The sequence below is a fragment of the Algoriphagus sp. genome (assembly GCF_030694375.1).
Classification (GTDB): Bacteria; Bacteroidota; Bacteroidia; order Cytophagales; family Cyclobacteriaceae; genus Algoriphagus.
Window position 1 is genome coordinate 115,344 of the sequence record NZ_JAUXYL010000023.1, and the last position, 57,294, is coordinate 172,637.

55 protein-coding genes (2 of these 55 running past the window's edge) are annotated in these 57,294 nt (G+C 43.1%); 30 read left to right on the forward strand and 25 right to left on the reverse strand.

Going from position 1 to position 57,294, the window contains the following annotated elements; genetic code table 11:
• From Q8M62_RS08295 to Q8M62_RS08325, 7 genes are all read right to left on the reverse strand, one after another.
• On the reverse strand, positions 1–880 hold the 5' portion of the coding sequence (locus Q8M62_RS08295) for a kelch repeat-containing protein (protein WP_304900645.1). 89 nt of this gene lie to the left of the window's left edge; 880 of the gene's 969 nt are visible here — the first part of the coding sequence; it begins with the start codon at positions 878–880; its stop codon lies beyond the left edge, outside the window.
• 375 nt (positions 881–1,255) lie between these two features.
• Positions 1,256–2,104, reverse strand: a complete 849-nt coding sequence (locus Q8M62_RS08300) for a prephenate dehydrogenase (RefSeq protein WP_304900644.1) — start codon at positions 2,102–2,104, stop codon at positions 1,256–1,258.
• Positions 2,105–2,109: 5 nt separating this feature from the next.
• The gene (locus tag Q8M62_RS08305; protein WP_304900643.1) at positions 2,110–3,258 is read right to left on the reverse strand and encodes a pyridoxal phosphate-dependent aminotransferase; all 1,149 of its coding nucleotides are present in this window, start codon (positions 3,256–3,258) and stop codon (positions 2,110–2,112) included.
• A complete protein-coding gene (locus Q8M62_RS08310) occupies positions 3,255–4,079 on the reverse strand; it encodes a prephenate dehydratase (protein ID WP_304900642.1) in 825 nt (274 codons plus the stop codon). Before Q8M62_RS08310 ends, Q8M62_RS08305 begins: the two co-directional genes overlap by 4 nt.
• Complete coding sequence (locus Q8M62_RS08315; RefSeq protein ID WP_304900641.1) at positions 4,076–5,308, reverse strand: 3-phosphoshikimate 1-carboxyvinyltransferase; 1,233 nt, start codon at positions 5,306–5,308, stop codon at positions 4,076–4,078. The genes Q8M62_RS08310 and Q8M62_RS08315 overlap by 4 nt, the downstream gene beginning before the upstream one ends.
• Positions 5,309–5,335: 27 nt before the next feature.
• Positions 5,336–6,370: a 3-dehydroquinate synthase gene (aroB, locus tag Q8M62_RS08320; protein ID WP_304900640.1), complete on the reverse strand. Its 1,035-nt coding sequence runs from the start codon at positions 6,368–6,370 to the stop codon at positions 5,336–5,338.
• A gap of 81 nt (positions 6,371–6,451) precedes the next feature.
• Positions 6,452–7,549: a chorismate mutase gene (locus Q8M62_RS08325; protein ID WP_304900639.1), complete on the reverse strand. Its 1,098-nt coding sequence runs from the start codon at positions 7,547–7,549 to the stop codon at positions 6,452–6,454.
• Between the two features lie 585 nt (positions 7,550–8,134).
• Between Q8M62_RS08325 and Q8M62_RS08330 the strand changes: the two genes are divergently transcribed.
• Positions 8,135–9,313, forward strand: a complete 1,179-nt coding sequence (locus Q8M62_RS08330; RefSeq protein WP_304900721.1) for a proline dehydrogenase family protein — start codon at positions 8,135–8,137, stop codon at positions 9,311–9,313.
• 204 nt (positions 9,314–9,517) lie between these two features.
• Positions 9,518–11,221 (forward strand): lysine--tRNA ligase, encoded by a 1,704-nt coding sequence (gene lysS / locus Q8M62_RS08335; protein WP_304900638.1) that lies wholly within the window; start codon positions 9,518–9,520, stop codon positions 11,219–11,221.
• A gap of 218 nt (positions 11,222–11,439) precedes the next feature.
• Here lysS and Q8M62_RS08340 read toward each other — a convergent pair whose 3' ends face one another.
• The gene (locus Q8M62_RS08340; protein WP_304900637.1) at positions 11,440–12,177 is read right to left on the reverse strand and encodes a DUF4197 domain-containing protein; all 738 of its coding nucleotides are present in this window, start codon (positions 12,175–12,177) and stop codon (positions 11,440–11,442) included.
• A 246-nt stretch (positions 12,178–12,423) separates the two neighbouring features.
• Here Q8M62_RS08340 and Q8M62_RS08345 point away from each other — a divergent pair, with 246 nt between their 5' ends.
• Complete coding sequence (locus tag Q8M62_RS08345) at positions 12,424–13,638, forward strand: arginine deiminase family protein (protein WP_304900636.1); 1,215 nt, start codon at positions 12,424–12,426, stop codon at positions 13,636–13,638.
• Between the two features lie 117 nt (positions 13,639–13,755).
• On the opposite strand, the gene Q8M62_RS08350 is transcribed toward Q8M62_RS08345, so the two are convergent.
• The gene (locus Q8M62_RS08350) at positions 13,756–16,551 is read right to left on the reverse strand and encodes a putative LPS assembly protein LptD (protein WP_370690549.1); all 2,796 of its coding nucleotides are present in this window, start codon (positions 16,549–16,551) and stop codon (positions 13,756–13,758) included.
• On the opposite strand from Q8M62_RS08350, the gene Q8M62_RS08355 reads away from it, so the two are divergent.
• From Q8M62_RS08355 to Q8M62_RS08365, 3 genes are all read left to right on the forward strand, one after another.
• Complete coding sequence (locus Q8M62_RS08355; RefSeq protein WP_304900635.1) at positions 16,550–17,350, forward strand: N-acetylmuramoyl-L-alanine amidase; 801 nt, start codon at positions 16,550–16,552, stop codon at positions 17,348–17,350. The two genes, Q8M62_RS08350 and Q8M62_RS08355, sit on opposite strands and share 2 nt — an antisense overlap.
• A 134-nt stretch (positions 17,351–17,484) precedes the next feature.
• The gene (locus Q8M62_RS08360) at positions 17,485–19,101 is read left to right on the forward strand and encodes an acyl-CoA carboxylase subunit beta (protein ID WP_370690553.1); all 1,617 of its coding nucleotides are present in this window, start codon (positions 17,485–17,487) and stop codon (positions 19,099–19,101) included.
• Positions 19,102–19,299: 198 nt separating this feature from the next.
• Positions 19,300–20,145, forward strand: coding sequence for a transglutaminase-like domain-containing protein (locus Q8M62_RS08365; RefSeq protein ID WP_092733951.1), 846 nt, complete (start codon positions 19,300–19,302; stop codon positions 20,143–20,145).
• On the opposite strand, the gene Q8M62_RS08370 is transcribed toward Q8M62_RS08365, so the two are convergent.
• Entirely contained in the window at positions 20,139–20,717 is a 579-nt protein-coding gene (locus Q8M62_RS08370) for a redoxin domain-containing protein (RefSeq protein WP_304900633.1), read from the reverse strand. The two genes, Q8M62_RS08365 and Q8M62_RS08370, sit on opposite strands and share 7 nt — an antisense overlap.
• Before the next feature lie 7 nt (positions 20,718–20,724).
• Positions 20,725–21,354 carry a 4'-phosphopantetheinyl transferase superfamily protein gene (locus tag Q8M62_RS08375; RefSeq protein WP_304900632.1) on the reverse strand — a complete coding sequence of 210 codons (630 nt, stop codon included), beginning with the start codon at positions 21,352–21,354 and terminating at the stop codon, positions 20,725–20,727.
• Between the two features lie 36 nt (positions 21,355–21,390).
• Between Q8M62_RS08375 and Q8M62_RS08380 the strand changes: the two genes are divergently transcribed.
• Genes Q8M62_RS08380 through Q8M62_RS08395 form a run of 4 tightly spaced genes read left to right on the forward strand, consistent with a single transcriptional unit; the run spans position 21,391 to position 24,204 of the window.
• A complete protein-coding gene (locus Q8M62_RS08380) occupies positions 21,391–22,311 on the forward strand; it encodes a WD40 repeat domain-containing protein (RefSeq protein ID WP_304900631.1) in 921 nt (306 codons plus the stop codon).
• The gene (locus Q8M62_RS08385; RefSeq protein WP_304900630.1) at positions 22,308–23,375 is read left to right on the forward strand and encodes a DivIVA domain-containing protein; all 1,068 of its coding nucleotides are present in this window, start codon (positions 22,308–22,310) and stop codon (positions 23,373–23,375) included. The genes Q8M62_RS08380 and Q8M62_RS08385 overlap by 4 nt, the downstream gene beginning before the upstream one ends.
• Positions 23,375–23,740 (forward strand): dihydroneopterin aldolase, encoded by a 366-nt coding sequence (folB, locus tag Q8M62_RS08390; RefSeq protein ID WP_092733963.1) that lies wholly within the window; start codon positions 23,375–23,377, stop codon positions 23,738–23,740. Before Q8M62_RS08385 ends, folB begins: the two co-directional genes overlap by 1 nt.
• An 8-nt stretch (positions 23,741–23,748) precedes the next feature.
• Positions 23,749–24,204, forward strand: coding sequence for a DUF4268 domain-containing protein (locus Q8M62_RS08395; protein WP_092733966.1), 456 nt, complete (start codon positions 23,749–23,751; stop codon positions 24,202–24,204).
• A 71-nt stretch (positions 24,205–24,275) separates the two neighbouring features.
• Here the strand turns inward: Q8M62_RS08395 and Q8M62_RS08400 are convergent, their stop codons facing one another.
• The gene (locus Q8M62_RS08400) at positions 24,276–24,704 is read right to left on the reverse strand and encodes a nuclear transport factor 2 family protein (protein ID WP_304900629.1); all 429 of its coding nucleotides are present in this window, start codon (positions 24,702–24,704) and stop codon (positions 24,276–24,278) included.
• Between the two features lie 231 nt (positions 24,705–24,935).
• Here Q8M62_RS08400 and Q8M62_RS08405 point away from each other — a divergent pair, with 231 nt between their 5' ends.
• The gene (locus Q8M62_RS08405) at positions 24,936–25,748 is read left to right on the forward strand and encodes a phytanoyl-CoA dioxygenase family protein (protein ID WP_304900628.1); all 813 of its coding nucleotides are present in this window, start codon (positions 24,936–24,938) and stop codon (positions 25,746–25,748) included.
• Positions 25,749–25,821: 73 nt separating this feature from the next.
• On the forward strand, positions 25,822–27,006 hold the full coding sequence (locus Q8M62_RS08410) for a Gfo/Idh/MocA family protein (RefSeq protein WP_304900627.1): 1,185 nt from the start codon (positions 25,822–25,824) through the stop codon (positions 27,004–27,006).
• 181 nt (positions 27,007–27,187) lie between these two features.
• Here the strand turns inward: Q8M62_RS08410 and Q8M62_RS08415 are convergent, their stop codons facing one another.
• The 4 genes from Q8M62_RS08415 to Q8M62_RS08430 form a co-directional block, all read right to left on the reverse strand.
• On the reverse strand, positions 27,188–28,633 hold the full coding sequence (locus tag Q8M62_RS08415) for a M48 family metalloprotease (RefSeq protein WP_304900626.1): 1,446 nt from the start codon (positions 28,631–28,633) through the stop codon (positions 27,188–27,190).
• A gap of 212 nt (positions 28,634–28,845) precedes the next feature.
• Positions 28,846–29,205 carry a hypothetical protein gene (locus tag Q8M62_RS08420; protein WP_304900625.1) on the reverse strand — a complete coding sequence of 120 codons (360 nt, stop codon included), beginning with the start codon at positions 29,203–29,205 and terminating at the stop codon, positions 28,846–28,848.
• A 227-nt stretch (positions 29,206–29,432) separates the two neighbouring features.
• On the reverse strand, positions 29,433–30,881 hold the full coding sequence (locus Q8M62_RS08425) for an aldo/keto reductase (RefSeq protein WP_304900624.1): 1,449 nt from the start codon (positions 30,879–30,881) through the stop codon (positions 29,433–29,435).
• A gap of 107 nt (positions 30,882–30,988) precedes the next feature.
• The gene (locus tag Q8M62_RS08430; RefSeq protein WP_304900623.1) at positions 30,989–32,470 is read right to left on the reverse strand and encodes an APC family permease; all 1,482 of its coding nucleotides are present in this window, start codon (positions 32,468–32,470) and stop codon (positions 30,989–30,991) included.
• A 201-nt stretch (positions 32,471–32,671) separates the two neighbouring features.
• On the opposite strand from Q8M62_RS08430, the gene pta reads away from it, so the two are divergent.
• The 3 genes from pta to Q8M62_RS08445 all read left to right on the forward strand — a co-directional run bounded on the left by pta (position 32,672) and on the right by Q8M62_RS08445 (position 36,716).
• Positions 32,672–34,762, forward strand: a complete 2,091-nt coding sequence (gene pta / locus Q8M62_RS08435) for a phosphate acetyltransferase (RefSeq protein ID WP_304900622.1) — start codon at positions 32,672–32,674, stop codon at positions 34,760–34,762.
• 123 nt (positions 34,763–34,885) lie between these two features.
• Positions 34,886–36,082, forward strand: coding sequence for an acetate/propionate family kinase (locus Q8M62_RS08440; RefSeq protein WP_304900621.1), 1,197 nt, complete (start codon positions 34,886–34,888; stop codon positions 36,080–36,082).
• Positions 36,083–36,266: 184 nt separating this feature from the next.
• The gene (locus Q8M62_RS08445; RefSeq protein ID WP_304900620.1) at positions 36,267–36,716 is read left to right on the forward strand and encodes a KTSC domain-containing protein; all 450 of its coding nucleotides are present in this window, start codon (positions 36,267–36,269) and stop codon (positions 36,714–36,716) included.
• Positions 36,717–37,046: 330 nt separating this feature from the next.
• On the opposite strand, the gene Q8M62_RS08450 is transcribed toward Q8M62_RS08445, so the two are convergent.
• Positions 37,047–37,913: a cation diffusion facilitator family transporter gene (locus Q8M62_RS08450; protein ID WP_304900619.1), complete on the reverse strand. Its 867-nt coding sequence runs from the start codon at positions 37,911–37,913 to the stop codon at positions 37,047–37,049.
• A 357-nt stretch (positions 37,914–38,270) separates the two neighbouring features.
• Between Q8M62_RS08450 and Q8M62_RS08455 the strand changes: the two genes are divergently transcribed.
• The 5 genes from Q8M62_RS08455 (at position 38,271) to Q8M62_RS08475 (ending at position 44,523) form a co-directional block, all read left to right on the forward strand.
• Positions 38,271–39,188 (forward strand): glycosyltransferase family 2 protein, encoded by a 918-nt coding sequence (locus tag Q8M62_RS08455; RefSeq protein WP_304900618.1) that lies wholly within the window; start codon positions 38,271–38,273, stop codon positions 39,186–39,188.
• A gap of 82 nt (positions 39,189–39,270) precedes the next feature.
• The gene (locus Q8M62_RS08460) at positions 39,271–39,954 is read left to right on the forward strand and encodes a GNAT family N-acetyltransferase (protein ID WP_304900617.1); all 684 of its coding nucleotides are present in this window, start codon (positions 39,271–39,273) and stop codon (positions 39,952–39,954) included.
• A 41-nt stretch (positions 39,955–39,995) separates the two neighbouring features.
• Positions 39,996–41,180: a dTDP-4-amino-4,6-dideoxygalactose transaminase gene (gene rffA / locus Q8M62_RS08465; protein WP_304900616.1), complete on the forward strand. Its 1,185-nt coding sequence runs from the start codon at positions 39,996–39,998 to the stop codon at positions 41,178–41,180.
• A 270-nt stretch (positions 41,181–41,450) separates the two neighbouring features.
• On the forward strand, positions 41,451–42,953 hold the full coding sequence (locus Q8M62_RS08470; RefSeq protein ID WP_304900615.1) for a hypothetical protein: 1,503 nt from the start codon (positions 41,451–41,453) through the stop codon (positions 42,951–42,953).
• A gap of 16 nt (positions 42,954–42,969) precedes the next feature.
• Positions 42,970–44,523, forward strand: coding sequence for a hypothetical protein (locus tag Q8M62_RS08475; RefSeq protein WP_304900614.1), 1,554 nt, complete (start codon positions 42,970–42,972; stop codon positions 44,521–44,523).
• 9 nt (positions 44,524–44,532) lie between these two features.
• Here the strand turns inward: Q8M62_RS08475 and Q8M62_RS08480 are convergent, their stop codons facing one another.
• Complete coding sequence (locus Q8M62_RS08480; RefSeq protein WP_304900613.1) at positions 44,533–45,027, reverse strand: DUF6265 family protein; 495 nt, start codon at positions 45,025–45,027, stop codon at positions 44,533–44,535.
• A 34-nt stretch (positions 45,028–45,061) separates the two neighbouring features.
• Entirely contained in the window at positions 45,062–45,376 is a 315-nt protein-coding gene (locus Q8M62_RS08485) for an iron-sulfur cluster assembly accessory protein (protein WP_092734023.1), read from the reverse strand.
• Between the two features lie 113 nt (positions 45,377–45,489).
• Here Q8M62_RS08485 and Q8M62_RS08490 point away from each other — a divergent pair, with 113 nt between their 5' ends.
• From Q8M62_RS08490 to Q8M62_RS08515, 6 genes are read left to right on the forward strand one after another with little or no spacing between them, the layout of a single operon-like run.
• Positions 45,490–46,011, forward strand: a complete 522-nt coding sequence (locus Q8M62_RS08490) for a hypothetical protein (protein ID WP_092734072.1) — start codon at positions 45,490–45,492, stop codon at positions 46,009–46,011.
• Between the two features lie 4 nt (positions 46,012–46,015).
• Entirely contained in the window at positions 46,016–46,426 is a 411-nt protein-coding gene (locus tag Q8M62_RS08495; protein WP_092734026.1) for a YkvA family protein, read from the forward strand.
• A gap of 34 nt (positions 46,427–46,460) precedes the next feature.
• The gene (locus tag Q8M62_RS08500; RefSeq protein ID WP_304900612.1) at positions 46,461–47,081 is read left to right on the forward strand and encodes a thioredoxin family protein; all 621 of its coding nucleotides are present in this window, start codon (positions 46,461–46,463) and stop codon (positions 47,079–47,081) included.
• Between the two features lie 4 nt (positions 47,082–47,085).
• Complete coding sequence (locus Q8M62_RS08505) at positions 47,086–47,805, forward strand: oxidoreductase (RefSeq protein WP_304900611.1); 720 nt, start codon at positions 47,086–47,088, stop codon at positions 47,803–47,805.
• Complete coding sequence (gene dtd / locus Q8M62_RS08510) at positions 47,802–48,254, forward strand: D-aminoacyl-tRNA deacylase (RefSeq protein ID WP_304900610.1); 453 nt, start codon at positions 47,802–47,804, stop codon at positions 48,252–48,254. Before Q8M62_RS08505 ends, dtd begins: the two co-directional genes overlap by 4 nt.
• Positions 48,255–48,314: 60 nt before the next feature.
• Positions 48,315–49,796 (forward strand): sulfatase, encoded by a 1,482-nt coding sequence (locus Q8M62_RS08515; protein ID WP_304900609.1) that lies wholly within the window; start codon positions 48,315–48,317, stop codon positions 49,794–49,796.
• A gap of 24 nt (positions 49,797–49,820) precedes the next feature.
• Here the strand turns inward: Q8M62_RS08515 and Q8M62_RS08520 are convergent, their stop codons facing one another.
• From Q8M62_RS08520 to mce, 4 genes are all read right to left on the reverse strand, one after another.
• A complete protein-coding gene (locus Q8M62_RS08520) occupies positions 49,821–50,165 on the reverse strand; it encodes a type II toxin-antitoxin system HicB family antitoxin (protein ID WP_304900608.1) in 345 nt (114 codons plus the stop codon).
• On the reverse strand, positions 50,162–50,419 hold the full coding sequence (locus Q8M62_RS08525; protein WP_304900607.1) for a type II toxin-antitoxin system HicA family toxin: 258 nt from the start codon (positions 50,417–50,419) through the stop codon (positions 50,162–50,164). Before Q8M62_RS08525 ends, Q8M62_RS08520 begins: the two co-directional genes overlap by 4 nt.
• 113 nt (positions 50,420–50,532) lie before the next feature.
• The gene (gene thiL, locus Q8M62_RS08530; RefSeq protein WP_304900606.1) at positions 50,533–51,561 is read right to left on the reverse strand and encodes a thiamine-phosphate kinase; all 1,029 of its coding nucleotides are present in this window, start codon (positions 51,559–51,561) and stop codon (positions 50,533–50,535) included.
• A gap of 318 nt (positions 51,562–51,879) precedes the next feature.
• On the reverse strand, positions 51,880–52,278 hold the full coding sequence (gene mce, locus Q8M62_RS08535) for a methylmalonyl-CoA epimerase (protein ID WP_304900605.1): 399 nt from the start codon (positions 52,276–52,278) through the stop codon (positions 51,880–51,882).
• 93 nt (positions 52,279–52,371) lie between these two features.
• On the opposite strand from mce, the gene Q8M62_RS08540 reads away from it, so the two are divergent.
• From Q8M62_RS08540 to Q8M62_RS08550, 3 genes are all read left to right on the forward strand, one after another.
• On the forward strand, positions 52,372–52,698 hold the full coding sequence (locus Q8M62_RS08540; protein ID WP_092734041.1) for an iron-sulfur cluster assembly accessory protein: 327 nt from the start codon (positions 52,372–52,374) through the stop codon (positions 52,696–52,698).
• A 174-nt stretch (positions 52,699–52,872) separates the two neighbouring features.
• Complete coding sequence (gene gcvT / locus Q8M62_RS08545; protein ID WP_304900604.1) at positions 52,873–53,967, forward strand: glycine cleavage system aminomethyltransferase GcvT; 1,095 nt, start codon at positions 52,873–52,875, stop codon at positions 53,965–53,967.
• A gap of 2 nt (positions 53,968–53,969) precedes the next feature.
• On the forward strand, positions 53,970–54,680 hold the full coding sequence (locus Q8M62_RS08550; RefSeq protein WP_304900603.1) for a 2-phosphosulfolactate phosphatase: 711 nt from the start codon (positions 53,970–53,972) through the stop codon (positions 54,678–54,680).
• 382 nt (positions 54,681–55,062) lie between these two features.
• Here the strand turns inward: Q8M62_RS08550 and Q8M62_RS08555 are convergent, their stop codons facing one another.
• Positions 55,063–56,154: a BamA/TamA family outer membrane protein gene (locus tag Q8M62_RS08555; protein WP_304900602.1), complete on the reverse strand. Its 1,092-nt coding sequence runs from the start codon at positions 56,152–56,154 to the stop codon at positions 55,063–55,065.
• A 169-nt stretch (positions 56,155–56,323) separates the two neighbouring features.
• On the opposite strand from Q8M62_RS08555, the gene Q8M62_RS08560 reads away from it, so the two are divergent.
• The gene (locus Q8M62_RS08560; RefSeq protein WP_304900601.1) at positions 56,324–56,560 is read left to right on the forward strand and encodes a YdcH family protein; all 237 of its coding nucleotides are present in this window, start codon (positions 56,324–56,326) and stop codon (positions 56,558–56,560) included.
• 82 nt (positions 56,561–56,642) lie between these two features.
• Here Q8M62_RS08560 and Q8M62_RS08565 read toward each other — a convergent pair whose 3' ends face one another.
• Positions 56,643–57,294: the 3' portion of a DUF1080 domain-containing protein gene (locus Q8M62_RS08565; protein WP_304900600.1), read on the reverse strand. It continues 155 nt past the right edge of the window; only the last 652 of its 807 coding nucleotides appear in the window; the start codon falls outside the window, past its right edge; it ends in the stop codon at positions 56,643–56,645.

Here is a 57,294-nt window from a genome sequence, read left to right on the forward strand (position 1 = left end):
CCAAGAATGCCACACCGGTCCCATGTCTTCCCTGAGTCAAATTAGGTAATTTGCTCCAAGTATGTGTTCGGGTATCCAATACCTCGACCTCTGCATGGGCCGGAGTTTGGGCTTGACTTTCGCCGTTGATAATTACCAAATATGGTCCGATCCCGAGATTCGAATTACCGGCTCTGGGAGTGGGGATTTCTGTTTCGATGGTAGTCCAGGTAGATGTTTTGAAGTCGTAATAATCGATTTCATTGTTAGTCAGCTCCAATACTTTCCCGATTTTGGCATAGGAAGTTCTGCCTCCGGCAAGATATAGTCGATCCCCGACCAATGCCGCACTCACATGATCACGGGCTCTGGGTGCACTGGGTAGTGATGTCCAAACCCCGGTCTGCGGATCCAATTCGTCAAACCAGCGGACAAACCCATCGAAGTGCCCATCCTGAATTCCGCAGACCATGTAGATTTTGTCATTTCTGACAAAAACTCCGGCCGAACCACGCATTTTGTTTTCAGGTAGTTTTGGGCCATCTCTCCAAGTTTTGGTTTTAGGGTTGAAGATTAAAGCATTTGGAATTGGGGTTTCATGAGGATATTTACCTGTCAATGCGCCAACAACCCAAATTTCACTTTTATAAGAAACAGCCTGAAAATGGTGGATTTCCATCGGTGCATCTGCCAGCTTGGTCCAGGAATTGGTTTTGGGATCATATTCATCCACAGGCCGTTCTCCACGACCGCCAAGCGCGTAAAGTTTACCATCGCATTCCACAAAGGAACTCTCGTGACGGGAAGTGGCCTCGGTCTTGGGTTGGATGGTGGTCCAGGATTCTTGGGAAAATGCTCCGAATGAAAACAGGAGGAATAAGGAGAGTAAAATAGGTTTCATAGGTGGGTTGATTTTGGTTGCTTAGATATTCTTAGCGCAAGTTATGAAGTAAGTTAAGGCTTTTCGGGATTTATTTTTCCCGCGGATCGGCGCAGAAAAATTCGCTGAATAGCGCAGATTTTTTTCTTTAAGGAGCAAATTTTCCTTTTGTCGTTATTGGAATTGTCGCCTAAGTGAGTGTCATCACTCACTTTTATTCTTTTTTTTGAAAAGCCGTGAGACACTCACAATAGCAGGATGTGCAAAGTAAACACGAGAAAATCCTCGACCATCTGCGAATTTTTCAGCGGGAGATCAGCGGGAAATGGACACAAATAAAAAACCACGAATCGCTCCGTGGTTTTCTTATTCAAATTTCAAATCTCGAATTTCAAATCATTTTCCAAGCTCCAAAATATCCCGAATCTTATTGATTTCGGCCATTTCCTCAAAGAGGCCTTTGTTATCGTCGTTGGCAATTTTTGCTCTGAAAGCGGTCAGATTGGCGATGTAGCCATCCAGTGCACTCAGGATATTTACTTTATTTTCTGTGAATATCGGTGCCCACATCGCAGGGCTTGATTTTGCCAGACGGACAGTGGAGGCAAAACCTGAGCCTGCCATATCGAAGATGTTTTTATCATCGGCCATCTTTTGCAGGACAGTTTCCCCAAGCATAAAGGAGGAGATGTGAGAAAGGTGAGAGACAAAAGCCAAATGCCTGTCATGCTCCTCAGGATCCATAAAACGCAACTTCACATTCAAAGCATCGAAAAGCTGATAAGCCTTCTCCTTAAGGTGCAAATCGGTTTTTTCCAGTTCGCAGATGATCAATACTTTTCTGTTTAAGAGATCTGCCATTGCGGCTTTTGGGCCTGAATATTCCGTTCCGGCGATCGGGTGGGCGGCGAGGTATTGCTTTCGCTTGGGATGATCTGCCATCATTGCACATAGCTTAGATTTGGTCGAGCCCACATCAAAAACCAAGGTGTTTTCACCGACTTGATTCAGGGTGTCAATCAGGATTTTTCCCAAGGTATCGGCTGGAGTAGCCAAAATCACCAATTCAGTATCTTTATCAGGAGTTTCTTTGGCTTCGGTAATGATTCCTAAAGTGAGTGCATCTTTGAGGTTCTGAGGATTGGAATCAGTACCTGTGATGATTAGTTCGGGGAATTTCAGTCTTGCACCAAGACCAAAGGAACCTCCCAAAAGTCCAAGCCCGATGATGTGTATTTTTTTCATTTTCGTTATGATTTTATGCGATTGATAGCTTCCAGTATTTTGAATTCAGGCATGCAAAGCGAAATTCGAACGTATCCTTCGCCTGCAGGTCCAAAGACTCTTCCCGGTGTGATGAAGATATTTTTTTCGTAAAGCAGGTAGTCCACCAGCTCATCGGCAGATTTCCCTTCCGGCACTTTGCACCAGACAAACAATCCACTTGTGTCTTTAGAATAGGTCAAATTTAAAAGATCAGCCATTTTCCAATCCAGTTTTCTTCGGTTTTGATACTGTTCGTCGAGATCAGAAAACCAGTTTTTTCCCAAGCTCAAGGCGGCAACAGCACCTTTTTGAAGGCCGAGAAACATTCCCGAATCCATGTTTGATTTGATTTTGAGGACAGCTTCGATCCAGTCTGCCCTTCCGCAAAGCATGCCGATTCTCCAGCCGGGCATATTGAAAGTTTTGCTGAGGGAGTTCAGTTCCAATGCCACTTTCTCGGCTCCGGGAATGGCCAAAATACTTAGCGGTTCCGGATTAAGAATGTGACTGTATGGATTGTCATGAAGGAGAACGATGTCATGCTTTTCTGCAAATGCCACCAATTCCCGTAAAATTTCTTGACTTCCTGTCGCTCCGGTGGGCATGTGGGGATAATTGATCCACATGATTTTGACACGGCTGAGGTCCAGTTTTTCAAGCGCTTCAAGGTTTGGTTTTCCTTTTTTCGCCAAGTCCAAACTGTAAAAAAGCGGTTCTGCACCGAGCAATTTGGTCACAGAGGTATAGGTTGGGTAACCTGGATCAGGGATCAGGACCTGATCACCGGGATTGAGAAAGGCCATGCTGAGATGCATAATGCCTTCTTTTGATCCCATCAGGGGAAGAATTTCCTTGGAGGGATTTAATGTAACTCGATATTCTCTGGCGTAAAACTCCGCCATGGCAATCCGTAGTTCAGGGATCCCCTGATAATTTTGGTAACCATGAGCCCTCGGATGTTCGACAGTACTTTTCAGCGCATCAATGACCATTCGGTCCGGAGCCAAATCGGGGCTTCCAATCCCCAAATTGATCACCGGTTTCCCTTCAGCTATTAATTGATTAACCTCTCTCAGTTTGGCTGAAAAATAGTATTCCTGAACTGTTTCTACTCGATCTGAAAATCCCTTCATGCCTTTCTGCCTAGATATTCTCCGAAAATTTTCACTCCTCCAAAATCCTGTTTAATCAGTTGCATTGCTTCTTTGAATTGTAGGTAATCTTTAAATTCTGCATCGATAAAAAAGGCATATTCCCAGGGTTTTTCGATCACTGGGATAGATTGTATTTTGCTCAAATCGAGCCCTTTTTCAGCGATCATAGTCAATAATTTAGCCAAGCCGCCTTTTTGATTTCGGATGGTTACTTTGAAAGATGCTTTGTCCGGGATTGTTTCAGAAGTGCCACTTTCTTTTTGTAAAATGATAAAACGGGTGAAATTGTCTTTTATCGTTTGGATGTCTCTGGCCAATATTTCCAACCCATATATTTCAGCTGCGATTTCACTGGCAATGGCTGCGATACCGCTCAGCTTTTCTTCCGCAATTCGTTTGGCTACTGAAGCAGTATCCACATCATCAAACTGTTGAATATGAGGATTCTGGGCCAAAAAAGTTTTGCATTGCAAAAGTGCCATGGGGTGTGAGCGGACTTCCCGAATATCCGCGATTTTTTGACCGGGCAGGGCCATAAACTGATGCGAAATCGGCAGATAAAACTCATCCCGGATACTCAATTCGTAGCGGTCAATCAGATCATAATTGGGGAGTATGGCTCCGGCAATGGAATTTTCGATGGCCATCACGCCAAAATCAGCTTCGCCTAAGGCGACACTTTTGGCAACGGGCTCAAAGGTATTGAATGCCAGAATCTGAGCTTCAGGACCGAAATTAATTAAGGCAACCTGATGATGAAAAGAACCCGGGACGCCCTGAATAGCTATTTTCAAGCTCATGACTCAATATGTTTTTCCATGGAAATGGCCAGCAATTCGCAATGCTTCCAGAAACTTGGATAAGATTTGTTGACTACTTCAGGATCTTCAATCAATACTGCTGTTTTGGTCAAAAGTGGCATAAAAGCCATCGCCATTCGGTGATCGTCGTAGGTGTGAATCTGAACTTTGCGAGGCATTGTGACAGATGGAATCACTTGGTAAACTTCCGGTTCGATTTCTTTCAAATCCGCATTGAACTTGGCCAGTTCCTGCTGTAAGGCAAAGATTCGGTCAGTCTCCTTGATTTTCAAACTTTCCAAACCTGTGAAAATTGCATTCTGACCAAGAATTGCACAAGTCACTGCAACCGTCTGGGCAAGATCAGGACAATGGGTAAAATCCCATTTTTTCAATCCTTTCACTGCTTGTTTCTTGAGTAAAACGCCGCCTTTTTCAAACGTGCTTTTGATTCCGAGATGATCCATGATCTCGACGATCTTGGAGTCTCCCTGCAGGCTGTTTTCTTTCAATCCTTCCAAAAAAAGCGCTCCTGAATCTGCACAGGCCAATAAGCTAAACCAATAGCTCGCGCCTGACCAGTCACTTTCGACTGCATAAGTTGTGGGCTGATAGGCTTGGTGAGGAACCTTTATTCTGTTTTCTTCCCAAGTGTACTTGATCCCGAATTGGGTCATCAGCTCGAGGGTCATTTCAATGTAAGTCCGACTTCCTACTTTTCCTTCCAACTCGATTTCCAATCCTTGGGGCAAAATAGGGGCGATCATCAGCATGGCTGAAATATATTGACTGGATACGTCCCCGCGAATTTTGACTTTATCCGATTTTTGTTCGGGAAGTCCATGGATTGCCAATGGAGGATAACCTTCGATGTTTAAATAGTGGATTTCTGCACCAACAGTACGCAGGGCATCTACTAGAATTCCAATCGGCCGCTCGCACATCCGCGCGGTTCCGGTCATGACTTTTTTCTGATTGGTAACCGCCGCAAATGCTGTCAAAAACCGCATCGTCGTACCTGCATCCAGTACATCAAAAACTGGCGGATTTTTAGCCAGCAATCCAATCATCGTCTGCGTGTCGCGAGCTTCGGCCAGATTAGTCAGTTTATTTTCACCTTCGGTCAGTGCATCGATCACCAATGCGCGATTGGATTCACTTTTGGAGGATGGGAGCGGGATTCTGGAAGGGGTAAATTCGCTTTTTTGGTTTAGGCGAAGGATAGTCATGGTTTGAGTAGTCAAGGCTCAGGCCGTTTAAAGATTATGATAATAGATGATTGCTTCCCTGATTTCATCCCGATTGACGGGGATATTGTAGGCGCAATCACCGATCGAATTTAGGAGCGAAAAAAGCAAGGAGCTTCCTTCGTTTTTCTTGTCTTGCAGGCAAAGATCCAGAATTGGATTTAGCTCATTTACTGAAAATTCGACCTTCCCATAGATCTGAATCATTGTTTTCGTCAATTGATCAAGTTCCTCGAAACTAAATCCGATTTTTTCAAATGAAAGAAATCCTTCGCAGATCATTCCCAAGGCAATGGCCTCTCCGTGCAAAAGATGATTTTTGGTGTCCAAAAAGTAGGATTCGAAGGCATGCCCGATGGTGTGCCCGAAATTCAGGATTTTTCGCAAACCTGCTTCTTTTGGATCAGCTTCCACTACGGCTTTTTTGATTCCTACGGAATGAATGATCAGATTTTCCCAATCTTGGGATTCCCAATTAGTTGATTTCAGTTTGTTGAAATAAGACTTATCCCGAATCAGTCCGTGCTTCAAAATTTCAGCATAACCGGATCGAAGTTCTGCTAGGGGTAAAGTCTTCAAAAATTCAGGGGCAATGATGACCGTTTCTGGTTCATTGAATACTCCCAAGTGGTTTTTGAGCCCGTTGAAGTCCACCCCCAGTTTACCACCGACACTTGCATCCACTTGTGAAAGCAGGGTAGTCGGCATATTTAAAAAGCGAATTCCGCGCTTGTATAAGCTGGCGCAAAACCCTCCCATATCCGTGATCACACCACCACCTAGGTTTAGCATCAAGGCTTTTCTGTCCAGTGCAGCATCGGTCATTTGAGACCAAATTTCAGTACAGGTTTCAAGGTTTTTTTGAATTTCGCCCGACCGAACACTGATGAAAATTGTGTCTTCAGGCAAGATTGAACTCACGATTGGCAAACACAGTGATTGAGTATTTTCATCAGTTAAGACAGCCAATTTTGAAAAGGACAATTGAGTTAAAACTCTTGAAAGCGCTTGTTTTGCTTCAGCAGTGAAAATGATGGAATCCACGGTTTGACCTGATTTGTTGGAATTCTAAAGGTAAGGAAAGCAGTCTCTAAGAGAGGCCGCCTTCCTTGTTTGAGAGCAGATTTATTTTTTAATTGGCTCAGCCTCGCGCAATTGTTTTTCCTGGCGCTTAACAGATTCCTCATGAATGCAATACAGCAACTCTTTCATGAATTTTTCACTCAGGTGTTTTGCGACACCTTTTCTGGTGCGACTTTCCATCACATCTTTCCAGCGATCGGACTGAAAAACAGTCAAATGATGCTCACGCTTATGCGCTCCGATTTGATCGATGACAGCAAATCTTTCCTGAAGAATGTCCAACAATTGATCATCCATGTGATCGACAGCACGACGAAGATCTTGAAGCTTTTCATCCGGCTTCATATTTTCCAGCGGCGTTTTGAAGTCAATGGAGCTGATCATTTCTTTCAATCTTGCCGGAGTCACTTGCTGTTTGGCATCTGACCATGCTTTGTCAGGATCATGGTGGGTCTCGATCATCAGACCATCCAGACCAAAGTTCATTGCACTCTGCGCCACTTCTAGCAGTCCATCTCTTTTTCCAACAATGTGAGAAGGGTCATTGATTACTTCCATTCCGGTCCACTCACGCTTCAGGTGAATGGGCATAGACCAGTTTGGCTTATTTCTATAACGCTTATCGTATGCATCTGAGAACCCACGGTGAATGGCTGCAAGTTTATCGATGCCGACTGCATACATTCTTTCTAATGCGCCCATCCAAAGTTCCAGATCCGGATTCATGGGGTTTTTGATCATCACAGGAATGTCTACACCACGAAGTACTTCGGCAATCTCCTGGACTGCAAAAGGATTGACCGTTGTTCTGGCACCAATCCAGAGCACATCAACTTTGTGCTTAAGTGCCAGTTCGGCGTGTGAAGCATTACCTACTTCAACAGTGATGGGAATATTCAGGTGGTGGCGGACAATTTCCATCCACTTCAAACCTTCCTCACCGACACCTTCAAATGACCCCGGTCTGGTTCTTGGTTTCCAAATTCCTGCACGGAAAAGCTGAGGAACCACATTGGCTTCCTTCATCTCTTTACAGATTTGCTCGATTTGTTCCGGAGTTTCGGCAGAGCAAGGACCTGCGATGATCAGTGGGGCGGTTAATCCCATTCCCCAGTCTTTAATTTGTTTGTGCGGCTTCATAGATTTGATCGGTTTAAATGAAAAAAGCCCGACTCTTTCGAATCGGGCTTTTGTGTGTTTTATTTTCTTTTAGTTTTTGGCTAGCATATACACGGCTCCGATTCGATTTTGGCTTCGAAAGTAAAAGTAAAAGAAGGTAAAATAGATCGCTGCTGTGATTAACATGTTTCAAAAGTAAAAGGCTCAAATTTAAAAACAAAATTATTTTTTCGCCCTTTAGTTGGGTTTTAAGTAAATCTTGGTCGTTTTCTTTGATTTTTCTCTAAATGAGCGATGATTTTTAGGCTAAACAGTATTTTGTTTCTTTTTCGAGTCAAAAAAATAAATAATCTATTGTAAAAATAATTTTCAATTTCTTTCCATTCCATCCTTGATGGTTTAGTGAAAGGAAAATTGGTTTTGAGTTTTCGATGGAGTGTTTTTCATGAATAATTTTCTGGAGTTCGAGGTCACATCTTTATATAGACTGTACAGATTCTTTGATAAATCATTCAATTCATTATGACTATTCTACAGTTCAAATACCCGAACAAAAGCCCTATTGGAGAGGTTTTTTTGATATCTTTGCCACCTTATTTGAGTGATATGCCTGTCATACCCAAAATCTCTTTTGAAAATCTGGAAGTAGCCTTTGCTTCTAAAAGTACCACAGAACTCAGGAAAATGTACCTGATCTTTGCCACACTCAACAATAATCTGATCTCAGACTTGGGTATTGGCCTGGCAAACCTAGCTTTCAAGCTCAAGCTTCCTGTCAAAGGAATCATGAAAAAAACCATGTTTGGTCATTTTTGCGGTGGAGAAACCATCGCCGAGAGTGTAAAAGCCTGTAAGCACCTTGCCAAATTTGGAGTTCATTCCATTTTGGATTTGTCGGTAGAGGGTAAAGGAGATGAGGCGAGTTTTGATGCTACCGCTGATGAGATTTATCAGACTTTGGTTGAATCCTCCAAGACGGATTACATGCCCTTTGGGGTTTTTAAGACGACTGGTTTGGGGGATTATCATTTGATGATTAAAATCCAAAACGGTGAACCGCTTACCGGTGAAGAGCAAGTAGCGCTTAACCGAATGAAAGGCAGAGTGGATCGACTTTGCAAAGCTGCCCATGATTTGGGGTTGAAAATCCTGGTGGATGCAGAGGAAAGTTGGTTCCAAAATGTAATTGATGACTTGGCCTATGAAGCCATGGAAAAATATAACAGAGAGCGTTGTGTGGTCTACAATACCTATCAGATGTACCGCCACGACTCCTTGGATCGCCTGAAAAAGACCGCTGAACTTGCCGCCACTAAAGGATATTTGCTTGGTGCAAAGCCGGTGCGCGGAGCCTATATGGAAAAAGAGCGCGAGCGTGCATCAGAAATGGGCTATCCTGACCCAATTCAACCGAATAAAGAAGCCAGCGATAGGGATTACGATGCCGCCATTAAGTTTTGTGTGGAAAATGGGATTTCCCTGGTCTGTGCTACGCATAATGAAAAAAGTAACTTGGAGCTTACCGAACTGATGAACCTTCATGGAATTGATCCTAATTCGGATCGGGTTTTCTTTTCTCAGCTTTATGGAATGAGTGATAACATTTCTTTCAATTTAGCGAAGGGAGGCTATCGAGTGGTTAAGTATGTGCCATACGGTCCTGTAGAAAAAGTAATGCCATACCTGACTCGTCGGGCCTCGGAAAACACCTCCATTGCAGGTCAAAGCAGTAGAGAGTTTGAGTTGATCAAGCGGGAATTGAAGCGGAGAAAGGGGTTGAAGTAGGAAGTCGCAGTGATCAGTAGGCAGTTATCAGTAGACAGTAATCAGTAGGCGGTAGGCAGTTTGCAGTGGTGTCAGGCTGAGCGGAGTCGAAGACTTAGTGGTAAAGAGTAAATAGTGAAAAGTGAGTGGTAGAAGGTTTTTGGGTCCAATCATCGGTCATCGGACACCCGACAAAAAGAGAATTTCAAATATCAAATATAGAAAATGCAACTTCTTAGCGAACAGGAACTCGAGCGCAGAAAAGATCGGGAAGAGTTAATGGCCCTCGGGATCAATCCTTATCCGGCTGAATCCTTCCCCATCAATGTCACTGCAGAGGACATCCATAGAAACTACGAAAATAGAAAGACGGATTATAAAGACATCACAATTGCGGGTCGTTTAATGAGCCGTCGAATCATGGGCTCGGCCTCTTTTGCCGAGATTCAGGATTCAACGGGAATTCTTCAGATCTACGTTCGCCGTGATGATATCTGTCCGGACGAGGATAAGACTTTATACAATACGGTTTTCAAAAAGCTACTTGGATTAGGCGATTTCATTGGAGTGAAAGGCTATATTTTCACCACCCAAACCGGTGAAATCTCACTCCATGTTACCGAGTTGAAAATACTATCCAAGTCAGTGAAACCACTTCCGGTGGTGAAGCGGGACGAAGAAGGAAATGTCTATGACGGATTTACTGATCCCGAACTCAGATACAGACAGCGCTATGTGGATTTGACAGTCAATCCTGAGATCAAGCAAACTTTCATTACCCGCTCCAAAATCATCTCCAACATGCGTCGATACTTCGACGATCACGGGTGGTTGGAAGTGGAGACACCGATTCTACAAGCAGTTCATGGCGGCGCGGCAGCGAGACCGTTCTCGACGCATCACAATACATTGGACATGCCGCTTTTCTTAAGAATCGCTAATGAATTGTATCTGAAACGATTGATTGTTGGTGGTTTTGAAGGCGTGTATGAGTTTGGTAAAATGTTCCGAAACGAAGGAATGGACCGCACTCACAATCCGGAATTCACCTCCATGGAGATCTATGTGGCTTATAAGGACTACATTTGGATGATGGAAATGGTGGAGCAGTTGCTTGAAAAAGTAACCGAGTCCATCCATGGGAAGACCGTGGTCAAAGTCGGCGACCGGTCGATTGATTTTGCAGGTCCTTACAGAAGGCTGAGCATGTATGATTCCATCAAGGAATATGCGGGTGTTGACGTCACCGAATTGGATGAAGCGGGTATCCGTCAAGTATGCGTGGACTTGGGGATTCAAGTGGATAACTCCATGGGTCGAGGCAAGCTGATCGATGAGATCTTCGGAGCCAAAGTGGAAGCCAACCTGATTCAGCCAACCTACATCACTGATTATCCGATTGAGATGACGCCTTTGGCGAAAAAGCACCGCAGCAAGCCGGGCTTGGTGGAGCGATTCGAACTTTTTGTCAATGGTAAAGAAATCGCAAATGCCTATACTGAGCTGAACGATCCGATCGATCAGCGCGAGCGATTTGAGGAGCAGTTGAAACTGGCAGCAAGAGGTGACGACGAAGCCATGGTAATGGATGAGGATTTCCTTCGTGCATTGGAATATGGTATGCCTCCGACCTCAGGCTTGGGAATCGGTATTGACCGATTGACAATGCTTTTGACCAATAAGACCACTATTCAGGAAGTGCTTTTCTTCCCTCAGATGAGACCGGAGAAAAAGGCCGTAGAAATGACTGAGGATGAGAAAATCATTTTTGATCTCCTCAGCAAAAACCATCCGGTAGCCCTTTCTGACTTAAAAGCACAATCCGGACTGAGCGGTAAAAAGTGGGATGTGTCCATGAAAGGACTTTCTCAAAAAGGGGTGGCGAAAGTGACCAAAGAAGGAGATATGCTGACGGTTGATTTGGTCTAGATCTTTCAATTCAAGCTTACTTAAAAAAACAAAAACCGGGAGTGATTCCGGTTTTTTTTGTTTTTTCCGCCTCCGTGCGTGTCCCCACTCACGGTTTTTTTAATACTTCTCCAAATTCTCAATACATGTGAGTGGAGCACTTACATGTGAGAAACGGGAAAAACTTGTTTTCCCAACTCCCATGCCTCCAAACTTCCAACCCCATTTATCACAACTCCCTACTTCCCACTCTTTTCTCGTTCAGCATAGCCAAAGACTTTTTGAAGCAATGGGCTGGTTCGGGCAGTGATATTTTCACGGATTTTCAATTCTTCTTTGGCGATTTCCACAAACAAGCCATCAATTGCCTTTTGAGTAACATAGGCAGTCAAGTCGGTATCCACTTTTTTCACAAAGGGCACCTTGTTGTAGCGTGTCATGACATCACTCCAATATTTGGTTGCATCGACTTTCTTCAAGCTAGTGTCGATAATTGGGGAGAATTTCTGTGAAAGGGAAGTAGTCGTATTTCCTTTGAAATACACCGTAGCGGCATTTTTTTCACCAAGAAGGATCTGCTGAACATCCTGAAAGCTCATCTGCTTGATCGCATCCGTAAAGATTGGTTTGGCAGCAATTGCTGCATCCTCTGCTGCTCTGTTCAGGCTGGTGATCACCTGGTCACACATCGAGCCAAGACCCAAAGATCGAAGGGTGCTTTCTACATTTTTCGCCTCTTCAGGAAATAAAATCTTAACGTCTAGATTTCCCAAATAGCCATTTTCAAGTGAAAGTCGCTCTGCACTGATTCCTGTGCCTTTTTCGAGTGCTTCTTTGATCCCTGAGGAAATTTCAGCCGTACTTGGATTGGTTGACACTTGTTTGAGGATATCCGAGATTTGTGCTGAACTACAAGCTGGGAGTAAAAAAACGGCGGTGAGTAAAATGCCGATTGAAAGCTTTTTTAAAGAAAACATAGATTTATTTTTCGGTGATGTCCTTAAGGAACGAAATAACCGTGCCATAGGATTGAGTAAATTGAGAATTAAGGAATTTTGTTTTTTTTTCAGATTGGAATAAGTTTAAATTTTTGTGGAACCAGGATTAATCGATAAGTTGATTGTTTAAATAAAAGTTTGAAATTTTAAATAAACCATAAATAAAATAGATATTAATTTTTGATATTGTAGATAAAATACATTTTTGTTGAAAATATAGAAATCATGAATCTTCGGATAAATTCAGAATTTGGAACGCTCAGATCAGTCCTGATGCACAGACCGGGAAAAGAAATTGACCGATTGACCCCATATAATAAAGACTTTTTGCTCTTTGAGGATGTGCCTTATCTGGAAGCACTTCAGAAGGAACATGATACCTTTTCCAATCTGATCAAGGAGTCGACCGGTGCTCAAGTATATCAGTTGCGAGAATTACTGATCCGGGTCCTTTATGACAAAGACATTCTGCTTCGCCTGATGCGGGAATCGCTCAATCGGTCGGGGCTTGCTCATATGGCCGAGGATATTTTGGAGCGCTACTCCACAGCGGAGTGTGCAGGTATATTGACTGCCGGTCTGAAAATCCATGAACTCAAGCGGAAAATCCCCAAGTTGAATCCAGGAGAACTCTTAGACTATGCTTTTGCAATTCCACCTTGTCCCAATTTGTATTTCCAGCGGGATCCAATGGCGCTTACTCCCGGCGGGATCATTTTTTCCTCCATGAAAATGGAAGGCAGACAGCGTGAGGCGGACTTGCTTCGGACGGTTTTCGAAAATCATCCTAATTTTAAGGATCATGTGAACAAACTCTATCCAGTCAATGGGCATGATTCTCCGCCAAGCATAGAAGGGGGGGATGTGATTATTCTTTCGCACGAAGCAGTGGCAATCGGCAATTCCGAGCGGACAGACGAAAAGGCGATATATCATACCGCAAAGGCACTCTTAGCCGAAGGTTCAGTGAAGCGGGTATATGAAGTTCATCTGCCTCAAAAACGTCAGTACATGCACTTGGATACGGTTTTCACGATTTTGGATGAAAACTTGGTGTTGACTTATCCGGATGCTTTAAATGCTGTTTTGCAAACCTCTCTTTACACCCTAAAAGAGAATAATGGAGAAAAAGTGACCATCAAGCGGGAAGTGCTAAAGGAATCATTGTTGACAGTTTTGGCGCGAGAAATTCCGCATTTGGAAGTGCTTCACACTGCCGATGGGAATCCAGATTATTCCATGCGTGAACAGTGGTTTGACGGCGCCAATGTTTTTGCGATAGGACCTCGGCGTGTGATCTCGTATAATCGGAATATCCATACCAATCGCGCTTTGCGAAACATGGGAGTGGAGGTATTGGAGATTCCCAGTTCGGAACTCAGCCGTGGTCTGGGCGGTCCGCGCTGCATGACCATGCCTCTAAGCCGTGCACGGGTTTAAATTCAGAAAAATAGGACAATACCAAACAGAAAAACATCAACCCTTCAAAATTCACCGACCCCATATTTCCTAACCTCCCAACTTCCCTACATCCAATCCTCCTAACTTTTCCTTCTTCTAAAAATCAAAGAAGGATCTTCTTCTCGATACCTTCAGGTCCTGAAGAATGCTTGATTTGACCCGGATATCGATGTTGTAGGAAGTAAATCGACCAAAAGGAACCCAATTGACATTCATCTGCCAACAGTGAAGGTCCCGTGCAATCCCGATCATGGTTTGGGTGATGGCGGCAGCCTGAACGTCGTAACCGGTATTGAAATTGAACTTCCACTTTTCAGAAATGGACAAATCTCCGCTCAAATTCAAGGTTTGTGTAATGTTTTTATTATTGTTGATCTGTCTGGAATAGGCAAGATTATAGCCAACGGTCAAATTCCATGGGATTTCCCAATCAATGTATTGGCTGGGATCTGAAACGATCCGGTTGATTTCATTTTCCGCAAATTCATCCAATACACCACCTCGCTGAATAAAATTCTGGGTCAAGTCATCCCGCACCTCTCCCGGAGATTTTCCGTTTCGAGGGTTCAATGACGCATTCATGTTGAGTGAGGCGTTTCGGATCATTCCGATACCCTGTCCGTTTTTCCAAGCAAACTGATTGATACTCCTGAAGGAATTGGTTCCGTTTTCCTGAGTTATTGTTTGTACTGCATAGGGATCAATGTTGCTGGTCAAGTTGACGGAAAGCTTGCGTTCAAAAAAGCTAGTCCGAGCCGAAATCTGGAAGGGAGCCAGCTGAAAGGAATCAGCGGCGAAATTGTAGGCTGTATTGATATTGAAAGACTCTAAAAGCGGGATTTTCTTGGTAGCCTTTTCGGAGGTGCTGTCTTTTGAATCCAGAATTTTTGCTTCCAGTACATTTCGGATTCCCAAACTCAATGCGCGGGACTCCCCGAGGGGTGCGCCACCAAAAGCGAAGCCTTGTTGCCTTGAAAACCGTTGGGTTCTTCCACTTTGATCAATCTGTACTTCCTGATAATAGCCGAATGAAGGATCGGAAAAATCCGGGGTGTAATTAAATGCAAAAGTTGGAGCAATATGATGCCGGATGGTTTGGACTTTACTGCTGGGCTTGAAGTTATAAAAACCGTAAAAGTTGGTGTTCACCGCAAAGGAAGTGTTGTAAAAGCCAACACGATTAAAGCCATCTTCAATAATTCGGTCAACCCGCTCTTCGGTAGGATTGTAGTAGTAATTGATTCGTTGTAGGTACCAGAGTTCATCGTAGTTTATAGATGCTGTTCCGGTGAAATAATTAAAAAGAGTAAAATTGGAAGAAAGCGGAATGGTGTTTCTGGCGCCGTTAGTGGCATTTTTCAAAAGTAAACCAAAATTATCGAGGTTGAATGGGATTACCTGAGGGGTTGTTCTGAAATCGGGATTATTGACTCCAAGTTCCTGCTGAACACGGTTGGAGATGGTGTTTTGCATGTTAAAATTCCAGGCAATATTCAAGGTTTTCAGCGGCTCGAATTTCAGGTTTTTGAATGGGCTCTGCCGATTCATATTTACAGCCACGGTTGGCAGATCGAGTCTAACTTCCCCGGACTGCACACTTTGTGAATGGCGAAGGTTGGCAGACATCGAAAACGGCGTGCCGGAAAACGTTTTGGAATAGGAAATATTCGAATTTAGGTCAGCCGTTACATTGTTGGCAAAATTATTCTGGCTTACTATGTTGTTGAAGTAGCTGGTGGAACCGGCATTGACGGAGGCTGAAAATTTACCTGTACCTCTTGTGATAGGCGAGTGATTCCACTGTACGCGAAAGGTATTGTAATCAACGGGGTTTAGCTCCGTCTCCGGACTGACAAACTTCTGAAAGTCCACATTAAATCCCCCACTGTACCGGTATCGTTTGGTATAAACGGCTTGAGATTTAGCTCCCCAGCCCCCTTTGGAATAAATGTCACCTGTGAGCCGGGCATGGATGTAATCATTGATGGCAAAATAATAACCAAGATCCCTAAGAAAGATACCCCGCAATTGCTCCTTGCCATAAGAAGGAAAAATCACGCCGGACGCTTTCTCTTCAGGCGTGTCAGGAATTAAGCCAAAGGGTAACCCAAGTGGAGTGGGTATTCCGTTGAAATACAGGTTAAATGGTCCGGAAACCACCTGTTTTCCTTGGATGGATTTGATTTTTGAAGAAGAAATATGCCAGTGTGGCTTGGTGAGTTTACAGGTGGTGTAATAACCATGATCCAGGTAGATGCTTCCGTCGGCGGTTTTTTTGATCGTTTCCCCGCGCAGGACTCCGTCTTGCTGTTCGGTGACAACGTCTTTGATGATGGCTTTTTGGGATTTGAAGTTGTAGCGCATTTCCTTTCGGATCTCATAGACGGTCCCCTTGTCTTTAAAAAATGGATTTCCCGATACTGCGCCCAGACTGTCTGTAACACCGGAAGCGTAAAGTTCAGAGTTTTTCCAATCGATGACAATTCGATCTGCCTCCAGTTTCATTTCACCATATTCAAACCATGCATTTTTGTAGAGGTAAACCTTATTTTCTAAAAAGTCTGTAATGATACTGTCCTCAGCGAAATAGAGAATATCTGTTTTAATATCGCTTGTGGGCATCATTTTTGCCGAGTCAAGATTTATCAAAGTGTCTTGCCTTGCGGCAAGGGTATCAGCAAGTGGAAGGTTGCGTGCAGGAGGCACCAAGGTGTCAGGAGCAACCAAGAATTTCTCTCGAGGAGGCTGGGTTGGTCGCTGCGCCAAAGCGAATTGCGGGAGGATCCAAAGCAAAGAAAGAAGAAAAAAAAGGATTCTGAAACCCGACACTGCTGCTTGCGCTTTGTTTAATTTGTTAGAAATTTTGCGTAAAGTTAACTCGATTGCCCTCATGGAACGGTTCAATAACAAAAAAATTATCTTAAGTTTTCTTATTGCGATTCCCTTTTTCTTTGGAGGATTTATCCCCAATGAAACGATGATGCCTGCATTTCGGATGAAAAAAATCGTATTAGATGCTGGTCATGGAGGAAGTGACCCCGGAAACATTGGCTCCAAGGTTCGAGAAAAGGATATCAACCTTGCTGTGACACTGCTAGTTGGCAAATATCTTAAAGAAAATATGCCGGATGTAGAAGTGATCTATACACGGGATGACGACAGCTTTCCGACCCTCAAACAGCGACCTAATATTGCCAATATAAATAAGGCAGATCTTTTTGTTTCGATTCATTCCAACTCCGCCCCAAACAAGTCTGCTTTTGGTACAGAGACCTTCGTGATGGGCACGAAGCACTTCGAGGCCAATTTTGACATTGTAAAAAGAGAAAACTCCGTAATCCTACTGGAAGAGAATTACGCTGAAGAATATGAAGGGTTTGATCCTACATCTCCCGAGTCATACATGCTTTTCAACCTAACTCAAAAAGCCTACATCGGTAACAGCATCACGCTAGCGGATCACATTGAAACCCAGTTTAGAGATCGTGTTGGAAGAAAAAGCAGGGGTGTCAAGCAAGGTCCTTTCTACGTACTTTGGACCCCTTCTATGCCGAGCGTGCTGGTAGAACTTGGATTTTTGTCTAATACCGAAGAGGAAAAGTTTCTCATGAGCCAAGCCGGCAAAGAATACATGGCTTCAGCTATATACCGTTCGATCAAAGCTTATAAAGAGCAGATCGAAGGAAATTAATATTCAGTCTTACCCAAAAGCATTCAGGCCCTTTTTCATACGGAAAAGGGCTTTTCTGTATCTTGCCTGCAGAACTTCCACGGCTTCTTGGGAGTTTTAGAATTTATAAACCCAAAAAACTGATGAATTCCAACATGGATAAAACTCAACCGACTATTCATGATTTGCTTGAAAAACTTGCCACTAAAACAGTTCAGGTACAGCTCGGCGGTGGACAAAAGCGAATCGATTCCGAGCATCAAAAAGGTAAATTAACAGCGAGAGAACGGATTGATTATCTGATAGATACCGGCTCTGAATTTTTGGAAATCGGGACATTTGCCGCTGATGGAATGTACGAAGAGGAGGGAGGATGTCCTTCAGCAGGAGTGGTGTGTGGGATAGGTTTTGTAAACGGGAGAATGTGTGTAATTGTGGCCAATGACGCCACCGTGAAAGCAGGTGCTTGGTTTCCGATGACTGCCAAAAAGAATCTTCGTGCACAGGAAATAGCCATGGAAAATCATCTTCCGATCATTTATCTCGTCGATAGTGCCGGAGTCTTCCTTCCGATGCAGAACGAGATTTTTCCCGACAAAGAGCACTTTGGCCGACAATTCCGAAATAATGCGAAGATGTCTGCCATGGGGATTGTACAGATTGCGGCTATTATGGGCAGCTGCGTAGCCGGCGGGGCATATCTGCCCATCATGTCCGACGAAGCGATGATCGTGGATAAGACAGGGTCTATTTTTCTTGCCGGATCTTACTTAGTGAAAGCTGCCATCGGAGAGAGCGTGGATAATGAAACACTCGGAGGCGCAACAACCCATTGCGAAATCTCAGGTGTAACAGACAATAAATACGACACAGACCAGGAATGTCTGGATGCCATCCGAAAGATTTTTGGCACCCTGGGCGAAAACCCGAAAGCTGGATTTGACCGGATAGAAGCCAAAGAGGCAGGTATTTCGGGAGATAAGCTGATCGATATTTTTCCCATGGAACGGGTGAAACCGTACGATATGCTGGATATTATCTCCGGATTGGTAGATGGAGGTGAGCTGGATGAATACAAACAAGACTACGGAAAAACGTTGATTTGCGGTACAGCCAGGATCAGAGGCTGGGCGGTGGGAATCATCGCCAATCAGCGAAAAATCGTCAAAACTGCCAAAGGCGAAATGCAAATGGGCGGTGTAATTTATTCGGATTCCGCGGATAAGGCTGCCCGATTTATCATGAACTGCAATCAGCGAAAGATTCCTCTGGTGTTCCTACAGGATGTCAGCGGATTCATGGTGGGGAGCAAAGCAGAACATGGAGGGATCATCAAAGACGGCGCAAAAATGGTTAATGCAATGGCCAATTCGGTAGTACCGAAATTCACCATTATCCTCGGCAACTCGTACGGGGCAGGCAATTATGCCATGTGTGGCAAAGCCTATGATCCCCGCTTGATCTTTTCCTGGCCCACCGCGCAGATGGCTGTGATGTCTGGGGCCTCAGCTGCCAAGACTTTACTACAGATCAAGGTGGCCTCACTGAAGAAGACTGGGAAAGTTATTTCTCAGGAAGACGAAAATCAGCTTTTGGAGGAAATCACGACTAAATACAATGAAGAATTGAGTCCTTATTATGCAGCCTCGAGACTTTGGGTGGATGGAGTCATAGATCCTAGAGAAACCCGTAAAGTGATCAGTATGGGAATTGAGGCAGCTAATCATTCTCCTATTACTGAAAGATTTAACGTAGGGGTGATTCAGACCTAAAAGAAGTATTAAGTATTTAGATTCAAGTATCAAGAGGAGGGAAAGACAGGAGACCGAAGGCCGGAGAATAGACCAACTTCTGTCTCCGGTCTTCCGTCTTCTAACCCATCAACCAAAGTAAGTTCATCTTGTGAAATTCAAATTTGGTGATTGTCTTTGACCGTGATTTTAGTAAATTGATATGAGCCAAGAAAAAATATGAGTGAACTGACTCCTGCCCAATTAGATGCTTTGGTTTCTTTACTGGATGATCCGGATCTGGAAGTGAAAAATCTCGTCAGAGACAAAATCACATCGCTTGGTGCTGAAATCATTCCTTTTTTGGAGCAAAAATGGGAGAAAAGTTTCAATCCAGAGATTCAAAAGGAGATCGAAGAATTGGTGCATGACTTACAGTTTTCCCTGGTGAAAACCAGATTTGCGGAATGGAGAGATACCGAAGACCGGGACCTGTTGACTGGTCTTTGGATTCTCAATACGTACCAATACCCGGATTTGGAATACGAAAAGCTGAATGCGGAAATGCATCAGATCTATTTCGAAGTCTGGACCTCATTCAAAAACGATCTTCAGCCTTACGATCAAGTCCGGATTATCAATAATGTCCTTTTCAATACCCTCAGATTTTCAGGGAATACCAAGAATTTTCATTCGCCTGGCAACAGCATGCTGTCCACTGTTTTGGATTCGAAAAAGGGAAATCCCATCACACTTTGTGCAGTGTATTTGCTTGTTGCCAAAAAACTCGGCTTGCCGATTTACGGGGTAAACTTGCCAAATCTTTTTGTTCTGATTTATAAATCAGCAGATATCACCTTTTACATCAATGCCTTTAACAAAGGCTTGACTTTCAGTAAGCAGGATATTTACAATTACCTGGAGCATCTCAAGATCGAACCAAAAGATTACTTCTTTGAGCCTTGTGCACATTTGGACATCGTCCTTCGGTCCCTAAGGAATCTGGGAAACGCTTTTGAAAAGCTAGGTGAAGTAAATAAAGTAGAGGAAGTCAAAGAGATGATCGCAATTCTGGAAAATCAATAAGAGCGGACATTACATCCCACAGCTCTTACCTGTGCCGGAGTGGTACTCTCACCTCTCAATATCTGATTTAGGGCACGCTCCAAGTGTCTTTCACTAACCGCTGACTCGGACTGAGGATTATTGTCTATAGCCCCGCGGTATGCGATTTCCAGGCCGTTTGCTCCTGGGGTAAGGACGATCACCTCGGGGATTTTTGTGATGCCAAACACTTTGGTCCAAGCCTGTCCCGCATCTATGAGATAAGACATATTCAATCCGCTTTGGTCGATGTAGCTACGCAGGGGGCTTTGTTCAGCTTCCGAATTACCGACTTCAGGATTTATTAGTGCAAATCCAATCCCCTGGTTTTGGAAAGTTGTTTTGATCGCTTTAATGCGTGATTCATACAATTTCGCAAAAGGGCAGTTTAAACTGTGGAATATCAATACGAATCCTTTGCCACTTGTCATCGAACCGAGGTTCATGGTTTTTCCGGTGACAGCATCGACTGTAGATAGTTCGCTTAGATTTTGGGAAAAAGCGTTCCAAATCAAGGCCAGAAATAGGGTAAGAGTAAAGGCAGTTTTTTCCATAATTTTTTTACCAAATCGTGTAAGTAAGAATTACATTTTCCAATCTTCTTACTTCCACGGTATAATGATGATCTGCAAAGTCCGTTCCCCTTATTTTTCCTTTGATTTTTAAAGCATCAATTGCAAAAGGTTCTAAGAGGATGTTTTCACGAAAAGATACTCCTCTTTTGCCCTGACATTTGAAAATGGATTCCTTGGCGGACCAAGCCATGGTATAATGAGTCGGATCTTTTTCAAGAAAATCCACTTCTGAGGTATCGAGAAAGCGAAAACCGATTTTCAGAATTTTTTCCCGAATCAAATCCATATCAATCCCTACAGGTTGCTCACGGTGAAATATTGCTGCGGCATACCCTGGCGTATGGGTAAGGGAAACATAGCCTTGATTATTCATGGATTGAGATTTGCCATGCTCATCTTTGAAAAAGCCGGGATAGGGGACCTTCAAAGCCTTCAATGCATCATAAATCGCAAATCGGGCAGTGGCCCATTCTTTCTTTTTTTCAGGATGAGAGATATTGGCATAGGATAGTTTTTCGCGGAAACTTAAGAAATCTAGTGATTGGCTTGTCTGCCCTTCGATAATCTTCACCGCAAGGGCCGATGAAGAATCAATTTTTTCTATTTTTGTTTGCATAGGCCAAAAGGGCGCCGCTGAGTGACTGTCCAATATATGTTAAAAATCCAAGTAAATAAATTGCATACCCTGACCGGACACAACGATTGCGTCTATGCGCTTACCGAGGGGAGTGATCCGAGATTTTTTTATACCGGAGCCGGTGACGGGATGGTGGTGGAATGGGACCTTGACCTACCCAAAGACGGAAAACTTATTGCCAAACTGCCCCATTCCATTTATGCCTTAGAAGTCGATCGTGAGCGAAATTTGCTGATAGTAGGGCATAATTTTGAAGGGATTCATGTGATCGATTTAAGTGAAAACAAAGAGATATGGAGCCTCAAACTTACCGACCAAGCCATATTTGATATCAAAGTTTTTGGAAACGAGATTTTTGTTGGCACAGGAGATGGGTTGCTGATTGTGGTGGATATCGAAGAGCGAAGTTTTAAAAAACATATCAAGCTGAGTTCCAAAAGTATCCGGGTGATGTCAATAGCACCTGTAAAAAGGCAATTGGCTATTGGATTGAGTGACCATTCTATAAAAATTCTGGATTTGGCCAATAATTTCCAGCCAATAGCCAATCTTGTAGGCCACACCAATTCTGTCTTTGCGCTCAGCTATTCACCGGATGAGGAGAATCTAGTCTCAGGAGGAAGAGATGCGCACATGAAATTTTGGAATTCGGATAATTATACCCTTTCTGAAAATATCGTGGCACATATGTATGCCATTAATTATTTATCTTTCAAAGAAGACGGAAAGTTTCTGGTGACCTGCTCCATGGATAAATCCATCAAAGTATGGGACGCGGAAAATTATAAACTGATGAAGGTCATTGACAAAGCGCGAAACGCAGGTCATGGTACCTCAATAAACAAAGTGATTTGGAGTACTTATTCTGGTCATGTCATTTCGATTTCTGACGACCGTACCATTTCTATTTGGCAAATTGAAGCTGAAAATCTATGAAGATATCCCCAACTGCCATTCGGCAAAAAGCATTTGAAACGGCCTTCAGAGGCTATGAGAAAAAGGAAGTTTCCTTGTTTCTGGAAGAGATGAGTGTGATCATGGAGCAGATCAATCAGGAAAACCTGGATCTGCGAAGTAAATTACAGCAGGTAGAATCCGAAGCAAAAAGACTCAAAGATGTGGAAGATTCACTTTTTCGAACTTTGAAAACGGCCGAAGATACCGGGGCAAGTATCATCACAGAAGCAAATGAAGCTGCTGAATTAATCATTAATGAAGCAAATCAATTTGCCGAACAATCAACCGATCAGGCGAATCATTACGCTGAAAAGACGAAAAAAGAAGCAAATCAATACGTCGAGCGAGTGACAAAGGAAGCGGATCAATACTTCCAAAAAGCGCAAAAGCAGGCAGATGAACAAGCAAGAATTATCACCTCTGCTGCCGAAGCCAAAGCCAAAGAAACGATCAAAGAAATCCGTGATAGCATGCAGAGCTTGGTCAGAAGCTATGAAGGCTTGCTCGATCAGCGCGAAGCTTTGGTAAAGAGCCTAAAACGCCTGTCTCAGGACGCATTGAATCAAATTGATCTTTCGGATGCTCACTTTTTCCGAATTGACGGTAAAGCATATCAACGGGCCGTTGATGAACTGAGTCGTTCCAGTCACTTCAGTGTGGCAAATATAGGGATTCTGGCTACTCAAGCCGTTCCTCCTGCCAATGCGGAGTCTGAGGAGCAATTTGAAGAAGATATGTCTACCGCAACCCTCGATGACGATACCCTCGAAACAGTAGAAGCCTTGCAGCATGAACTCGAAGAGCAGGGAGAAATTCCCATGGATGAGCCGATGGAAGATTTGGTGGAGGAGGAAAGTGAATCTGTAGTAGATGAAATACTTCCTGAGGTCGAAGATGAAGTGGCAGAGGATGAAGAGATCGAAGAACAGGAAGAAATTGAAGAAGAGATCCCCATGCCTGAGGTTCCTGAAAATGAAACTGAAGATCCCAAACCTGAGGAACTTAAGAAGTCATCCGGGTCGTTTTTTGATCAATTTGACTGATGGGAAGAGTAGCGCTGGAGGGAATAGAATTTCATGCATACCATGGTGCCTATCCTGAAGAATCAATTTTAGGCAATCGATTTACGCTTGATTTGGAACTTGAAACCGACTTTCGGGAAGCGATGCTTCACGATAACCTTCGGGATACGGTTGATTATGCCAAGTTGTATCAGCTTATCAAAGCCCGGATGGATGTCAAAGTGAAGCTTCTGGAGCATTTGGGACATCGCATTGTTTCAGATATTTTAGTGGCTTATCCCAAAGTGAAATCTGTCCGACTTACACTGAAAAAACATCATCCTGCACTCGGAGGAATTGTTCAGTATTCTGCGGTGACCGTGTGTTTCCCTGAAGATTTCGCCTAAAATTCAAAATGTATAGTCGATCGGAGTCTTCCAGAATCCGTGCGGAATTCTGGATCACATTTGGCCAATATATGAAGCCCGTCCCTAATGCCCAAGGACGTAGAATCAACTGGCCTAATTACAGAACAGGAGTTAAGGACGTGTACTTCAGAATGAAAGCTGAACAGGAATTCGCCTCAATCGGCATCGAACTCGGGCATAAAGACGAGGAGCTTCAGGAGCTGTATTTTGAGCAATTCAAGGAGCTAAAAAGTCTCCTGAAAACCAGCATAGGTGAAGATTGGGAATGGAAACTTCATTCCAAAAATGAAGTAGGTCAAGTTGTCTCGAAGATCGAAAAAGTCATTACCGGAGTCAATGTGATGGAAGAGTACTATTGGCCGGAGATTATTTCCTTTCTCAAACCCCGGATCATCGCCTTGGATGAGTTTTGGGATAATGTTAAACCGGCATTTGAGAACTAGTGATTTTTTAACCCTGATTTACAGGTTAGGATCAAAATTGCTAATGCATATTTCGGGTTTAACAACCATTTTCAGCTCTGAGGAACCCTAAATGCCTGTCTTGCGAGTAGTTTCCACTCTCCCTTTTCTTTCACCCAAAGCATCAAAAGCCCCAGGTTAAGAGTGTTTACATTTCCATTGGATGCAATTTCACCCAGTACATTGTGTCGGACTATTGCTAATTTTTTGCCCTGAAAAGTGATGGTTTGATCGGAGATATCCCATTTTTGGTAATCCGATTTTTTGGAGGCAAATACGGCTACAAATTCATCCTGAGTCTCAATCACACCGCTGGAATGACCGTAGCTGAGATTTTCCGAAGTCAGTTTTTTGAGGGTTTCAGCATCTTCGGCCAGCATGGCAATTCTCAGCTTTTGCACCGCATCGTTCACTTGTTTTTCGGATTGGGAAAAAGCAAGTTGGGAGCTTAAAAGGAAAATCAGAAGTAAAGAATTCTTCATAATTGGAGCTTTGGATTGTTGAATAGGTCTATTGAAATTCAAAGTACAAAAAAACTCCGTTCAGTTGATTCTAACGGTGTTCAATTTGAATGTTGTATGGAAATCCATACTTCAATTCAGAATCATTGGCAGTTTGGGATGAGAGACTTTTAAAATGCTGATTTTTTGAGCAAATTAAGCAATCAAATTCCTCGAATAGAGGGTTTTAGTTTTTAATCAACCCAAAATGACATGATTTCACCTGCACAAATCGAATCCTATCATCGGGATGGGTTCTTGATCCTGCCGCAACTTTTCTCCAGGGAAGAAATAGCACTGCTCTATTCCGTTGCCACAGATGATAGTGTGACTTCAAATTCTTTTGACCTCAATGACCAGGAAGGAAAAAAGACCAAGTTGACGCTATGGTTCACGGCAGGTGATGATTCCTTCGGGCTGATGTCCCGATGCCAGCGAATGATCAAATCGGTTCAGCAGCTCTTGGGCCCCGGGGAGGTCTGCCATTTTCACTCCAAAATCATGCAAAAACAACCCAAGGTCGGCGGTGCTTGGGAATGGCATCAGGATTACGGCTATTGGTATAAAAATGGATTCCTTTTTCCTGAGGCGATGATTTCAGTGATGCTGGCATTGACTGATGCCAATAAGGAGAATGGCTGCCTTCAGGTGCTGAAAGGCACGCATAAAATGCAGCGGTTTGAGCATACATTTATCGGGGAGCAGCAGGGGGCTGATCCGGATTTCGTTCATGAAGCGGAGAAAATCTCGGAGCTTATCCATTGCGAACTCAGGGCGGGTGATGTCCTGTTTTTTCATCCGAACATTCTCCATCGCTCCGAAGCAAATCTGTCTGAAAATGCACGCTGGTCGGTGATCTCGGCGTATAACCTTTCGCATAATAAGCCCTTTCGGGAAAAGCACAGTTCCTGTATCACTCCGGTTTCGGTAGTGAGGAATGAAGCAATTTTAGCCAGTGGGCAAAAGAAAGTTTCCGGCGCTGACTTTTTGGTCAAAGAGAAGGAAATCACGCTTAACGTAAAATAAATCAAGACCTGTCAGGTTTTCAAAACCTGACAGGTCTAAGAGGTAAAGTTTAATCTAAATAAACCCAACAATCATGGTAAAAATCTGCATCCTCGGAGGAGGATTTATCGGACGTTTTTATGCGGAATCATTGATTGGAAGACGGGGAAAGGATCTCGTTCATGTCATCTATGCTAGAAGAGAAGAGACTGCCCGGAGATTTGCCACTGATTACAGCGTCCCTCATTTTTCCACGGATATGGAAGAAGCAGTGGCTCATCCTGACTCCGAGATTGTCATCATTGCCTTGCCCAATTATGTGCATGAAGCCGCTGTCATGCTATGTGTGAAGCACAAAAAGCCGGTATTGTGTACCAAGCCGTTGGGCAGAACGGCTGAAGAAGCCCTGCGAATGACATTGGCTTGTGAAGAGGCGGGGATTTTTGCTGGCTATTTGGAAGATCTTTGCTATACGCCGAAGTTTTTGAAATCCGTAAAAAGTGTCGAATCGGGTGCGATTGGTCGTGTTCTTTGGGCTAAATCCCGGGAAACACATCCCGGTCCGCATTCGGATTGGTTTTGGGATATCGAGAAAGCCGGGGGAGGAGCAATCCTCGATTTGGGCTGTCACTGTGTGGAGATTTCCAGAAATTTTATCGGGAAGGAGGTCTTGCCCCTCGAAGTGATGTGTTGGGCAGACACCCAAGTGAAGCCGATCGATGCAGAGGATCATGCCATTGGTTTGGTCAAATATGAAAATGGAGCCATTGGACAGTTTGAAGTTTCCTGGACTTTCCGTGGAGGAATGGACCTCCGGGATGAGGTCATGGGTACTGAAGGTACGATTTGGATCAATTCTTTTTTGCGAACGGGATTTGAAATGTTTTCCAGTGGAAATGGAGGAGATTATGTGGCAGAAAAGGCCGAAACTTCATCAGGTTGGCTTTTCCCTGTCGGGGACGAAGCCCATGAATTGGGCTATCCCAATATGTTTGTAGACATGTTTGATGCCTTTGAGAAAGGGACTCAATCCCGAGAGACTTTTTATGACGGGTATGTGGTTAATGCGATTCTGGATGCAGCATACAAGTCTGCAAAAACTAAACTTTGGGAACCTGTTCAACTTCCTGTCTGGCGGGGAAAAAGAGGGCTTTCAAAACCCTCTGTTTACCAAGATTTTGACGAAAATTATTGGCTAATAAAAGAAGAACTTCTGCCAAATGGGGATCGAAAAACGATCCTAAAAGATAAAAAAACGGGTGAGATCAGGACAAAGTAAGCGAGCTGAAAGTTTGGGTCAATGAATACACCGATTGGGGTTCATTGAGAGTTCAAGAAAAAGAGGCTGTCTCAAAAGCCATTTACAGCGAATATAACAACATTTCGAACTTCGCAACTCTCGTTGCTCAGGTGCTCAATGTGTCAAACAGCATTTATGAGACAGCCTCTTTTTAGCTTGATTATTTCCCTACCACCTTGATCAAGGTGCCTTTTTCCACCTGATCTGTCAACAGCATTCCATTCAGGATTGCCAATTCCTCAAATCGATCGGATGGCATTTTGAAGTTTTGTAAAGCAGCCTGAAGAGTCATGCGCTGAGGAACCGTTTGGATACGGACTACATCCGGCTTGCGGTTTAGCTTATCTGAGTCTGTCAGAGCTTTGAAATTTCTGGCGGTAGAGAGGAAAACAGGCTGGTATTGCGGGAATTTCGACAGTTCGGTTACCCCCAAAATGCTGTAAGTATTTCCTCCATATTCGATCAGAGTAGAGAGAACCCGGATGGTTCCTTTCTCTTGTTTTTGATCTGCGATCATCATAAATGCCGGCAATCCGTTGATGGTTTCCCGTTTGGATTCTACCAATTCCAGTTTGAATTGGGTTAGAATTTTCTGGGAAATCTCTTCCATAGTTCCTGTCCCGCCCAGGGAGAATGAAATTAAAGCATCTCCGGCTTTAGGACCCATTTGTACCTGCTGTGGCGTGTTTTGGAAATTCCACCCCTGAGGAGTAGGGAACTCAAATTTCAACACCGGATGATAAAAGATGTTATTCTCCACAAAACCCTGCCGCGGATCTTCACCCAAAACAATCCCATCGATTCTTTTCAGATAAGCATCACGGTTTACAGTAGGATTCGTCAACTTAAGTTTAGTTTTCCACTCTTGGGCTAATTTTGCCACAGTCACATTTCGATCGCCCGGAGATGGGTGAGTCGATAGGAATTCCGGAATTTCACTTCCTCCCTGCTTAGCACTCTGTCTTTCCAGGGTATTAAAAAATCCGGCCATTTCGGTAGCATCATACCCAATCCGGGAAGAATATTCCACGCCCAATTCATCGGATTGGCGTTCCGCATCTCTGCCAAAGCTCAGGAGTGCAAGCTGCATTCCCTGGGACAGTGGTTCGGCGAATTGTGCAAGCTCGGGCACAAAGACCATTCCTGCAATCATTCCCAATTGACCAAGCATTTGATTTCGCTGCTGTACCACCGAATGACGTGCGGTGACGTGGCCGATTTCATGTCCCAAAACTCCGGCAAATTCAGCCTCATTGTTGAAATGGGCCATGATTCCTCTTGTGAAATAAATGTAACCACCCGGCACAGCAAAAGCATTGATAACTGGCGAATCCACCACTTTGAAGTGGTAATCTAACTTGGGGCGGTGAGAAACTGCCGCCATTTCAAGTCCTTTTTCAGTGATGAATTTTTGTAAAGCCGGATCATCATAAACTCCGAAAAATGCTGAAATCTCCGGGTCCGACTGTTGGCCAATGCTTATTTCCTGCGCTTCGGACATCAGAACTACCTGCTTTTTTCCCGTCACAGGATTTACAGCACAACTCGTGGCGAAGGCAATGATAGAAGCAGTTAGCAGCTGCGTAAAAAGGTTTATTGTTTTCATATTTGGCGATCGATGGGTTGGGTATTCGTATTTAAGGTTTAAATGCTCAAAAAATAAGCCTAGAATTATTCTGCTACTAAATGAAGTGAATTCGCATTTATCCGAATGTTCATTTATTTGCTATATGTTATTAGATGAGATCCTATGTGCTGCTGAGCTATTCAAAAGCATTGATGTTTTTTCCCGTTTCCCGTCCTTGGTCTCCCTACTTTTCAAGGTTTTTTCTTCCCAGTGAAGGTTCCTGAGGCCATTTCTGCCAGATTTACTTTTCCGCTCATATCTGAGGCTGATGTTACTTTCCCATCATAGGTTATCAAATTTCCCTGAATATTAAACTCAAGGTGGATTACATCGCCTTTAATTGTTCCGACCACCGGAGATTCTCCCAATTGTCCTGCATAAGTTCCTGTAATTTTTTCACCGTCTTGTTTCAGAATAAAGGTAGGGGAACCACTTCCTGCATCGGTTTTTACTTCCATCACCCAAGTACCGGTCAGGTTGACTGTATTTTGTGCTTGTGCGGTAAATCCAATGAAAAGAGGCACAATCACGCTGGAAAAAAGCGATTTCATAATGTTTATAATTTTTAGTTTTAAGTAAATCATTCCATTAATTTAGAGAATTATTGCCAGTCTCAGACTACACTTTTTATTCGATATCCGAAATCCGACATCCGAACCATCTTGGCTCTTGTCTCTCGCCTCTTGCTTCTCAATACTACGAACTACCCACTGCCTATTGCCACATCGGTCACCCGACATCGGACTTCCATACTTCCCAACCCCCAAACCTCACTACCTCAAATCACCGCTTCCGCCTCGATCTCCACCAAATATTCCGCCCCAATCAAATCTGCCCTGACCATCGTATTGGCGGGCTGGATTCCGGCAAATCGCTGTCCATGAGCTCGGGAGACCGATTCCCATTGATCAGTATTTCGAATAAAAATTCGGGTTCGAACCACATCTTCCATTTGTCCGCCCAAAGACTGAATTGCTCCTTCAATTTTGTCCAATATAAAATGTGTCTGTGCACCGGGATCATTTCCACCCATTGCCCTGCTTCCATGAGTTGCCGTAGTTCCGGAGACTAAGATTCTATTACCTTTTTTTACTGCTCTGCTAAATCCCGCAATATCTTCCCAGATGGTCCCGCTGAGTGCTTTGGTTCGTCCATCCGAACCTTCCCTGGTCGGATAGGGCGCCGGGAAACTCGCCACATGATGGCTCAGATCGCCTGAAGCGGTGAGAAATGGAGCTTTGCGGTATTCGTCTCCACAATCTCCCGGAATGGCAATCATACCTGCGAGACTTGACTTCAATAGAGTCTGATCTTCCTGATCCAATCGAAAAGAAAAGAGCTTTTCATTTTCGGCAATATGCGCACTTTGACCTAGTCTTGCACCGATGATGACTCCCCCGACCGCTGGCTGGTTCATAATGAAATGACTAGCAACAGTAGCAATGCCAACTTGGTGTTTTTGAGCAATTTGATCCAAAGTTTGAAGGAGATTTTGAAATTGCTTCCAGCCTCCGGCAGCATCGATGAATCGCTTGTATTTCATCTGCGACCAGGTCAAAGAATCATTGAGGGCAGGTTCGGGTTTGCCTAGCCACTTTTCTGAAAGAAATCCTCCTGCTACAGTTCCAAAGGCCAATAACTTCACATGATGCTTCAGACAGAGCTCAGTCATTGCTCCGGCTGCCCGCTGATCCAAAAGTGAAAAACAAACCTGATTGGACACTACTTCTATCCCGGAATTCAGGACAATGCTCAAATGTGCCTTATCAAAATTGGTCAGGCCCAGATGTTTGATTAGTCCTTCTTCCTTCAACTCCTGAAGCCAAAACATGCTATCCACCCAGCTCGGATGGGAATATTGCCAAGCGTGAAACTGCATCAGGTCGATAGCATCGCTTTTCATTCTTGTCAAGGCAAGTTCCACCGCTTTTCTAACCTGATCTTTGGTGATCCGATCCGGAGAAGGAACCCACTTCGTGAAAAGCTGAGCGGTATCTTTGCCGTAAGTCTCCCTAAAAACTCCTGCGATCTCCTCTGAAGAACCATAGTGATCCGCCATGTCAAAGGAAGTGAATCCTGCATCCACATAGGATTTCATGGCTTCAGCTGCCTCTTTGGTATTGACTTTTTGCCCCTCTCGCTCCATGTCTGCAATCTGCCAAAGTCCGGTAAGTGCTCTGCAAATGGTCAGGTCGGGTGCAAGTTCAGTGTATTTTGATTGATTCATTTTTATGAGGTTGTATTTCCGATTCTTAACCAGCAACCGAAATATATTTGTTTGAATTTAAGCTGGATTTGCCGTGAACAGTAGACCGTCCTCTGTCGATTTTTAAATTATTCGGAAGGAAGAGTTGAAAATTGGGCTTTGGTGTCCACACCCGAGACCTTGAGTTTTTTCCATTGGAAAAAGAAAAGAACCGAGGCACTACTCATCACGATCAGCCAAACAGGAGTGGAGTGAAAATACCAGGCGGAGGCAGTTGAATTCAGATCCTTGACAGTATGGATGACCAAAAATGAAAGAATCAAAATTGTCCCACCAATGCCGATAAACAGCTGTAATTTTCTTGACTTGAAGATACCGATTCGGGAAGCCAATACCGGATTTTGGATTGGGAAAAGAATCACTGAAATGCACATCAATAGGAAATTGACAAGCATGGAGGTGACCATGATGTCTATCCCAAGGAAGAAGTCTCCCGCAAAGTGGCTACCCAATATTCCGATCGAGGCGATACATCCACTCAGCACTATCGCAAAATGAGGCGTATGATGTTTTGGGTGGATTTGGGCTAAGGTCATGGGGAAAATCCCATCTTTTGCCCAAGAAAACACCAATCTCGAAACGGACAAAATCATTGCCGGAAGGTCATTCAGCAAGGCAATAGCTGCTCCGAGTAAAATCAAAACTCCCAAACCTGAGGGAAGCAAATAACTGAGAATCCCTGCCGCAGTGATGTCTTTTTGCATCGCTTCCTGAGCTACAAATGGCCATGGAACGGCATGATAAACTGCGTATGTGAAGCAGATGTAAAACAGCCCAACACTCAAAATAGCCAAACCAATGGCCTTGGGGAGGTTTTTTGTTGGATTTTTAGCTTCTCCTCCAGCCTGTGCGATTGAGTCAAAACCGATAAAACTGGAGAAAAGCAAAGCTGCTGCAGATAGGAATGTCGGCCAATGAAAAGACGTGGGCTTGAGTTCTAGCATCCTCCCTTCTTTTTCTGCCAAAGCAGCCAGAAAATCCGAATGGTCAAAGCTCAATCCCGACACAATCACAATTCCTCCCAAAACAAACATCAAAATCATCAAAGGAATCAGGGTTCGTTCATAGAATTTTGCCCCGAGAATATTGACATACACAAAAACCCAAAGAAAGGTGAGCGCAAGGCAAACCCGAATCCAGGGCTTTTCCAAATACTCAGCTAGATCCAGCCAATCCAAAGCCACAGCCACATCCCGAAAGAAAGGAACCACCACGTATGCAATCACTCCTATTACGATCGACAGCCCAAACCATTGGGAAAAACTGGCTACAAAGCCCAAATACGGATGAATTGCCCGGCTTGCATAGAGGTAGGATCCTCCCGCTCTCGGCATAGCCGATGCTAGAATAATGTAGGCCAAAGCTGCGAAGATTGCCGGGATTGCAGCAACCAAAAAAGCAGGCAGTACATAGGGGCCGATGCCGGGCACATTGCGCTGAATCATAAACGGCACAATGTAAATCGATGCCCCGATCATGGAGCAAATGCCCGTAGCGGTCAATCCAAGAAGTCCGAGTTGCCGGGTGAGGTGTGGGGTTTGGGGGCTCATTCGATATTAAAGTTGGAAGATAGAAAAAATCAGTTTTTATCCTGAATTTATTGCTGAACCAAGTATTGATATGCTGATTTTTCTCTGCTTGATTGATGAAAAATATAAGCGAAGATGATCTTTGTCAGGAAAATCCCCAGATTATAGTTTCAATTTTGTGAGGAAATTAATTCTCCTTACCCAAGTAATTTTTAGAGCACTATGACGAATGCCATTTACCTCACGACCACAGAGCCGTTTTCCGGAAAATCCATCTATGCGCTCGGTCTGGTGAACCTTCTTGCAGGCAAAACAGACAAAATTTCTTATTTCAAACCGATCATCACTGTTGGAAAAAAAGAGAAAGACCGACGTTTGACCCTGATCAAGGAGCACTTCAAACTTGCCCAGCCTTACGAGGATATGTTTTCTTTTACGATCCAAAAGGCCTTCAAGGAAATAAACCGGAAAAATGAGGCGTTTTTGATCGATGCCATTATTGAAAAGTTTCAAAGGCTCCAGGAGAACTCGGATTTTGTGGTGGTTGAGGGGACAGACTTTGCGGGAATCAGCACCAATGTGGAGTTTAACGGAAATGTGTCTATCGCAAAAAACCTGGGTATTCCTGCTGCAATTATCCTGAACTGTGATCATAAAACTGATGCGGAAATCGTCGAGCAAGCGATTTCCACTACCAATGCCTTTCTTTCCAATGGGGTCCAAGTTCTCACACTTGTAGCCAACAAAGTGCAGCAGGGAAAGGAAGCTGATCTTCGCCGAAAGTTAACAATGGCTTTGCCAAAGGAGATTCTAATCTCTGCGATTCCTGTGCATTTAGAATTGAGCAATCCGACCATGGAGGAAATCCGTGATGCGATGGGGGCTAAGGTGTTTTTTGGAGAAAATCTCCTGACCAATCGGGTGGATCACGTCATCGTAGGAGCGATGCAGTTGCGAAATTTCCTCCAGCGAGTAAAAAACAATACACTCGTTATAACCCCAGGAGATCGGGGAGACATCATTATTGGAGCCTTGCAGGCTAATATTTCCAAGAATTTCGGAAAAATTGCAGGAATGGTTCTGTCAGGCGGTATGCTTCCGGAAGATTCCATCGTGCAGTTGGTGGAGGGATTGGAAACGGTAGTGCCTATCCTGCAGGTCGAGGAAGCAACATTTGAAGTGGTTACCAAAATCAATGACATCAAAGCCCGGATTTCAGCGGATGACAAAGAGAAAATAGCCATTGGAATTCGACTTTTTGAGCAGGCAGTCGACGAAAAGGCATTGACGGACAAGATTGTTGCATTTCATTCTGATGTGCTCACGCCGCGGATGTTCCAATATCAATTGGTCAAACGCGCAAAATCAAACAAGAAGCATATCGTGCTGCCGGAAGGCGAAGATGACCGCATCCTGCAGGCAGTAGATCAGCTTGTAAAGCAGGATGTGGTTGCATTGACACTTTTGGGTAATAAAGAGACTATTGAACTGACTATTAAGCGGCTTAATCTTTCGCTGGACTTGATGTCTGTCAATGTTATAGCCCCTGTAAGTTCCGTCCGGTTTGAGGAATATGCCCAGGCACTTTATGAGCTGCGCAAAAACAAAGGATTGACCATCCAAATGGCGCGGGACCTGATGCTCGATGTGTCGTACTTTGGGACTATGATGGTCTATAAAGGTCATGCAGATGGCATGGTCAGCGGTGCGGTACATACGACCCAACACACCATTCGTCCCGCATTGCAATTTGTCAAAACCAAGCCCGGAGTTGCGACTGTTTCCTCTGTGTTTTTTATGTGTCTCCCCAATCGGGTTTCCGTCTTTGGAGATTGCGCAGTAGTGCCAAATCCCTCTTCGGAACAATTGGCGGATATTGCGATTTCCTCGGCAGAATCAGCCAAAATGCTGGGCATCGAACCCAAAATCGCCATGCTTTCCTATTCTTCTGGTTCCTCCGGAGAAGGCGAAGAAGTGGAGAAAGTCCGAAAAGCCACCGAACTGATTAGATTGCGAAGACCCGATCTCAAAGTTGAAGGCCCGATCCAATACGATGCAGCTGTTGATCCTGAAGTTGGGAAAAAGAAACTGCCAAACTCCGAAGTTGCAGGTCAGGCTAGTGTGTTGATTTTCCCTGATTTAAATACAGGAAATAACACCTACAAAGCCGTGCAGCGGGAAACCGGGGCGATCGCCATCGGCCCGATGCTGCAAGGATTGAATAAACCAGTCAACGACCTGAGCAGGGGTTGCACCGTGGTAGATGTGTTTAATACGGTGGTAATCACGGCGATTCAAGCGCAAGAAAATTAAATTCAATCACCAATGGTCAATGATCAATTTTCAATTACCAAGAAAAGGAAGTCCTTGATAATTGAGTTTGATGATTGACCATTGAACATTTCTCAATAACTCAGTAACTTTTATTACCTCCAAATGAACATCTTCGTCATTAACTCCGGCAGCAGCTCGATCAAGTACCAACTCATTTCCATGCCTGAGGCAAAAGTGATCTGCACAGGAATGGTAGATCGGATAGGATTGGAAGGCGCAAAATTGGAATACCGGGCTTTTTTGGATTCTGGGGAAGTAGGTAAAGTGTTGGAATTGCCAATTCCCGATCATGCTACCGGGCTTCAGGAGGTGGCAAAGTTGTTGACAGATCCGGCTGTGGGTGTGATTTCCGACCCCGACCAAGTGCATGTGGTGGGACATCGCGTGGTGCATGGCGGAGAGCGATTTTCCAAAACCCAACTGATCACCGAGGAAGCCAAAGCCAAAATACTGGAGCTATTTCCTTTAGCACCGCTTCACAATCCTGCAAATTACCTGGGGATCGAAGTTGCGGAGCGGATATTCACTCAAGCCAAACAGGTCGCTGTTTTTGACACGGCTTTTCATCAGACTATGCCTGAGGTGGCCTTCCGAATGGCGATTCCCAATGAATTCTATACCAATCATGGGATTCGGGCTTATGGCTTTCATGGCACAAGCCATAAGTACGTTTCCGAGCAGGCGATGGAGTTTTTCGGGAAAAGGACTTCCAAAATCATTACCATTCACTTAGGTAACGGTTGCAGTATGGCTGCGGTACGGGATGGGAAATGTATCGATTCCAGCATGGGTTTGGGCCCGATGAACGGCTTGATTATGGGGACTCGTACAGGAGATATTGATCAGTCCGTGATTTTCCATCTGGTGAATCAACTTGGCTATTCTCTCGACGAAGTCAATACGATCCTGAACAAGAAAAGTGGAATGCTCGGCCTCACGGGGTTCAGCGATATGCGGGACATCCGCAAGCTGTATGATCAGAAAGAAAAAGCAGCAATCCTCGCCTACGACATGTATGCCTATCATATCAAAAAATTCATTGGGTCCTTCGCTGCAGTGCTGAATGGACTCGATGCGATTGTCTTCACCGCCGGAGTAGGAGAGAATGATGCGCTGACGCGCAAACTCGTTTGTCAAAATATGGATTTCCTCGGAATCAGACTCGATGAAGCCAAAAATGAAACCCGCCAAAAAGGGCTTCATGAGATCAATACCGTCGATTCTCCAGTAAAAATTCTAGTCATCCCCACCAATGAAGAATTGGAGATTGCCAGGCAGTGTTTTGGGTTGGTGGGCTGATCTTTGTGTTTTCTCAAGAAGGAGTTTATCAGAATAATCATCCGAGCTTAAATTGAAAAACAAATTATTATTGCTCAAATAAATGAAATAGGTTTTTAATTAATCTGAGTACTGTTCCCTTTTAAGATTTTTTATCTACCAAATTATATATCCGTAGCTTTGCAACAGTTTTAAAAAAGCAGCAATGAAGCGGATAAACGAATACAAGAAACTTTTTAATGTAGAAGGTCCCATAGACTTGAAGCAACTGAAGACCACCTATCGGACTTTAGTGAAAGAATGGCATCCAGACAAATTCCTGGAAGGGGATGAAAAAGCGAAAGAAGCCGAAGAAAAAAGCACCAAAATCATTGACGGGTATCACTTTCTGGTAAGTATAGCGCCGGAAACCATCGCTGCAAATCTTGAGGAGTACACCAAAACCGCTACCGAATCCGGAATCGCTGACTTTCACTACAAAAATCAGGTGCTTGAAATCACTTTTTTGGATGGAAACACCTATGAGTATTTTGGCGTGTCAAAAAACACCTACACCAAGTTTATCAATTCAGACAATACCTACCGCTTTGCCAGAAGGAATATTTTGAGTGCGCACACTTATAGGAAATCCAAGAAGACTTTGGAGACGGCTTAAATCGCCAAACTAGATTCCGGTCAGTGGCTACATCAAAGTGAATCTGAAATACCTATCCAGTCTAACTAGTCAGATCGAAACAAGTGAGTGGAGACACTCACTTGAGCGGATCAATTAAACCGAGTGGCGACCTGACTGCCTTCAGGCAGGTACTCCTTGGAAAAAGATTTTTATTTTGAAACATCGGGAGAATTTAGGACATTTTCCTGCCGGAATCGTAGCGTCTTATTCGGCCAAAGCTTTTGAAACTTGCCCCAAATCGGACTAAAAATGATGGTGTTATTTCCAATCTTGAAACTCCCTCAATTTCTTAATGTCTGTAAAAATTTTTTACGTCGGCTCAATATGGATCAGCACATGACCAAGTTGTGGGATTTCCCTGCGCAGCGTGTCCTTAAGCTTATGGGCGATGTTGTGCCCTTCTGTTACGGTCAAGTCTCCTCTGACATGTGCATGTAAATCCACGTGATAGGTCATGCCTGCTTTGCGGATAAAACACTTTTCGGTTCCCTCAATTCCCTCAACTTTCAGCGAAATTTCCCGAATCTCCTTTGTGAGTTCAGTGAAGTTATTTTCATCCATCACTTCACCCAAAGCAGGCCTGAAAATCCCGTAGCAATTGTACAGGATAAATCCACAAGCCAACAAAGCCGCGTAATCGTCTGCAACCTCGTATCCTTCTCCTCCGAAAATAGCGATCGAAATACCGACAAATGCGGCGATCGAAGTGATGGCATCTGCTCGGTGATGCCAAGCCTCAGCTTTTAGCGAGGAACTTTTGAGTTTTTTGCTCCGGTTAATGACCACCTGATAGGAAATTTCCTTCCATATAATGATCACTCCAAGGACAATCAAAGTCCAAGGTGCAGGTAATTCGTGTGGAGTCTGTATGTTTTTGATGGACTGCCAAGCGATCGTAAATGCTGAGATGATCAGAAATGCGACGACTAAGAAAGTGATCAAAGGTTCGGCTTTGCCGTGTCCATAGGGATGGTTTTCGTCTGCAGGCCGCTCTGCATATTTCAAACCCAGTAAAACCAGAAAAGAGGAAAAAATATCTACCGTAGATTCGATGCCATCGGCGATCAGCGCAAATGAATTCCCAAAAATCCCGGAAAGAAACTTGACACCTGCTAAAACAGCATTTCCCAAAATGCTGAAAATGACCGTTCGTATAGCAAGATTGGACTTAGACATGTTCGAAAGTACAATCTACAAGGTTAAAATCAGGCATTTTTAGGCAGTTCCGGATAAATTTCTTGTTTGATCTTCCATGCTATTGGTACGACGACCTTCAGACATTAGCCATTTTAAGGCAGTACTTTGACATCTCGTATTTCAGTGCTTACTTCTTGAAATTCACAATAAATTACTCCTGTTAGGAAAGGTTTGGCTTTTATTAACTCCTTTCCAATCACAGCTTTTTCGCCAAAATTCCCAATTTTCAGGAGTTTTGGCAGTATTTGAATTTGAAACTATTATTTTGCCACAGGAACCGAGTGGCGGAAAAACTTTCAAAATCTTAAGAATACCTATAACCACTTACCTGTCCAAATGCACCTGTCAATCATTTCTCCTGTCTACAATGGAGAATTCATACTTCATGAGCTCATTGAACGCATTCACCTTGTTGTTGAACCGCTCAATCATGACTTTGAAATAATCTTGGTGGACGATTTTTCCCCGGATCGGTCTTGGGAGACTATCGAAAATTTGGTTGCAAAATTCCCTAAAGTCAGGGGAATCAAATTAAGTCGGAATTTTGGGCAACATTATGCCATCACTGCCGGACTGGATAATGCCAAAGGAGAATGGGTTGTGGTGATGGACTGTGATCTTCAGGATCTGCCCGAAGAGATTCCAAACCTTTACGCCAAAGCCCAAGAAGGTAATGATGTTGTTTTGGCAAGAAGAATTATCAGAAAGGACGGTTTTTTTAAAAAACTTTCGTCCAAACTATTCTATCGAACCCTCGCATGGCTCACTGGTTCCCAACAGGATGAGTCTATCGCTAATTTTGGAATCTATCATAAAAAAGTCATTGTCGAAATTGTGAAGATGCGCGAAAGTATTCGCTATTTTCCGACTATGGTGCGCTGGGTTGGCTTTAAGCAAACTTCTATCTCAGTAAATCACGGGGCAAACGAAGACCGTAAGAGTAGTTATAACTTTAAGCGTTTGTTCAATCTGGCATTGGATATCATATTGGCTTACAGTGATAAACCACTCAGGTTGACAGTAAAACTTGGCTTTGTAGTCTCCTTCTCAGGGTTTCTTTTTGCCTTGTTTACCTTTATCAAATACCTGAATGGAGATATTATCGTCAAGGGATACGCCAGTCTAATTATTTCGCTCTGGCTGCTTGCAGGATTCATCCTGATGACTTTAGGAATCGTTGGACTTTATGTAGGCAAGACCTTTGAAGGAGTTAAAAACAGACCAATATATATCGTTGAAAAAACGACTGAGTAGGGGATAAGTGTTATATATTGACTTTGTGGAACACTCACAGGCCAGTGGTCCAACCACTCGATGATAAAGAAGAATTACCCCAATGATTATCCAAACACTAGCTTTTGATTCCCAATTATTCGGATATCCGGTGGGTAAATTCCAAGCGGACAAAGAAACTAATTGGGATAGTTTTTTGGAAAAGGCTAAGCCTTATCAATTGATTTATGTTTTTTCGGAAACAAAAATCTCCAATCCCCCCGATTTCCTCCGTTTTGTGAACTCCAAGTATGTATTTGGGAAAAAATTAACTGAAGTAAGAAAGGAGAAAAAGGCAGAATTAACCATAGAATCTTATTCCGGAGCCCTGTCTGATAAGCTTTTGGATTTAGCTTTGCAAAGCGGAGAATATTCGAGATTTAAAACTGATCCAAGATTGAGCTCCGGTGAGTATGAAAAACTCTATCGACTTTGGATCGAAAAGGCACTTCTGGAAGACATGGTACTGGTGGATTCGAGCCATTCAGGCCTCGTTACCCTTTCTGTCTCCGACCATATTGCATCAATCGGATTGATAGCAGTGGATGTTAAAAGTAGAGGACTTGGAATTGGAAAAGCTCTATTGAGAGCAGCAGAGGAAAAAGCGATAACGCTGGGAGCTATCGATATGAAGATATCCACCCAAGGGGAAAATCGAGCTGCTGTCCAATTTTACAAGGTCAATGACTATCAACTAATGGAAAGTAGCATGAATTATCATTTTTTTAATGTCAATAAGTTACCTTAAAATCTCAAAAAATAGTTTTTAAAGCCAAAATCCAAAGCTGCATGATAATTCCATTCAATAAACCTTTTTTAACCGGGAATGAAATTGAATACATTCAGCAGGCTGTAGCATCAGGTAAAATCTCCGGAAACGGCGACTTTACGCGGCTTTGTCAGGATTATTTCAAGCAACGCTTCGGGTTTCATAAGTGCCTCCTGACGACCTCATGTACAGATGCGCTGGAAATGGCCGCTATTCTGCTCGATATCGGACCCGGCGATGAAGTGATCATGCCCTGTTATACGTTTGTCTCCACAGCAAATGCATTTGTACTCCGGGGTGCAAAAATAGTTTTGGTTGACAGCCTACCTGACCATCCTAATATGGATGTGACACAAGTTGAGGGATTGATCACAGAAAAAACCAAAGCTATAGTAGTAGTTCATTATGCGGGATATGCTGTGGATATGGATCCGATCATGGAACTGTCTGAAAAGTATGGGATCAAAGTAGTAGAAGATGCCGCCCAAGCCATAGATAGTTTTTACAAGGAAAAGCCTTTAGGGGGAATTGGACATTTAGGGACGTTTAGTTTCCATGAAACCAAGAACATTCAAAGTGGCGAGGGAGGTATGCTCGTCATCAATGACCCAAGCTTGGCAAAAAGAGCTGAGATTATTTGGGAAAAGGGGACAGATAGAGCTGCGTTTTTCAGAGGCGAAATTGACAAATATGGCTGGGTAGATGTGGGAAGTAGCTTCCTGCCTTCTGAAATTACAGCGGCTTTTTTGTGGGCCCAACTTGAGCAATTGGATGTTATTCAGGCCCAACGAAAAATTGTTTGGGAAGATTACTTTCAGGCTTTCAGCCAATTCGAAATCAAGTCAAAACTCCTGTCAAAGAATTATCTTGAGCTATTGAAAAAGGAAGCGGAGCTATTCTCCTTCACTTTCCCTGCACCCTCAAAAATGGCCAATGCGCACATTTTTTTCCTTGTTTTTGAGAACATCCATTCAAGGACAGCTTACATATCTTATCTCAAATCAAAAGGGATCTTGGGTGTATTTCACTACCAATCCCTGCATCAATCGCCTTTTTTCAAAAAACGATTTCCTGAATCCAATTCCTTGGCCGCTAACTTCCCTAATTCAGATCGGTTTTCAGACTGCTTGCTCAGACTTCCTCTTTTTCACGAGCTTCCGAGATTGTCTTTTGAGTTTTTTCCAACCGGGGATTCAAGGGAATAGAGGGATGCGCAGGCAATCGGATGAGAAAAATGGGATGAGACATGAGATTCAAAAAGTTGATTTTCGGTAAAAAACGAGTTTTTGTGAAGGGTTAAGCCTGTTTATTCAAAGAATTTCAAATCAGTCAATTTTTTTCTGCTTTCTCACTTAAGCATTCTGACTATCAATACTTGACAAATTTAGCAATTAGACCATTCCTCTTTCTACTCGACGCAAACTGGCAGAATTAATAAAATCACCTAAATTGACAAGTCTATTCCTAACTCGATTTTGGCGGATTCTACCAATAAATTCTTATTTCTGGCAGTCCTTTCAGTCCTTATTTTGGTTGGTCTAGCCCTGCCCAAAGGATTTGATATCTCTGACGAGGGATTGTATGTACTACTGGCGCACCCCCTTCAGGAAAACAATGCAGGAATATTCAATTACGATCTGTTTTTTAAGGGATTTTACCAATGTACAGGAATCCACTTTGGAATTATCGGCCTCAGAATTTTGCGATTGATTTCTTATGTGGTAGCAGCTTTGGCGTTCTCCTTTTTTTGGAAAAACATAGCTGAAGAGAAGGGCCTCTCATTCAAAATCGCGATGATATCCTTTCTAGGAATTTCTGCCGGATATGGATTTCTGCCTTCCAGTCTTTCCTATAATTCCTTATCGGTGTGCCTAACTGGGCTGTGGTTAGCTTGTGTTTCTTTTAAAACAAAATCTCCCCTTTTGAAGGTACTGGTATTGGGGCTAATTCTGGGTCTTTTGGTTTATGTTAAAGTGACGACTGCTCTACTATTAGGCTTAATATCTGTTTCGATCCTTATTTATGAAGATAAAAAATCAATCAGTAGTCTAATCCTGTTGTTTGTACCCTTTGTTGTATTGGAATTAGCATTTTTCTTATTCTTGGATACTTTTTCAACACTCCGAATGATTCAAGGCCTTGAATTCACTGTTTCCAGGCCTGATTATGGATTTTTCATTTTAGTCAAACATACTTTTTTTGGATTTTTTTGGTGCTTTTTAGTTTTTCTGTCAACTCTTATTTTGAAAAAAATCAGCCCCAATCCCCGGATAAATTTGGGAATTACGGTTTTTATTTTAGTCCTGATCTTCTTCCAAACGCACATCACTGAGGAATGGAATCATATTTTCTTATTGATAATGCCTCTGATTTTCGGAATCTTGGTTCATTCGAAATTGACTGCTTTGACCCTTTCTTCCAGAAAGTATTGGGTGCTTTTATTGCTCTTTTTACCATTTATCCTTCACTTTGGGAGCAATGTTTATTGGCTTCGCCTGGGGATTCATTATTGGATCTTTTGGTGTCTTGCAGCCATGATCTGGCTCGACGAGGTTTATCCATTTGCGGAGAAATACTTGGTGTATTTTATTTCCTTTTCTTCACTGATTCTGGTGTCAAATGGACTTTGGTGGAGTCCTTTTGCCCAAAAGAGTATTTGGGAGGCCACTGAAAAATGGGAATACCTTCCGGGAAAAAGCATATTTCTTACCCCTCAACAAGTCCTTCAGCTTAAGGTTATAAAAAATCAAATGCCGGATGAAAGTCCTTCAATTGTCCTTGCGGCTTACCGGATACCGGGTATTCCTTACCTTTTGGGCAAGACTATCCCGATCAGCCCCGGATTTTGGGACAAAACGCAACTGGAGAACTATTTTCCGAAGGGAATTCAGGAAAGTGTTTTGCTTTACTACCCATTGGATGAATTGCCTGCCGGTGAATACGGGAAGATTATTTTAATTCCCGATTTTGATGAATAATCTTATGGCTGCTTAGATGATTAAGGACTCAATACGTACCCACATTCCGCTTGTAATTGGCCTACTTGCCATTGCCTCGGTGTGGCTTTTACCTTGGAGGTTTCAAGTCAATGATGATGTACTGATGATGTGGTTGGTGTCCGGAGCTTATACCGGAATTCCCGAATCTTATGCTGTTTTCATTCATCCTTTGCTGAGTTGGTTTTTTTCCCTGTTGTATCGGTCTTTTCCACTGGCCAATTGGTATGCGGGAACTTGGTTTTGGACGATAGGGATTTCTTTCTTTTTGATTTTTAAAAAACTGGAATTCAGCAGTAATCCTGTTGTCTTTAAGAGATTTCTCTTGGTGGTGATCCTTGCACTGTGCCTTCATTTTTGCTATTTCCTACAGTTTACACAAGTAGCAGGATTGGCATGCTTGGCTTCATTGATTCATCTTTTCGGGATAGGAGGTAATAAAAATCGGATCTTGTCAGGGATAGCCTTGGGTCTTTTTGTTCTCGCTTTATTGATTCGCTGGGAAGCAGTTGTATTGGTAGGTATTGGGTTTTTAGCATGGAAAGTGAGCCGTTTTGGGTCTCAATTTTTTCAGAATAATTTAAAAAATCTTGTATTTATAGTGGTTTCATTTGGTGTGGTGTTGGTTGGAAAGCTGTTCTGGGAAAGCCAATCAGAATTTGTGGATTTTCTGGAATTCAATAAGGCGAGAGCTTCGGTAATTGACCATCCTGTTTTCAGACAGGATGTAGTTAAAGATGAAATTGACCGAAATTCTGATTGGTATTTTTTCGCAAACTGGTATTTTGAAGAAGGGTTTCCGACTATAGATCAGCTCCGGTCAAAAAAAACAGAACTCGACGCGCGTTTGCTTAGTGTAGCGGAGGTCTCCAATTCCCTGAAAAGACTCTTTCAAATTCAAAAAACTGAGGCTTTTAAGTCTATGCTGATCCTGGTTTTTGTGGGTTCATTTTGGCTAATCTATTTTGATACTAGGCGCGCAATCATTTTTGCCTTGGGCTGGTTGATTTTTTTCTTTTTGTTTAATCACTTTTTCCTCATTCAAGGAAGAGTCATTGTCGTGTTTTTTCTCCCCTTTTTGATTCCGATTCTGGAATTTCAAGGGGATATGAAAGGGAATAAGAAATGGAAAATTGGATCGCTAATCCTTTTTACAGCTTTGATAGTGCACACAATTAATTTTCTAAAAGAGGCAGAAGGCAGGAAACAAATGGATAAAGAGTTCATTCAGCTGAGTGAGGGGATAAGAGCGGGTGATCCAATATTTGTAGAAGGATACCACTCTCATAACTCCACATTGATGTATTCTTTGGCTCATCCTGCTCCAATGATTGTTACAGGATGGATTGCCAGGAGCCCTTTTCAGCAAAGAGCTCTCAGAAGGTTTGGGCTCAATCGGTTTGGAGAGATGGAGCACTACGCTCTATTTTCGGTCGTCGGTCAAACTGAGATAGTTTTCCCCAGATATGCTAACCACGCTTTTGGTATATTCGAACTGGAAAAGGTCAGCTCAAGTAAAAACTTCGTGCTTCAGGAATTTATTAAAAAATGAATTTTTGGTTCAAAGCCCCTTTCGTACAAATTTGAATTCCTCGATTATTCTTTCTCCGTTTTGAGTTAAAGCCAATTGGTAGATCATTTCGTTGCCAATCCGCTCGATGGTCAATCCATGAAACCATACTTTGTTTTCACCTAATTCAATCAGCCGAAATGTTGTCCATTCTTCTCGATCTTCCCATCCCGAAAGATCAGGGCCGAAATGCTTGAGTTTCATAGATACGCTTTCACCTTCCTGTACCAAATTCATAAATTCGGAAAAAACCAATTTTCCATCTTCCCAAAATCGAAACGTGCCGATCATATGGCCATCCACTGCAGGCATCCAGACTTCTTCACAATCCCCACCCAATCCCGGGCCGGTCCAATAGCCTACCATCCAATTGAGGCCTTCGACCGTTCCTATGCCGGGAGCTTGATCAGCCTCAAGTTGTCTGACTTGAGCAACTAAGAAATGACTAAATGTCAGAAAAAGGGTGAGCGTGAAAAGTGCCTTCATCGTCCTGTTTTTGGTTGGCTGAAGTTACAAAAAATCAGCTATCGTGCCGTTTGGGGATATCAGGATTGACGAAAGTAAAGCCACGGGCTTCATCTCCTTCAAAAAAGTCAATCTGCATTCCCATCAGAAACATGTAATGCTTTTTCTCGATCAAAACAGGAATTCCGTCAATCTCAAACTGCTGATCCTCAGCTTTTGGCTTATCAAATCCCAATGCATAAGCCATACCGCCACAGCCTCCGCCTTTGACACCCACTCGCAAATAATAGTCTGTGGGGATATTCTTGGTAGCCATGATGTGTTTGATTTCAGCCTCGGCTTTTTCAGTGATAGAAATGGGAATCAGCATGCTGTCAAAATCAAAGTTTTAGGAATTTGGTTCGTGTTTCGATTCAAATTTACGGATTCGGCCGATTTTTTGACTGATTAGAAATGCTGATATTCGAATACAAAAAAATCACAATGGATTATTTACTGGATTTATTAAAAATCATTTTGCCGGCAGGTATTGTCTTGTATGGCATGTACCTCGTGGTCGTTTCTTTTCTTTCCAAAGAGCGGGAGAAATTGTTGATTGACCTCAAAACTCAAAATACTCAAGTCGTACTTCCGATCCGACTTCAGGCGGCCGAGCGGCTTTGCCTGCTATTGGAGCGAATCACGCCCAATAATTTGGTGAGAAGGTCTAACCCCAGTCAATTTTCTGCGGCAGAGCTTCATCCTCAGCTTTTGGCCGAGGTTCGAGAGGAATTCAATCATAACCTCAGTCAGCAGGTTTATTTTTCGGAAGAAACTTGGGAAGCTGTAAGACGCGCTGTGGAGGATGTAACCACCTTATTGAATTTAAGCCGTCAATCGCTACATGCCGAAGCAAGTGGAATGGATCTGGCAAAAGCTATTTTCGCACAATCACTTGAGCAAAAAAACGATGCAATATCCTATGCGCTTCGACAAGTGAAATCTGAAATCCAACTTCATTTCTAAGCCAATGACAACCTTCACTTCTAAGACCTCCGAAATTGTTGAAAAAGCGAAAATGCTTTTTGGAAAACAGGTAGACGTAATTATCCGACAGGAGCAGAAAGTGGTAGAACTTGTCCAAAATGTGGGAAAAAGGTTGTTAAAATTGGCTCATAACCCGAAAGTTCAAAAGCTGACAGCACCTATTCAGGTTTTTATTCGAATGATCAAAGCACATTTTGGAGGACAACATAAAATGGCATTGAGTTCACTTGGAATGATTGTATTGGCCATGGTTTATTTCGTTTCGCCCATAGATTTGATTCCCGATTTCCTTGGGATTTTCGGATTTGCGGACGATCTATCGGTGATTTTGGCTGTCTATGCCAAATTGAAGGATGAAGTTGATCAATTTTTAGAGTGGGAGCGAACTCAGTAACAAACTCTTCTGTTCTCCCACAAATCTTTAATAAATGGAATTTTTAAGTCACCCGGTTACTCAAAAGGTAATCGATCAAGGTTTTTCCTACTCTAAATTTGTTGAGTTTACAGAACAATTGGTTAGGGAAAATCGCACTACCGGATCAAATCAAAGCGAAGCGTACCTTGAGTATACCAAGATGTGTCTTCAGCGGATGAGACGTTGGGACAAGACTGCCAAAGTATCCCCTAAAATTGAAAAACTCGTGCAATCCATTCAGGAAGCTCAAGTTTGGTTGCTGATTACGGAAGCTTGGTGCGGAGACGGTTCCCAATCTATTCCTTATCTGGCTAAATTGGCAGAGCTCAACCCGAAAATCGACCTAAGGATCATTATGCGGGATGAATTCCCCGAAATCATGGACGCCTATCTTACCCATGGTGCTAGATCAATTCCTAAGTTAGTGGCTTTTACCCGGGACTTGAAGGTTGAGCTTTTCACTTGGGGACCAAAGCCAAATTACCTTTTAACCAGACACAAGGAATACAAACACGATTCTAAGGGAAAGTCCTACAAAGAATTTTTGGAGGAAATTCACCTTTGGTACGCAAGAAATAAAAATCAGGACTTGGAATCAGAGCTTTTACCTTTGATCCAATCTACGCTACTTTGACTCCATGAAAATCGCATTAATATCCGGTACTTCCGGACTTGTTGGTATGCAGTTGCTTCATCAGCTTTTACAGGGAAAAGAATATGATTATGTCCTGAGCGTAGGCAGAAGGAAGCTGGCGCTAAAACACGAAAAACTGGTTCAAATCGACGGAGATCTCTCCAAAATTAACAGTTGGGACTGGCAGGAAAAAGTGAATGCTCAATCCCTGGGTGGTGCATACCATGGATTAATAGAAACCATTTCCACTAAAACTTCTGAAATCCACGCCTTTTCAAGTCTTGGAACGACGATCAAAGTAGCCGGTTCGAAGGAACAGTTCTATGCCATTGACCATGATTTGGTAATTGAATTCGCCCGATGGGCAAAAAAGATCGGGGCAGGCAAGTTCCTGTATGTTTCAGCTTTAGGTGCTGATTCGACCTCCTCCGTTTTTTACAACAAAGTCAAAGGTGAAACAGAGGAAGACCTGAAAACGATTAAATTTGACTATTTGGGATTCTTTCGTCCCTCACTTTTGCTCGGAAACCGAAGTGAATTCCGCTTTGGAGAACTGGTCGCGACGATTTTCATGAAACCGTTGGTTTGGCTCAAACTGGCAAAAAATATCCGGCCGATCTATGATTATCAGGTGGCCAAAGCATTGGTAAAAAAAGCCCTTGCCACTAATTCAAGTGCAGTGGAAGTGGTGCTCTCCGGACAAATGCAAGATTTAAGCAAATGATAGCAGTCATTCAGCGTGTTTCCGAATCTGCCGTCAAAATTGACGGAAAAATAAAGGCCGAGATCGGCCTAGGTTTAATGATTCTATTGGGAATAGAGGATGCTGACAATCAGGAAGACATCGAGTGGCTTTCCAAAAAGATCGTAAATCTCAGGATTTTTCCAGACGAAAATGGGGTGATGAATCGCAGCGTTTCAGAAGTGGGAGGGGAGATTTTGTTGATTTCCCAATTTACGCTTCATGCCAGCACCAAAAAGGGAAATCGTCCGTCGTACATCAAAGCTGCCAAACCCGATTTTGCCATTCCGATGTATGAAAGAATGATTCAGGTATTAGAATCAGAACTCGGGAAATCAATCGGAACAGGTGAATTTGGAGCTGACATGAAAGTAAGTTTGGTCAATGATGGCCCGGTTACGATTGTGATCGATTCGAAAAATCGGGTTTAGACTTGAGAGTGCAGGATAGTGGAACTTGGCTGCTGTCGTATTTTCAATGAAAAGACCGCCATGTTCAGCACCTACATATATGCTCTTGCTATTTTTTTATTCTTTGGAGAAAAAACAGATTCCTTAGATTTTCAGAATGGACCTGAGCAGTCTCAGCTGGTAAAACCAAACTTGGTTTTTATTCTGGCAGATCAGTGGAGAGCTCAGGAAATGGGTTATGCCGGTAATTCCCAAATTAAAACTCCTAATCTGGATAAGTTTGCTCAGGAAAGTCTGATTTTTGAACACACAGTCGCCACTTTACCAGTTTGCGCTCCTTGGAGGGCTAGTTTTTTGACCGGTCAGTATCCTTTGACGCATGGGATTTTTTACAATGACAAACCACTTCCCAATGAAGCCTTAACCTTGGGGGAGATTTATAAAAGTGAAGGCTATCAAACAGGGTATATCGGAAAATGGCACCTGAATGGGCATCAGCGAGGTGAGGATCCATTTAGCGGACGAGACAAGCCAATACCTGCTGAAAGAAGACAAGGGTTTGACTATTGGAAAGTGCGTGAAGTGAGTCATAATTATAACAACAGCTTTTACTTTGATGAAAATGATCAGCGTCATGTCTGGCCGGGCTATGATGTATTTCCCCAGACAGACAGCGCGATCAGTTTTATGGCAAAAAACAAGGAGAAACCATTCGCCTTGATTTTGTCCTATGGACCGCCTCATGATCCTTACTTTTCTGCTCCCGCTGAGTTCAAGGCGCTTTATGATGCCAAGACATTAAAATTAAGACCAAATGTGCCAATTGAATTTCAGGATAGTGCCAGAAATGTATTGGCTGGTTATTATGCCCATGCCTCAGCCATTGATCATGCCTTTGGTAAACTACTTCAGGCTTTAGACGACTTGGGACTTAAGGATAACACGCTGCTGGTATTTACCTCTGAGCATGGAGATATGTTGATGTCAAAGGGGGTTTTAAAAAAGCAAAGACCTTGGGATGAGTCGATTCTGGTCCCCATGCTGATGCGTTTCCCTGCTGGATTAGGAACGCAGTCTCGAGTGATTCAAAACCCCATCGGTACACCCGATTTACTCCCTACTTTTTTGGGGTTAAGTGGGATAAAAATCCCAAGCCAAGTGGAGGGGAAAGACTTTTCTCAAGATTTAATACAAGGAAAAGATATTGATAATGAAGCCTCCTTGATCCTGCTTCCTGTTCCTTTTCACGAATGGCAGTTTTCTAACGGAGGAAGAGAATATCGCGGAATCCGGACAAAACGATACACTTATGTGAGGGATTTGAAGGGACCTTGGCTGCTGTATGATAATGAATCTGACCCTTATCAACTCAAGAATTTGGTTGATAAAAAAGAGGTAACCAACCTTCAAAAAGAGCTGGAAAATTTACTCAAAGCTAAATTGAAGGAGCGAAAGGATGAATTCATGCCGGCAGATTATTACATGACCAAATGGAATTACCTCTACGATCGGACCGATAGCATTAGGCCTCAGGACTACCTCATGAGAAACAGATTTCCATGAATCAGAATGCCCGGGATATGAAATTTATTCTGGTTCATTTACCATAAAGTCTTCCAAGGCTTTCTCAACATATTGATTTAGCGAATATCCTTGTTTCAGCGCTTTTCTAGCTGCTTTTTTATGAAGCTCGGGTTTGATCCGAACATTGAATGAACCTTTGTAAGACTTCTCAGGCTTCTTTCCGATTTCGCTGCAGATTTCTATATAATCTTCCACTGCCTCTTCGAAGGCAGATTTCAAATCGGCCACCGTGCCTCCTTCAAAAGTCACTAAGTCATCAATCCCCTCAATTTTTCCATGAAAAACTTCATCTTCAGATGAGTATGACACAGACCCAATGAAGTTTTTGTGTTCAATTATATTGTTCATAGCAGTTCTTCTTTTGTTAAAATATTGATCACATCCAGAATCACGTAAGTTTTCAAAATCGATGAGGGATGAGGTTTATGAAGCCGAATAATGGATTTAGTTTGAATATTGATAAATAACCTTCTCGAACCAGCAGTTTTTCCAGTATTCTTTTCTTCATAACCTAGGCCAAGTAATAAAGTCTCCAACTCTTCATACCTAAAGTCCTTAGGTTTTTGAAGTAATCTTGCCTTCAATTTATCCAACTTAGCCATAGATAAAAGTAACTAAAATTCAGTTGCATTTCATAAAAAAAATGGCTGAAATTTTACTTCCAGCCAATCTTGTTTCTTGAATCTAATATCTTAAGTCTAATATCTTGCTTCTTTCAAAAATGCTTCCAGCCCTGTGCCTTCAACTGTACAGCAGTTCCGCTTTTGGTCACTAAGTATTTTCCCTCTTCTGGTTTTGTGATATGACCGATAAAGTGGATGTCAGAGTGCTTTTCCAACTTCTCAAAATCTTTTTGATCAATCGTGAATAGTAATTCATAGTCCTCTCCACCATTCAAGACACAGGTGATTGGGTCTAAATTTAACTCTACTGCAGTGTCAAAGGTCTGCTTATCTATCGGGAGTTTGTCTTCATAGATTGTAGCCCCAACGCCTGATGCCTTGCAGATATGGAAAATCTCCGAAGCTAATCCGTCTGAAATATCCATCATGCTGGTAGGGACAATACCTAATTCCCGCATTTCATGGATAATATCCATTCGGGCATCAGGTCTAAGTTGACGGCCGGTCACTACGGTGTATTTTTCCAGGTCAGGACGCATGTCCGGATTGGCAAGGTACACTTGTTTTTCACGCTCTAGGATTTGCAATCCAACCAAAGCCGATCCCAAATCCCCTGTTACACAAAGAATATCATTGACTTTGGCGCCGGATCTGTAAGTGATTTGCTCCTTTTGTGCTTCACCGATAGCAGTAACTGAGATCACTAATCCACCTCTGGAGGCTGTTGTGTCTCCACCGACCAAATCCACTCCATAATGCTCACAAGCGGCATTGATTCCTTCATATAAGGCATCTACTGCTTCCACGGAAAAGCGATTGGAGAGCGCAATGCTTACGGTGATTTGCTTTGGAATTGCATTCATCGCTGCCACATCGGAAACATTCACTGCCACAGCTTTGAAACCCACATGAGTCAGAGGAGCATAAGAAAGATCGAAGTGAACTCCTTCTAGCAAAAGATCAGTAGTCACCACTTTGACATGATCTCCCGCCTCGATTACCGCCGCATCATCTCCGATGCCTTTGACAGTTCCTGGATTTTTGATTACTACTGTTGAATTCAAGTGATCAATCAGGCCAAATTCTCCGAGTTCACTGATTTCTGTTCTTTTTTCTGACATTTTGATTTACGATTTATTATTTAATCGGTATTTATTTCCCGCAGACCTGACTGCCGTAAGGCAAGTTTTACACAGAAAAAGTCGCAGACCTGTCTGCTGCAGGCAGGTTTTCGCAGATTAAAATTGTCAATAAAGGAAAGCCTTGAGTCTTTTTAGCTTTCTGAATTCCTCTTCTGCTTTCTGCAAACTGCGACTGCCTACTGTTTTCAGCCTACCTCCGGAAGGTAAACTTTCTGACTTCAGCTTTCTGAATTTTGAACTTGCCTACTGCGACTGACGACTGCAAACTGGCATTGCCTACTGATCACTGAAAACTGCCTACTGATTCTGACATAACTCCACCAACACACCGTTTGTGCTTCGAGGATGCAAAAATACCACAATTTTATTGTCAGCTCCTTGTTTTGGGGTTTCGTTCAGGATTTCAAAACCTGCTTCTTTCAACCGCTTGATTTCCGCGTGAATATCTTCCACATCAAATGCGATATGATGGACGCCCTCTGATTTTTTCTCCAAATATTTCGCAATCGGACTGTCTGATCGGCTCGCTTGAAGCAACTCAACCTTGGTGTCGCCCACTTGGAAAAAGCTGGTTTTTACTCCTTCATCTTCCACAGACTCAGTTTTATAATGCTCTTTTCCCAAAAGTCGAGTGAAGAGCTCATTGGATTTTGCTAAATCTGCAACTGCTATTCCGATATGTTCAATTTTCCTCATCATCTATTTTTGTATCTTTGTTGCGAATCTTTTTTTCAATGGATGTGTTTACGATACATTCCAAAGCATTATCAAAAGTAAAAATATAAAGATATGATCATCGTTTCTGACAAAGCCAAAGAGCGGATTCTCGAACTCCGAAAAGAGGAAGGCCGAACTGAGAATGAAAATATACGAGTTTCTGTCAAAGGTGGGGGTTGTTCCGGCTTGATGTATGACCTTGGTTTTGATGCCACTGTGGTGGATTCAGACCATGTTTTTGAAGACAAAGGGGTCAAAATTCTCGTCGACAGAAAAAGTCTGCTTTATCTGGCTGGAACTGTTCTCGAATTCTCCGACGGATTGAATGGCAAGGGATTTCAATTTGTTAATCCTAATGCAAGCCGAACTTGCGGATGTGGAGAGAGCTTCTCGGTATAATCCCAAACTCAAATAAAAACAAATTTAAAGCAGCCGAAACGCTGCTTTTTTTGTTTAAAGACAACAAGTGATTAAGGCTTCAAATCCTTTTCTCCACCAGTCAAAAAACCTAAATTCCCTTCACCTAAATTCCTGTCAATCCTTACCTTTGCCCACGATAAAAAACACCCAAATATGGAAGAGCAAATCAAATACGTCCCTCTCAATGACCTGCACATTGCCCTTGGTGGCAAAATGGTGCCTTTTGCCGGTTTCAATATGCCCGTGCGGTACAGTTCCGACAACGAAGAGCACCTTTGTGTGCGAAATGGAGTAGGGGTTTTTGATGTATCTCACATGGGTGAATTCATGGTGGAAGGACCTGAAGCACTCAATTTGATCCAAAAAGTCACTTCAAACGACGCTTCCAAATTGGTGATCGGACAGGCACAATATTCCTGCTTTCCCAATGAGACAGGTGGGATAGTGGATGATTTAATCGTTTACAAATTTGAAGAGGAAAAATATATGTTGGTGGTCAATGCTTCCAATATTGAAAAGGATTGGGCTTGGATCAACAAGTTCAATACCATGGGAGCCAAGCTTACCAATATCTCTGATGATCATTCACTTTTTGCGGTGCAAGGTCCAAAGGCAATCGAAGCCGTTCAGTCTTTGACTCCAGTCAATCTTTCTGAAGTGAAGTTCTACCACTTTACGGTTGGTGAATTTGCAGGAGTACAGGATGTGGTCATTTCAGGAACAGGCTATACCGGAGCTGGAGGTTTTGAGATTTATGTGAAAAATGAAGACGCGGAGCATGTCTGGAAGGCAATTTTTGAAGCAGGAAAAGACTTCGACATCAAGCCGATTGGTTTGGGTGCGAGAGATACCTTGAGAATGGAAATGGGCTATTGCCTCTACGGAAATGACATCACCGACACCACTTCACCAATCGAAGCTGGCTTGGGTTGGATCACCAAATTCACCAAGGACTTCATCAATTCTGAAGCGATCAAAAAGCAGAAAGAAGAGGGCGTTTCCCGCAAATTGGTTGGGTTTATAATGCAGGAAAGAGGAATACCAAGAGGTCACTATCCAATCGTGGATGCAGTAGGTGAAATAATCGGCGAGGTCACTTCCGGAACTCAGTCTCCAAGTATGGGAGTAGGCATTGGAATGGGTTATGTGAAAACAGAGTTCAGCAAACCCGGAACTGAGATTTTTATCCAAGTCAGAAATAAAAACCTGAAAGCTCAGGTAGAAAAACTTCCGCTCCTGAAAGCTTAAGCATGAATAAAGTTGAGGTTTGCTTCAGTCCTGAGTTAATTCATCTATTCGATCTTGAAGGCAAAATCGTGGTCGTGGTCGATATTTTTCGCGCCACTTCCACGATGGTTGCTGCACTTGCAAATGGAGTGGAGGAGATCCTTCCTTTTGCAGATTTAGAAGCTTGTCGATTGATGAAAGAACAAGGATACCTGATAGGAGGCGAACGGAATGGGCTGACAGCACCTGGCTTTGAGATGGGGAATTCTCCTGTAGCTTACCTTTCTGGCGAGTATCCAGGTCGTAAACTTGCCATGACGACTACAAATGGAACTCAGGCGATAGAAAAATCCAAAGGAGCATTTGAAATCCTGATCGGAGCTTTTCCAAGTCTCCAAGCCACGGTTTCCTATATCCAAGCTCAGGACAATGACGTCCTCATTCACTGTGCTGGTTGGAAGGGTCACTTCAACTTGGAGGATTCGCTTTATGCAGGAGCATTGGTGAAGTCATTGGAATCAACGCATGAATCAAGCGAGGATGGAGCCATGGCAATGAGTATGCTTTTCGAAAAAGTTGGACATAACCTCAAAGGGTTTCTTTCACAGGCTTCTCACGCCAAGCGATTACAAAATCATGGCATCGAGCGAGATATTGACTTTTGCCTGACGCTAGATTTGTATGAAATTGTGGTGAAATTGGATGAGAGAGGGTTTTTGGTGAAAGTTCAATAGTTACTTCCTGCTCAACTTTATAACTTGAATTTTCTGAATTTCCTGAAAATTGCCCTTTGCGACTGAAGACTGAGAATATCCCGCTGAACTGATAAATTTGCTGATTTTTTTCTCATCTGTGTTTATCCGTGAAATCTGTGAGCGAAAAAAAGTCAGCCATTTAAGACAGCCTTTCAGATTTCTGATTTCTGACTATTTATCCAAAAGGCTTCGACTCTACCCACCAATGACGGAATAATTGAATGGAGCTTAATGTGTGTCAGTCCGAGCACCTGACCGACGAGAGTCGGGAAGTACGAGGACCCTTCGACTCCGCTCAGGGTGACAAAACTGCCCACTGCCTAATGTAACTGCCTTCTTCTACTTTTAGCTTTTTCACTTTCTAAAAAGCCTCCCCAAACGTAAAATAAAACTGCACCCCCTCATTTGGCGAATGAGCCAAATCCAACCGCAAATTCAACTTTTTGGTTTTTGAAAGCCGGAATCTTCCGCCTGCTCCATAGGCTAGTTTGGCCCCATCAGCAATGGAATTGAGATTAGAGAACACATTTCCCACTCCGGCAAAACCAACCAAGCTCCACCGCTTTCCAATGGTTTTTCGGATTTCGGACTGGAAAAAAGCCACATTGCTATTCCGGTATTTTCCTTCAAAAAGCCCTCTGAGTGAGCGATTTCCCCCAAGTAGTGGCAAGGCAAAAAATGGCGTATCTCCAACCGTGATTTTTGTAGCGATTTGGTTTGCCCAAATCACACTTTGCGAGAGCGATCTATAATTTCTAAGATCTCCACCGATCTCCCAATAAAGATAATCTCCTCCCAAAGGCTTACCAAATCGTAGGAGATACGTCTCCGAAAACCAGCCAGAACCAGGATAAATTGGGTTGTTCCTTGAGTCAAAAATGAATGCAGGGCCCAAACCAACATTCCATCCGCCCTCTTTGCCGATGTATTCTTCATTTGCAAGCTTTCCGATAGGATCAAAGCCGGAAATGCTAAATTGATCTAGAACGGACTTGAACCCCAAAAAACTCGATGGTGAAATCTGCTTGGCATAGTCAAACCGAAGTCTAGGGAATTTGGCTTCATACGTTTCCGAATCCGATTCTTTTACATTATTTCCGATCCCATAGAAAAAGTAGACGTAATTGTACCAACCCACCTCTCCGGAGAACAGGTTTTTGTTTTGATCGGTAAAAATTCTCCAGTTGGCATAGCTTAAGAATTGCTTTCTCAGGGAATAGGCAACACCAAATACCGCCTGACTTTCATATGTGTTTGAGCTATCTCCAAGATTGAAATTAGTAGCCCCGCCGACGCCAAAAACCCAGCGTGTTTCTGGAGTATAATACACCAAAGGAAGAATAAAAATCGCTTTTTCCGGCAGTTTGATAGAATCCTGTTGCGCAATAACAAGATTAATAATTTTCCCAAAAATCAAAAAAAGTAAGAGTGAACACTTAGCAAATTGAAGCATATTCTAATGTACGATTCAGCAACTCTTTCTCGATTAAGAGCTGAAGCTATTATTTGGTTTAAAACGACTTTTCCATAAAAGATTTTAATCCTGAGTTCAACTGACCTTTGTCATGATTTTTTAAATGGGCCAGTGTTAACCTTGTAATAAGATAAAACCCATTTAAATCATGTTTAGAAAGCATCCCCTAACTAACGAATTTCCCGAGTTTGAAACCAAAATCCATGATCTAAAAGTGGAAGACGAGCATTTCAAAAAGCTATTTGATGAATATGATGAAGTAGATCATGAAATCTACCGGATCGAATCAGATGCACAACCTGCCTCTGATGAGACTGCCAATCAATTGAGAATAAACCGTCTGAGATTGAAGGACGAACTTTACCGCATGCTTAAGGAGGGCTAAGTTGAAATATCATCCCACATTTGAGAAATGCCCGAGAGAAATTTCGGGCATTTTGGGTTTTGCGGCTGGCTTTTTAATTTCTTCAATTTTGGGGTAGGAGTTCCAGTTCAACCTTTCTGAAAAAAATCTCGGCACCCTCTGACTGGATTTGAATTTTCCCTCTGCTGGGTCTCACATTGGAAGCCTGATTGACCAATTTCCCATTGAGAAAAATGCTGATTTTGTCTCCCTCGACCAGACATTCCACTCGATTCCACTCCCCAACAGGATTTTCTACATCTTGAGTACCTCGAAAATTAAAGACATCCTTCCAATCAGGATCTCTACCATACCAGTTGACTCTTCCTCGGTTTACGGTAGTTTCTTTTCCTCCTGCTTGAAAAACCGGTGAATTTCCCTGCTTTTCTTCAGCTACCGGACTCGTAATGCTGAAGTTTTCTGACCCGTCTCCAACTACGATAAAGTCCCCCGTTCCTCCTTCGATTAGCTGACATTCTATGGAATACATCCAGATTCCTTCTGACCCTCCATCCTCCCCAACTGAATGAAGTAGGATGCCTGAATCTCTTGCGTTTTTCACTCGTGGTTCAAAAGTTTTTTCTCCCCATTTAAATTCAGCCACCAGCCGATAATTTTCAAATTCATTATTTGTTGTGATGCAGCCCCATTCCTCACCAGATATCCGGATCATTCCATCTTGAACAGTGAAGACATTTTTGGGATCGCTATCTCGC

Bases quoted from the DNA above. Each gene is read 5' to 3' on its own strand.
- rffA (WP_304900616.1), top strand. From the start codon at position 39,996: ATGATAATTCCATTCAATAAACCTTTTTTAACCGGGAATGAAATTGAA.
- Q8M62_RS08550 (WP_304900603.1), top strand. From the start codon at position 53,970: ATGAATAAAGTTGAGGTTTGCTTCAGTCCTGAGTTAATTCATCTATTC.
- Q8M62_RS08380 (WP_304900631.1), top strand. From the start codon at position 21,391: ATGTTAAAAATCCAAGTAAATAAATTGCATACCCTGACCGGACACAAC.
- Q8M62_RS08410 (WP_304900627.1), top strand. From the start codon at position 25,822: ATGGTAAAAATCTGCATCCTCGGAGGAGGATTTATCGGACGTTTTTAT.
- Q8M62_RS08520 (WP_304900608.1), bottom strand. From the start codon at position 50,165: ATGAACAATATAATTGAACACAAAAACTTCATTGGGTCTGTGTCATAC.
- Q8M62_RS08450 (WP_304900619.1), bottom strand. From the start codon at position 37,913: ATGTCTAAGTCCAATCTTGCTATACGAACGGTCATTTTCAGCATTTTG.
- Q8M62_RS08305 (WP_304900643.1), bottom strand. From the start codon at position 3,258: ATGAAGGGATTTTCAGATCGAGTAGAAACAGTTCAGGAATACTATTTT.
- mce (WP_304900605.1), bottom strand. From the start codon at position 52,278: ATGAGGAAAATTGAACATATCGGAATAGCAGTTGCAGATTTAGCAAAA.
- Q8M62_RS08525 (WP_304900607.1), bottom strand. From the start codon at position 50,419: ATGGCTAAGTTGGATAAATTGAAGGCAAGATTACTTCAAAAACCTAAG.
- Q8M62_RS08460 (WP_304900617.1), top strand. From the start codon at position 39,271: ATGATTATCCAAACACTAGCTTTTGATTCCCAATTATTCGGATATCCG.
- Q8M62_RS08430 (WP_304900623.1), bottom strand. From the start codon at position 32,470: ATGAGCCCCCAAACCCCACACCTCACCCGGCAACTCGGACTTCTTGGA.
- Q8M62_RS08395 (WP_092733966.1), top strand. From the start codon at position 23,749: ATGTATAGTCGATCGGAGTCTTCCAGAATCCGTGCGGAATTCTGGATC.
- Q8M62_RS08310 (WP_304900642.1), bottom strand. From the start codon at position 4,079: ATGAGCTTGAAAATAGCTATTCAGGGCGTCCCGGGTTCTTTTCATCAT.
- Q8M62_RS08415 (WP_304900626.1), bottom strand. From the start codon at position 28,633: ATGAAAACAATAAACCTTTTTACGCAGCTGCTAACTGCTTCTATCATT.
- Q8M62_RS08300 (WP_304900644.1), bottom strand. From the start codon at position 2,104: ATGAAAAAAATACACATCATCGGGCTTGGACTTTTGGGAGGTTCCTTT.
- thiL (WP_304900606.1), bottom strand. From the start codon at position 51,561: ATGTCAGAAAAAAGAACAGAAATCAGTGAACTCGGAGAATTTGGCCTG.
- lysS (WP_304900638.1), top strand. From the start codon at position 9,518: ATGCAACTTCTTAGCGAACAGGAACTCGAGCGCAGAAAAGATCGGGAA.
- Q8M62_RS08440 (WP_304900621.1), top strand. From the start codon at position 34,886: ATGAACATCTTCGTCATTAACTCCGGCAGCAGCTCGATCAAGTACCAA.
- Q8M62_RS08505 (WP_304900611.1), top strand. From the start codon at position 47,086: ATGAAAATCGCATTAATATCCGGTACTTCCGGACTTGTTGGTATGCAG.
- Q8M62_RS08355 (WP_304900635.1), top strand. From the start codon at position 16,550: ATGGAACGGTTCAATAACAAAAAAATTATCTTAAGTTTTCTTATTGCG.
- Q8M62_RS08560 (WP_304900601.1), top strand. From the start codon at position 56,324: ATGTTTAGAAAGCATCCCCTAACTAACGAATTTCCCGAGTTTGAAACC.
- Q8M62_RS08400 (WP_304900629.1), bottom strand. From the start codon at position 24,704: ATGAAGAATTCTTTACTTCTGATTTTCCTTTTAAGCTCCCAACTTGCT.
- Q8M62_RS08455 (WP_304900618.1), top strand. From the start codon at position 38,271: ATGCACCTGTCAATCATTTCTCCTGTCTACAATGGAGAATTCATACTT.
- Q8M62_RS08385 (WP_304900630.1), top strand. From the start codon at position 22,308: ATGAAGATATCCCCAACTGCCATTCGGCAAAAAGCATTTGAAACGGCC.
- Q8M62_RS08490 (WP_092734072.1), top strand. From the start codon at position 45,490: ATGGATTATTTACTGGATTTATTAAAAATCATTTTGCCGGCAGGTATT.
- Q8M62_RS08555 (WP_304900602.1), bottom strand. From the start codon at position 56,154: ATGCTTCAATTTGCTAAGTGTTCACTCTTACTTTTTTTGATTTTTGGG.
- Q8M62_RS08375 (WP_304900632.1), bottom strand. From the start codon at position 21,354: ATGCAAACAAAAATAGAAAAAATTGATTCTTCATCGGCCCTTGCGGTG.
- pta (WP_304900622.1), top strand. From the start codon at position 32,672: ATGACGAATGCCATTTACCTCACGACCACAGAGCCGTTTTCCGGAAAA.
- Q8M62_RS08540 (WP_092734041.1), top strand. From the start codon at position 52,372: ATGATCATCGTTTCTGACAAAGCCAAAGAGCGGATTCTCGAACTCCGA.
- Q8M62_RS08325 (WP_304900639.1), bottom strand. From the start codon at position 7,549: ATGAAGCCGCACAAACAAATTAAAGACTGGGGAATGGGATTAACCGCC.
- Q8M62_RS08425 (WP_304900624.1), bottom strand. From the start codon at position 30,881: ATGAATCAATCAAAATACACTGAACTTGCACCCGACCTGACCATTTGC.
- Q8M62_RS08475 (WP_304900614.1), top strand. From the start codon at position 42,970: ATGATTAAGGACTCAATACGTACCCACATTCCGCTTGTAATTGGCCTA.
- Q8M62_RS08350 (WP_370690549.1), bottom strand. From the start codon at position 16,551: ATGAGGGCAATCGAGTTAACTTTACGCAAAATTTCTAACAAATTAAAC.
- Q8M62_RS08515 (WP_304900609.1), top strand. From the start codon at position 48,315: ATGTTCAGCACCTACATATATGCTCTTGCTATTTTTTTATTCTTTGGA.
- Q8M62_RS08405 (WP_304900628.1), top strand. From the start codon at position 24,936: ATGATTTCACCTGCACAAATCGAATCCTATCATCGGGATGGGTTCTTG.
- Q8M62_RS08495 (WP_092734026.1), top strand. From the start codon at position 46,016: ATGACAACCTTCACTTCTAAGACCTCCGAAATTGTTGAAAAAGCGAAA.
- Q8M62_RS08330 (WP_304900721.1), top strand. From the start codon at position 8,135: ATGCCTGTCATACCCAAAATCTCTTTTGAAAATCTGGAAGTAGCCTTT.
- Q8M62_RS08485 (WP_092734023.1), bottom strand. From the start codon at position 45,376: ATGCTGATTCCCATTTCTATCACTGAAAAAGCCGAGGCTGAAATCAAA.
- Q8M62_RS08345 (WP_304900636.1), top strand. From the start codon at position 12,424: ATGAATCTTCGGATAAATTCAGAATTTGGAACGCTCAGATCAGTCCTG.
- gcvT (WP_304900604.1), top strand. From the start codon at position 52,873: ATGGAAGAGCAAATCAAATACGTCCCTCTCAATGACCTGCACATTGCC.
- Q8M62_RS08480 (WP_304900613.1), bottom strand. From the start codon at position 45,027: ATGAAGGCACTTTTCACGCTCACCCTTTTTCTGACATTTAGTCATTTC.
- Q8M62_RS08360 (WP_370690553.1), top strand. From the start codon at position 17,485: ATGGATAAAACTCAACCGACTATTCATGATTTGCTTGAAAAACTTGCC.
- folB (WP_092733963.1), top strand. From the start codon at position 23,375: ATGGGAAGAGTAGCGCTGGAGGGAATAGAATTTCATGCATACCATGGT.
- Q8M62_RS08420 (WP_304900625.1), bottom strand. From the start codon at position 29,205: ATGAAATCGCTTTTTTCCAGCGTGATTGTGCCTCTTTTCATTGGATTT.
- Q8M62_RS08315 (WP_304900641.1), bottom strand. From the start codon at position 5,308: ATGACTATCCTTCGCCTAAACCAAAAAAGCGAATTTACCCCTTCCAGA.
- dtd (WP_304900610.1), top strand. From the start codon at position 47,802: ATGATAGCAGTCATTCAGCGTGTTTCCGAATCTGCCGTCAAAATTGAC.
- Q8M62_RS08370 (WP_304900633.1), bottom strand. From the start codon at position 20,717: ATGGAAAAAACTGCCTTTACTCTTACCCTATTTCTGGCCTTGATTTGG.
- Q8M62_RS08445 (WP_304900620.1), top strand. From the start codon at position 36,267: ATGAAGCGGATAAACGAATACAAGAAACTTTTTAATGTAGAAGGTCCC.
- Q8M62_RS08365 (WP_092733951.1), top strand. From the start codon at position 19,300: ATGAGTGAACTGACTCCTGCCCAATTAGATGCTTTGGTTTCTTTACTG.
- Q8M62_RS08500 (WP_304900612.1), top strand. From the start codon at position 46,461: ATGGAATTTTTAAGTCACCCGGTTACTCAAAAGGTAATCGATCAAGGT.
- Q8M62_RS08340 (WP_304900637.1), bottom strand. From the start codon at position 12,177: ATGTTTTCTTTAAAAAAGCTTTCAATCGGCATTTTACTCACCGCCGTT.